Raw genomic sequence first — 57,190 nt, forward strand, 5'->3', positions numbered from 1 at the left:
GCGCCTCGACCGAGCCGGACACGTCGCCCTTGAGGATGAGGTTGAGCGTGTCGATCTTGCCGGCGGCGATGACCTTGTCGAGGTCCTCGAGGCTGATCCGCTTGCGCGCCTTGGCCAGCGAGGCCTGACGGTCCGCGGCCTCGCGCTTCTCGGCGATCTGGCGCGCGGTGCGGTCGTCCGGCGCGACGACGAAGGTGTCGCCGGCGCGGGGGACGCTCGACAGGCCGAGCACCTGGACCGGACGGGACGGGCCCGCCTCGTCGAGGGTGTTGCCGTGCTCGTCGAGCAGCGCACGGACGCGTCCGTAGGCGCTGCCGGCGACGATCGCGTCACCGACGTGCAGGGTGCCGGCCTGGACGAGGACGGTGGCGGTCGCGCCGCGGCCCTTGTCGAGGTTGGCCTCGATCGCGACACCACGGGCGTCACGGTCGGAGTTGGCCCGCATGTCGAGCGCCGCGTCGGCGGTGAGCAGGACGGCCTCGAGGAGGCTGTCGATGTTCTGCCCCTGACGGGCGGAGACGTCGACGAACATCGTGTCGCCGCCGTACTCCTCGGCGATGAGGTTGTACTCGGTCAGCTGACCGCGCACCTTCATCGGGTCGGCGCCCTCGACGTCGATCTTGTTGACGGCGACGACGATCGGCACGTCCGCGGCCTGGGCGTGGTTGAGCGCCTCGATGGTCTGCGGCATGACGCCGTCGTCGGCGGCCACGACGAGGATCGCGATGTCGGTGACCTTCGCACCACGGGCACGCATGGCCGTGAAGGCCTCGTGACCGGGGGTGTCGATGAAGGTCAGCGCACGGTCGACGCCCTCGTGCTCGCGGTGGATCTGGTACGCACCGATGTGCTGCGTGATGCCACCGGCCTCGCCGCCCTGGACGTCCGCGTTGCGGATCGCGTCCAGGAGGCGCGTCTTGCCGTGGTCGACGTGACCCATGACGGTGACGACCGGCGGACGCGGCGAGAGGTCCTCGTCCTCCTCGTCGGCGATGCCCGTCTCCAGGTCGATGTTGAAGGAGTCGAAGAGCTCGCGCTCCTCCTCCTCCGGCGAGACGATCTGGATGTCGTAGCCGAGCTCGGCGCCGACCAGCTCGAAGGTCTCCTGGTCCAGCGACTGCGTGGCCGTGGCCATCTCGCCGAGGTTGAAGAGCACCGTGACGAGCGACGCCGGGTTGGCGTTGATCTTGTCGGCGAAGTCGGTCAGGGACGCACCCTGACGCACGCGGACGACCGTCGTGCCGTCGCCCCGGGGGACGATGACGCCGCCGATCGACGGCGCCTGCATCTGCTCGAACTCCTGGCGCTTCGCACGACGGCTCTTGCGCTGCTTGTTGCGACCGCCACCGCGACCGAAGGCACCCTGGGTGCCGCCACGACCGCCGGGACCACCGCGGTAGCCGCCGGGACCACCGCCACCGGGACGACCGGGGCCACCCGGGCCACGACCGGCGGCGCCACCACGGGCACCGGGACCGCCGCGGGGGCGCTCACCGGGACGCGCGACCGAGCTGCTCGCCGGCATCATGCCGGGCGTCGGGGCACCCGGACGGGGACCGCCCGGACGCGGGCCGGCCGCACCGGCGCCGGCACCCGCCGCGCCACCGGGGCGCGGGGGACGCTGACCCGGACGAGGCATGCCCTGGGCGGGGGCGAAGGGGTTGTTGCCGGGACGGGGGCCGCCGGAGCCGCCACCGCCGTCACGACGGGTCCCCATGCCCTGCGAGGAGGCGAAGGGGTTGTTGCCGGGGCGCGGCGCACCGCCACCACGGGTGCTGCCCGAGCGCGGAGCGGCGCCGGGGCGACCGCCACGGTCACGGGCGGCAGGCGCCTCGGGACGGCTGGGGCGCGGACCCGGGGTCGGACCGCCGGCGGCGGGACGTGCCGGGGCCTCGGGCTGGCTGGGGGCCGGGCGCGGGCCGGGCGTGGCGCTCGGCTTCTCCGCAGGGGCGGCCTGGGGCGCCGGGCTCGGCGCGGGGGCCGGGCTCGGGGCAGGGGCCGGAGCCGGGGCGGCGGGTGCCGCCTCGGCGGGCTTCGGGGCAGCAGGGGCCTCGGCCGGCGTGGGGGCCGCCGGGGCGGGAGCTGCGGGGGCAGGGGCCGCCGGGGCCTTCGGACCCGGACGGGGGCCGGGCGAGGGGGCAGCACCGGACGCGGGCTTCGCGGCGGGTGCGGACTCCTTGGCGGCGGACTTCTTGCCGGCCGGGGCGGCCGGGGGGTTCTCCTGGACCCGGCGCACGACCGGGGCCTCGATGGTCGAGCTCGCGGACTTCACGAACTCGCCCATCTCCTTCAGATGCGCCAGCAGATCTTTGCTGGACACGCCGAGCTCCTTGGCGAGCTCGTGGACACGGACCTTAGCCACGTTTCTCCTTCTCCTGGTCCGCGTCGATTAGAAGAAGGCGCGGACCGTCGTCAGTGCAGGGGGATGCTCATCGCTGAGTACTCATCGGGTGCTCATCAGCGTCAAACCCGCTCTCGGTGTCTGTTCGGACGGTTCATCGCTGCGCGTGGTCTGCGACCCAGGACCGCAGGTCGTCGATCCCTCCGGGGCTGCAGCGCAGCGCCCGGGCGAAGGCCCGGCGACGTACGGCGAGGTCGAAGCACCGGAGGTCGGGGTGGAGCCATGCCCCACGTCCCGGCGCCCGGCGGCGCGGGTCCGGCACGAGGACGGTCAGACCGTCCGGGTGCGTCTCCGCGACAACTCGCAGCAAGATCGACCGGCTATCCGTGCCGCGGCACCCGATGCAGGTCCGCAAGGGACCCGAAGGGGCAGCCGGAGCCCGGAGTCCAGTCCGGTCGGTCTCCTCAAGTCTAGCGCGTCCGCCCGCGGCGTCAGGCACGCCCCGCCTCGGGCGCCCCGGAGGGGGCGGTGTCGGGACGGATGTCGATGCGCCAGCCGGTGAGCTTGGCGGCCAGGCGGGCGTTCTGCCCCTCCTTGCCGATCGCCAGGCTCAGCTGGTAGTCGGGCACGATGACGCGCGCCGAGCGCAGCGTGGGGTCGACGACCTCGACGGACTGGACCTTCGCCGGCGACAGCGCGGCGGCGATGAAGTCCTGGGGACGCTCGGAGTAGTCGACGATGTCGATCTTCTCGCCCTGGAGGTGGTCCATGACCGCCCGGACGCGCTGACCCATCGGGCCGATGCACGCCCCCTTCGCGTTGAGACCGGGCACCTTGGAGCGCACGGCGATCTTCGTGCGGTGGCCGGCCTCGCGGGCCAGGGCCGCGATCTCGACGCTGCCGTCGGCGATCTCGGGGACCTCGAGGGCGAAGAGCTTGCGCACGAGGTTGGGATGGGTGCGCGACAGGCCGATCTCCGGGCCGCGCATGCCGCGACGCACGGAGACGACGTAGGTCCGGATCCGCTCGCCGTGGACGTAGCGCTCCCCCGGCACCTGCTCGGCGAGCGGGAGGATGCCCTCGACGGTGCCGAAGTCGACGGTGACGTGGCGCGGGTTGGGGCTCTGCTGGATGACGCCGGCGACGATGTCGCCCTCGCGGCCGCGGAAGTCGCCGAGGACCGCCTCGTCCTCGACGTCGCGCATGCGCTGGACGATGACCTGGCGGGCCGTCGCGGCGGCCACCCGGCCGAAGTCGGAGGGGGTGTGCTCGAACTCGGGACCGACCTCGCGGCGCAGCCGCGGACGGACGGGCTCGCCGTCCTCGCCGACCTCGCCCTCGGGGGCGGGCTCCTCGACGACGGTCTCCTCGCGCGCCCACACGACGACGTGGCCGTGCTTGCGGTCGAGCTCGACCCGGGCGTGCTTGTAGGCGCCCGGGGTGTGGTGGTAGGCGCCGAGGAGCGCGGCCTCGATCGCCTCGACGAGCACGTCGAAGGGGATGTCGCGCTCGCGCTCGACCGCCCTCAGGGCGTGGATGTCGATGTCCATGGGTGTCCTACCTGCTCTCGTCGGGCTGCTCGGGCTGGTCGCTGGGCGACTCGGTCTCGTCCGCGTCCGGACGGCTGAACTCGACCTGGACCCGTCCGCGGGTGATGTCTGGGAGGGGGATCTCGACCTCGCTCGCCGGCGTCTTGCGCTCGGCGGGGATCTGCAGGCGAAGGGTGCTCGGCGTCACCTCGAGGACGCGGCCGGTGACCGGTCCCCCGTCGGTGCGCTCGACCTCGACGAGCCGGCCGAGGTTGCGGCGCAGGTGCTCGGGGGTCGTCAGCGGGCGGCTCACCCCGGGGGTGCTCACCTCGAGGGTGTAGGGCTGTGATCCGAGCGCGTCGCTCGCGTCGAGGACGTCGCTCACCGCGCGGGTGGCGTCGGCCACCTCGTCGAGCGAGAGCGGCTCCACCGGGTCGGTCCCGCCGAGCCCGTCGAGGGCGCGGTCGACGGTCACCCGGACGACACGACGACGCCCGGCCGGCGTCACGGTGACGTCGTCGACGACGACGTCCGCCCCCAGGGCGGGCGCGACCAGCTCGCGCAGATCGTGCTCAAGGCTCATGGGTGGGCCTTCCGTGTGAAGTTGAGGGGCCGGGCTGGCTGGTCACTCTAGCCCGGGAGCAGGGCGTCGCGCACGCCGCGACGGCGCGCTGGCGGTCCGGGAGCGACCCACCGGCCGTGGCAGCATGGCCCGGTGCCCGTGACCCCTTCGCCCTCCCGCCGAGCCCTCCTGCTCGGGACGGTCGCGGCGGTCTCGCTCGGCGGCTGCGGCGTCCGGCTCGAGGACGACGCCCCCGACATCCCGATCCTGCCCCGGCGCACCCCGGTGCCCGGCGAGGTCCCCCTGCTCGCCCTGCTCAGCTCGCTGTCGCACGAGAGCGCCGACGACAGCGTGCCGCAGGGCTCGGCCCCCGCGCGGGCGCAGGTGCTGCGCGCCTCGCTCGTCGAGCTCGAGGTGCCGGCGCGCGAGCTCGACGACGCCGAGGCGCGCGTCCCGACGTGGGGCGAGGGCGAGGACGTCGCCGTCTACGAGAGCGCGCTGCGCGAGTGCCCGCCCGGGCTCGTCCAGCAGGTCGGCAGCATGGCCGTCGGCCGGGTCTTGCGCGGTCCCGCGCGGCTGTGGGGACGCGACAGCGCGGCGGCGTGGTCGAGCACCGACGCGGCCGTCTCGGCCGCCGCCGACACCCGGGCCGCGACGTGGGTGCTCACCGTCGCCGCGGCGAAGGCCTCCGGCGCGGAGCAGACCCGGATCACCGACCTCGTCGACGACCTCGAGGACCTCCTCGCCCGCCAGGTGAGCGCCGGCGAGGACGACGGCAGCCGCGCCCCGCTCGGCTACGACCTCGAGGCGAGCACGCGCACCCCGCAGGCTCGCCGCGAGCTCGCGGCGACGGTCCTCGACCGGATGGCCGGCCGACTCGTCGCCCTCCTGCCCGATCTCGCGGAGGACCGGGACGCCGCGCACGAGGTCGTCACGTGGGCCGCCCGGGTCTACCGCCTCGGTCGGCCCTGGGGGGTCACGGTCGACGAGCTGCCGGGCTTCGGGTCCTGAGCCGGGTGGAGCTGCCCCCGGCCCTCGTCGAGGGTGTGCGCGGGCTCGAGCCCGACGGCGGCCCGAGCGGCGCCGACTGGGTGGACGCCCTGCCTGCCCTCCTCACCGCGGTGCTCGAGGACTGGGGTCTCGTGCCCGACGGCCCCGCGCGCCACGGGCGGACGGCGCTCGTCGTGCCCGTCGCGGGCGCGGACCTCCCGCGCGGCGGAGCCGCGCTGAAGCTCGTGTGGCCCCACGCCGAGGCGGCGACCGAGCACCTCGCGCTGCGCCGCTGGGACGGCGACGGCGCCGTGGGGCTCCTGCGAGCCGACCCCTCGCGCGGCGCGCTGCTCCTCGAGCGGCTGCGCGACGAGGACCTCACGCAGATGTGGGACGAGCAGGCCTGCGAGGTCGTCGCCGAGCTCTACGGACGGCTGCACGTCGCGCCCTACCCGCAGGCCCCGCGGCTGTCGACGTGGCTCGCGCACCAGTCCGAGGCGCTCGCCGCGTCCGGGGACGTGCTCCCCCGGCGGCTCGTCGCCCGGGCCCGCTCGCTCATGACGCAGATCGCGCAGGACCCCGCCTGCGACGCGACCCTCGTGCACACGGACCTCCACTTCGAGAACGTGCTCTCCGACGGCACCGACTGGGTGGCGATCGACCCCAAGCCGATGGCCGGGCACCCGGCCTTCGAGATCGCGCCGATGCTGGGCAACCGCACCGACGAGATGGGCACGGGGTCCTCCCTTCGCTACCTCGTGCGCCGCCGCGCCGAGGTGCTCTGCGAGCGCTCCGGGATCGCGTGGGAGCAGGCCCGCGACCACACCGTCGTGCGCGAGTGCGTCACCGCGATGTGGGCCACGCAGGCGGGCGACCGCGACCGTGTCTCGCTCGCGATGTCGCTCGTCAAGGCGCTCGAGGACTGACCCGCGCCTCACGGACCCGTGGCGGTCCCCCTTCGCCCGCTGAGCAAGACTTCCCCCGGCTCGGCACGAGTCTCGAACTCATGCTCACCGGGGGTTTATCGGGTGACCCGAGAAACCTGTGGCTGGTGGGGCGCCCGCGGAGCGGCCCGCACCCTTGGTCATCGTTCTGGACCGATCACCTGACCTCGTGCGTCGTCACCGATCCCGGCGGGACGGGCTCGTCCCAGTCGACGTCGCGGTGCGACGTCGAGCGCAGCCACGCCAGGGCCGCGCGGATCGTGTGCTCGTGGCTGATGACGACGAGGTGCTCGCGCTGCTCGAGCAGGGCCGGTGCCAGCCAGGCACCCACCCGCTCGAAGACGTCGTGCATCGACTCGCCCCCGCCCCAGCGCACCTCGCTGACGTGCTCTCCCTCGGGCACCGGCTCGGCGCGCAGCGTGCGCGCCTCGCGCCCCTCGAGGTCGCCGAGCGACTGCTCGCGCAGCCCCGGCTCGTGGCGCACCGAGGCCGTCCAGCCGGAGGGGCGGAGGGCGACGGCGAGGACCTGCGCGGTCTCGAGCGCACGGCGCAGGTCGCTCGACCACAGCCACAGCGAGCGCTCCCCGCGCGGCACCCCGATCCGGGAGCCGAGGGTGAGCCCGGCTCGCGCGGCGTCGGCCCGACCGGTCGCGGTGAGCTCGGCTTGGTCGGCGCCGCAGTAGGCCCCCTGGACCCGCCCGTCGCGGTTCCACGTCGACTCCCCGTGGCGGACGAGGTGCACGTGCGTCGGGCTCACGCGGGTCACGCTAGCCGCGGACCGTAGGGTGGCGCCTCGTGAGCGGGCTGCTGGTCACCGGGACCTCGTCGGACGCGGGCAAGTCGCTCGTCGTGACGGGGCTGTGCCGCGTGCTCGCGCGCCGTGGCCTGTCGGTCGCGCCCTACAAGGCGCAGAACATGTCGAACCACTCGATGGTGTGCCGCGACGGCTCGGAGATCGGGCGGGCCCAGCACCTCCAGGCCCAGGCGGCCGGGGTCGAGGCCACCTCCGCGATGAACCCCGTGCTGCTCAAGCCGGGCAGCGACCGACGCGCCCACGTCGTCGTCCGGGGCCGCCCCGCGGGCGAGCTGCGCGCCGGCGAGTACGCGACCGGTCGGGCCCACCTCGCACAGGCGGCCTTCGCCGCCTTCGAGGAGCTCGCGCAGACCTACGACGTCGTGGTGTGCGAGGGCGCGGGCTCGCCCGCCGAGATCAACCTGCGCGCCGGCGACTACGTCAACCTCGGCCTGGCCCAGCGCTTCGGGCTGCCGACGGTCCTCGTCGGCGACATCGACCGCGGCGGCGTCCTCGCCGCCCTCTACGGCACGTGGGCGCTCGTCTCCGACGACGACCGCCCCCTGCTCGCCGCCTACCTCATCAACAAGTTCCGCGGCGACGCCTCCGTCCTGCAGCCCGGCCTCGAGGAGATCACCCGCCGGACCGGCATGCCCTCGCTCGGGGTGCTCCCGTGGCTGCACGACGTGTGGCTCGACTCCGAGGACTCGCTGTCGATGGGCGCGTGGGGCGATGCCGACGACGGCGTGCCCGACGACGCCCGCCTGTCGGTCGCGGTCGTGCGCCTGCCGCGCACCTCCAACGGGACCGACGTCGACGCCCTCGCCGCGGAGCCCGGCGTCGACGTGCGCGTCACGGTCGACGCCGACCTCGCCCGCGAGGCCGACCTGCTCGTCCTGCCGGGCTCGCGCGCCACGACCTCCGACCTCGCCTGGCTGCGCCGCACGGGTCTGGCCGACGTCGTGCGCGACCGAGCCGCTCGCGGCGCCCCGGTGCTCGGCATCTGCGGCGGCTACCAGATGCTCCTCGACGAGATCGTCGACGACGGGGTCGAGGGCGACGGGACGGGGGGCGAAGGGGGTGCCCCGACCGGGTCCGTGGCCGGCCTGGGCCTGCTGCCCGGTCGCGTCGTCTTCTTCGAGGACAAGGTGCTCGCCCGCCCCACCGGCCGCTGGCGCGGCCACGACGTCGAGGGCTACGAGATCCACCACGGCGTCGTCACCCCCGAGGGCGGCGAGGACTTCCCCGGCGGTCACGCCGTCGGGCCGGTCATCGGCACGATCTGGCACGGCACCCTCGAGTGCGACGACTTCCGCCGTGAGCTGCTGCGCGAGGTCGCCACGACGACGGGGTCCCGGTGGGCCCCGCAGGCGGGGGCCTCCCCCTTCGCCGCCCGACGCGAGCAGATGATCGACGTGCTCGCCGACGCGATCGAGACCCACGTCGACGTCGACGCCGTCCTCGCCCTGGCCCAGGAGACCCGATGAGCACCCGCCGCATCCACGTCATCGGCATCGGGGCCGGCTCTCCCGAGCACGTCACCGCCGAGGCGGCCGCCGCGCTCGCCGAGGTCGACGTCTTCCTCGTCGCCGACAAGGGCGAGACCAAGGACGAGCTCGTCGCGCTGCGCCGCTCGATCTGCGAGCGCTTCGTGCCCGCCGACCACCCCTACGAGGTCGTCGCGGTGCCCGACCCGCAGCGCGGTCCCGACGCCGCCCGCGACGGCGCGCAGTACGCGAAGGGGGTGGCCGACTGGCACGCCGCCCGCACCGAGGCGTACGTGCGGGTCGTCGAGGGGCTGCCGCCCGAGGCGGTCGTCGGCTTCCTCGTGTGGGGCGACCCGGCCTTCTACGACAGCACGATCCGGGTGGTCGACGCGATCGGCGAGCGGCTCGCGACGACGGTGCGGGTCATCCCGGGGATCTCGGCCTTCCAGGCGCTGGCCGCCGCGCACGGCGTCGTCCTGCACCGGGTCGGCGAGCCGGTGCACATCACCACCGGGCGTCGGCTCGTCCACGACTGGACCCGGGCGGGCGAGGCCGGGCTCGACCTCGGCACCGTCGTCGTCATGCTCGACGGGCACCTGCGCTGCCGCGAGCTCGTCGCGACCGCCCCGGCGACGACGATCCACTGGGGCGCCTACGTCGGCATGCCCCAGCAGGAGCTGCGCTCCGGACGCCTCGACGAGGTGATCGACGACGTCGTCGAGCTGCGGGCCCGGCTGCGCGAGGAGCACGGCTGGGTCATGGACGTCTACGCGCTGACGCCGTCTCGGTCGTAGGTCTCGAGGCTCCTCGCTGCGCTCGTCGCACCTCGACCAGCGAGTCGGTGCAGGGTCAGCGGGTGCGGGCGGCGACCCGGCGCACGGCGAGTCCCTGGAGGACCAGCGACGCGGCGAGGCAGGCACCGACCCCTTCGCCCGAGCGCAGCCGCAGCGCGAGCAACGGCTCGAGACCGAGCTCGCGCAGGACGAGCGCGTGGGCGCGCTCGCGGCTCACGTGCCCCGCGAGCAGGTAGGCCTGCGCCGCCGGCTCGAGGCGTGACGCGACCAGCCCCGGCAGCGACCCGGCGAGGCCGTCGAGCACGACGGGCGCGCCTGCCGCGGCCGCACCGAGGGTGACCCCGGTGAGCAGCGCGATCTCCGGTCCGCCGAGCGCGGCGAGGAGGCGAAGGGGGTCGCGCTCCCATGCGGTGCGGGCGAGAGCGGACGCGACGACCTCGCGCTTGCGCGCGACCATCGCGGCGTCCGAGCCGGAGCCCAGGCCGACGGCGTCCTGCGGCTCGAGGTCGAGCAGGGCGCAGGCGAGGGCGGCGGCCACCGTCGTGTTGCCGACGCCGACCTCGCCGAGGCACACCAGACCCCTCGAGCCCGCGGACCGCCCGATCTCACGGCCGGCGGCGAGCAGGTCCGCGACGTCGGTGTCGCTCATCGCGTCGGCCGTCGCGAGGTCACCGCGCACCCCGGCCGGGCGGGCGTCGTGGGCGCCGCGCACCGGCGCGGCGACCCCGGCGTCGACGGCGACCACGGCGAGCCCGGCACCCGCAGCGGTCGCGGCGCCGAGCGAGCTGCCGGCCACCGTCGCCGAGAGGACGTCGTGCGTCGTCTCGGACGGGTAGGCGCTCACGCCGAGCGAGGTCACCGGGTGGTCGGCCCCGGCGAGCACGAGAGTGCCGCCGACGACGTCGCCCGCCCCGACCGCGAGCACCCGGCTCAGGGCGCGGTCGAGCACGCCGAGCGACTCCGGCGGCGAGAGCAGCTCGTCGGCGGCGTCGGTCGCGCCGACGAGACGCTCGGGCTGCGGGCCGCGCAAATGCGAGACGGGTCGGGCGGGCCCGCCCTCGTCGGCGGGCCAGCGCTCGCGCACGACCACCTCCTCGAGCGGCGCCCGACGCGACCACGCCGCGCGCTCCAGCCCCGGTGACGGGGGCCGCTCGTCGGGCCAGCCGAGGCACAGCCAGCCGAGGGTGACGACGCCGTCGGGCAGGGCGAGCAGGTCGGCGAGCTCGTCGGGCTCGAAGAGGGTCACCCAGCCCATCCCGAGCCCGTGCGCGCGGGCGGTGAGCCACATGTTCTCCACCGCGGTCGCGCACGACCACAGGTCGGCGTCGGGGTAGGTCGCCCGGCCGAGGACTCCCCCGGCCGGGACGCGCCGGTCACACGCGACGACGACGCCGACCGGCGCCTCGCGCAGGCCCTCGAGCTTGAGGTCGAGCATGCGCGCCGCCCGCTCCGAGGACAGGTGGGCGGCCTGCTGCGCCCGGCACCGGTCGGCCATCGCCGCGGCCCGGTCCCGGGTGGCGGGGTCGGTGACGACGACGAAGCGCCAGGGCTGCGAGTGCCCGACGCTCGGCGCCCGGTGGCCGGCCTCAAGGACCGCGGTGAGCAGCTCCTCGGGCACCAGGTCGGGTCGGAAGCGACGGATGTCGCGGCGCCCGGTGACGACCGCGGCGAGCGCCTCGGTGACGTCCTCGCCCATCGCCCAGCCGGCGGGGTCCTCGCGCCGCTGCGCCGCGCTGCTGGTGTCGCCGATCGTCGGGACCGGTCGGGCGTAGCGCCCGGTCCCCCCTTCGCGACCCGTCACCGCGTCGCGCTCGGACACCCCTTCGCCCTCGGTCACGCCCGGGCGTCCACCGCGCCGCCGACGCCCACGACGTCGTCCGCGTCGTCCTCGAGGTCGCCCTCGACGTCGAGGTAGACCTGCTGCATCTGGGTGATGACCTCGGGGTCGGGCTCCTGCCACAGACCGCGCTCGACGGCCTCGGTGAGCTTCTCGACGATGCCGCGCAGCGCCCACGGGTTGGCCCGGCGCATGAAGTCCTGCGTCGTCTCGTCGAGGACGTAGTCCTTGGCGATCCGGTCGTACATCCAGTCGTGCACGACCCCGGCGGTGGCGTCGAAGCCGAAGAGGTAGTCGACCGTCGCCGCGAGCTCGAAGGCGCCCTTGTACCCGTGGCGCTGCATCGCCGAGATCCACCGCGGGTTGACGACGCGGGAGCGGAAGACGCGGTTGGTCTCCTCCTGCAGCGTGCGGGTGCGCACGGCGTCCGGCGAGGTGGAGTCGCCGACGTAGGCCTTCGGCTCGGCGCCGGTGAGCGCACGGACGGTCGCGACCATGCCGCCGTGGTACTGGAAGTAGTCGTCGCTGTCGAGGATGTCGGACTCGCGGTTGTCGACGTTCTTCGCCGCGACCTGGATGCGCCGGTAGGTGCGCTCCATGTCCTCCGCGGCCGGCGCGCCGTCGAGGTCGCGGCCGTACGCGTAGCCGCCCCACGCCGTGTAGACCTGCGCGAGGTCGTCGTCGCTGCGCCACGTGCCCGACTCGACGACCTGGAGGATCCCCGCGCCGTACGACCCGGGCTTCGAGCCGAAGATGCGGGTGCGCGCGCGCCGCTCGTCGCCGTGGTCGGCGAGGTCGGCGGCGGCGTGGGCCCGCACGTGGTTGTCCTCCTCGCTCTCGTCGAGCCCGGCGACGAGTGCGACGGCGTCGTCGATGAGCGCGATGACGTGCGGGAAGGCGTCGCGGAAGAATCCGGAGATGCGCACGGTGACGTCGACGCGCGGTCGGCCGAGCTCCTCGAGCGGGATGGGGGCGAGCCCGGTGACCCGGCGCGACTGCTCGTCCCACACCGGCGTGACGCCGAGCAGGGCGAGGACCTCGCCGATGTCGTCACCGGAGGTGCGCATCGCGGAGGTGCCCCACATCGACAGGCCCACGCTGCGCGGCAGCTCGCCGGTGTCCTCGAGGTAGCGCGCGAGGAGCGAGTCGGCCATCGCGGTGCCGGTCTGGTAGGCCAGGCGCGAGGGGATGGCCTTGGGGTCGACCGAGTAGAAGTTGCGCCCGGTCGGGAGCACGTTGATCAGCCCCCGAAGGGGGGACCCGCTCGGCCCGGCGGGGACGTAGCCGCCGTCGAGGGCGTGCAGGACCATGGCGAGCTCGCGCTCGGTGCCTGCGAGGCGCGGCACGACCTGGGTCGCGGCGAACTCGAGGACGGCGACGACGCCGGCCGCGGCGTCGTCGCCGAGGTCGGGCTCGCACCGCGTGGCGACGCCAGCCGCGGCGTCGGCCCGCCAGTCGGCGGCCGCCAGGCCCTCGACGAGGCGACGGGCTCGCCCTTCGACCGCGTCGGTCTCGACGGTGCCCGCGTCCTCGGCGAGGCCGAGCGCGGCCCGAAGGCCGGGGACCGATCCGACCTGGCCGGAGAAGACCTGGGCGGCGCGCAGGACCGCGAGGACGAGGTTGACGAGCTCGTCGCCCTGGGGCGCCTGGCCGAGGACGTGGAGGCCGTCGCGGATCTGGACGTCCTTGATCTCGCACAGCCAGCCGTCGACGTGCATGACGAGCTCGTCGAAGCCGTCGGCGTCGTCGAGGTCGACGTCCTCGAGCCCGAGGTCGACGTGCATCTGCGCCGCGTGGATGAGCTGCCAGATCTCGCCGCGCAGGGCCGGCGCCTTCGCCGGGTCCATGACCGAGACGTTGCCGTACTCGTCGAGCAGCTGCTCGAGGCGGGCGATGTCGCCGTAGGACTCGGCGCGCGCCATCGGCGGCACGAGGTGGTCGACGATCGTCGCGTGCGCCCGGCGCTTGGCCTGGGTGCCCTCGCCGGGGTCGTTGACGAGGAAGGGGTAGACGAGCGGCAGGCTGCCGAGCGCGGCGTCGGTGCCGCACGAGGCGGACATCGCGAGGTTCTTGCCCGAGAGCCACTCGAGGTTGCCGTGCTTGCCGACGTGGACGACGGCGTGGGCGCCGAACTCCTCCTCGACCCAGCGGTAGGTCGCGAGGTAGTGGTGCGTCGGCGGCAGGTCGGGGTCGTGGTAGATCGCGATGGGGTTCTCGCCGAAGCCGCGCGGCGGCTGCACGAGGAGCGCGACGTTGCCCCGGACGATGGCGGCGGTGACGATCTCGCCCTTCGCGTCCCGGGTCGTGTCGACGAAGACCTCGCCGGGCGCGTCGCCCCAGTGCTGCGTCATCGCCTCGCGCAGGTCGGCGGGGAGCGCGTCGAACCAGCCGCGGTAGCGCTCGGCCGGGATGCGCACCTGGGCGCCCTCGACCTGCTCCTGGGTGAGCCACTCCTCGTCCTGGCCGCCGGCGGCGATGAGCTCGTGGATGAGCGCGTTGCCGGACGTCGTGTCGGGGGCCTCGCCCTCGACCTCGGGCAGCGGGTCCATGCCGACGAAGCCCTCGCCGAGGTCGTACCCGGCCTCGCGCATGAGACGCAGCAGGCGGATCGTCGACACCGGGGTGTCGAGGCCGACGGCGTTGCCCAGGCGCGAGTGCTTCGTCGGGTAGGCGGACAGGACGACGGCGATCTTGCGCTCGGCGACGGGGGTCGAGCGCAGCCGGGCGTGGTTGACCGCGATACCGGCGACGCGGGCGGCCCGCTCGGGGTCGGCGACGTAGTGCGGCAGGCCCTCGTCGTCGATCTCCTTGAAGGAGAAGGCGACCGTGATGAGCCGTCCGTCGAACTCGGGGACGGCGACCTGGGTCGCGACGTCGAGCGGGCTCATGCCGTCGTCGGAGGCCTGCCAGTCGGCCCGGCTCCACGTGAGGCACAGGCCCTGGAGGATCGGGATGTCGAGCGCGGCGAGGCGCTCGACGTCCCACGCCTCGTCGTCCTCGCCGGCGGAGGCGGTCGCCGGCTTCGTGCCGCCCGCGGCGAGGACCGTCGTCACGAGCGCGTCGAGGGTGCCGAGGTGCTCGAGCAGCCCGTCGGGGGCGTCGCGCAGCGACGCGGAGTGCACGACGACGCCGTGCCCGCCGGCCGCGTCGATCGCGTCGGCGAGCGCGTGCGCGTAGGCGGTGTTGCCCGCCGCGTACTGGGCCCGGTAGATGAGCACGCCGACGCGCGGGCGGACCGCGCCGTCGGGCAGCGGCTCGGGCTCCGGGCGCTCGAGGACGCCCCACTGGGGCAGGGCCTTCGGGGCCTCGAAGCCCTCGCCGGTGAGGAGCAGGGTGTCGCCGAGGAAGGCGTGCAGCTGCGCGACGTTGTCGGGGCCGCCCTCGGCGAGGTAGCGGTGGGCCTCGGCGACGACGCCGGCCGGCACGGTCGACATCTCCATGAGGGCCGCGTCCGGCTCCTGGGTGCCGCCGACGACGACGAGCCGCGCACCCTGCTCGGCGAGCCGGCGGAAGCCGCTGCACAGGTCGTCCGGGGTGCCGAGGATGCGGGCGACGACGACGTCCGCGGAGGCGATGAGCTCGCCCATGTCGGTGTGCCCGGGACGGGCGGGGTTGGCCAGCACCACGTCGATCCCGTGGGTGCGAGCAGCCTCTCGGGCGCTCAGCAGGTCGGTGTCGGAGGTGGACAGCAGGGCGAGCGTGGTCACGTCGGTGACTCCTCTGGCAGGGATCCGCGCCCCGCAGTCGAAGGGAGGGACCCAGACGTGTCGTCCGGGCCGGCCGACCAGGCGTGTCTGACTCGCGAAGGGGATTCGCTCACAGTGGCGGGACCGTCCCGGAGTCGCACCGGGTTCCGCGCAGATCGACCGTGACGCACCCTACCGGGGTCGCTCGGGGTCCTCGCGAGGCGCGTCGGCGAGGACCCTGGGGCGCCCCCAGGGCATCGGCGGGAGGTCGGCGCGACGCGTAGGCTGCACCGCCGTGACCACCCGATCGCCCGCTCGCGACGGCGCCGACCGGTGCCCGGGGCTGCTCTCGCCCTTCGTCTCGGCGGACGGCGCGATGGTCCGGTTGCGGGTGCCCGGTGGTCGCGTCGCCGCCGCTGATCTCGTCGAGATCTCCTCTCTCGCACGCCGATTCGGCGACCCCGACGTCACGCTCACCTCGCGCGGCAGCCTCCAGCTGCGCGGCCTGCCGAGCCCGCTCCCCCGCGAGCTCGTCACCGCGATCGGCGCGCTCGGACTCGTCCCGTCGGCGGCGCACGACAAGGCACGCAACGTCGTCGCCGACCCTGCGCCCGCCCTCGACGACCTCGTCCACGAGCTCGACGAGGCGCTGCTCGCCGACGACGCGCTCGCCGCTCTGCCCGGGCGCTTCTTGCTCGCCGTCGCCGCGCCCGGCGGGGCCGTGCTCGGCGAGCCGTGGGACGTCGCGGTCGTCGACGAGGGGGCGATAGCGCGCGTGCTCGTCGACGGACGCGCCCTCGTCGTGCCCCGCGCGGACGCCGCGACGACCGTCCTCGACGTCGCGCGCCGCTTCCTCGCCGTCCGCGGCGGGGAGCGGGTGTGGAACGTCCGCGACCTGACCGCCGAGGACCGGGCGGCCCTGCTGCCGGGGGCCTCACCCTTCGTCGTCGACGTCGAACCTCCTCCCCCCGCCGGCCCGCTCGGCGAGGACCTCGTCGTCCTCGTGCCGCTGGGTCTGCTCACCCCCGCCATGGCCGCCGCGCTGGCGGGGACGGTGACCGCGGCCGTGGGCGGCCTCACACCTCCCCTGCGGATCACCCCGTGGCGCTCGGCCCTCGTCCCGGGAGGCGCTGCGCGCGCCCACGAGCTCGCCGCCGCCGGCCTCGTCGTCTCCCCCGGCTCGCCGTGGGCGGTGCTCACGGCCTGCGCCGGGGCCCCCGCCTGCGCCCGCACGACGACGCCGACCCGCGAGGTGGCCCGCGCGGCGGCGACCCTCTTCGACCCCTTCGGCCCGCCCGTCCACGTCATCGGCTGCGACCGGGCGTGCGGGCACCCCGCTCGTCCGCACACGACCGCGCTCGACCCGACCTGCGCCGACGACGTCGTCCGCGCGCAGCGCCGCACCCCTGAGGAGCCCACGTGACCACCCTTCGCCGACCGACCCGGCGGCACGACTACGTGACCGACGGCCAGGAGATCTACCGGCGCTCCTTCGCGATGATCCGCGAGGAGACCGACGTCTCCGGGCTGCCGGCGAGCCTGCACGGTGCCGCGGTGCGCATCGTCCACGCCGCCGGCGACGTCGAGATCACCCGTGACATCGCCGCGCACCCCGAGGTCGCGACGGCGGCGCTCGCCGCGCTCGTCGCCGGGGCACCCGTGCTCACCGACAGCAACATGCTCGCCTCGGGCGTCACCCGCCGGCGGCTGCCCGCCGACAACGACGTCGTCTGCACGCTGCGCGACGAGCGCGTACCGGGGCTCGCCGCGGCCTGGGAGACCACCCGCGCCGCCGCCGCCGTCTCGTTGTGGGAGGACCGGCTCGAGGGCGCTGTCGTCGCGATCGGCAACGCCCCGACCGCGCTCTTCCACCTGCTCGAGATGCTCGCCGACGGCGCGCCCCGGCCGGCGGCGATCATCGGGATGCCCGTGGGCTTCGTCGGCTCCGCCGAGTCGAAGGTCGCGCTCGCCGAGCACGACCTGCCCGGCGGGCCGGTGCCGTGGCTCGTCGTCCACGGGCGTCGCGGCGGCTCGGCCATGGCGGCCGCGGCCCTCAACGCGCTCGCCAACCCGGACGAGCTCGCATGAGCGAGGAGGCGCGGGGGCGCTTCTACGGCGTGGGGATCGGGCCCGGCGACCCCGAGCTCGTCACTCTCAAGGCCGCCCGGGTCATCGCCGAGGCCGACGTCGTGGCGTACCACGCGGGCACCGGCAAGCAGTCGATGGCGCGCTCCATCGCCGCCGACCTCATCCCCGAGGGGGTGCTCGAGGAAGAGCTGCGCTACCCCGTGACGACGGGCTTCACCGACCACCCGCGGGGCTACTACGGCGCGCTCTCGGACTTCTACGACGAGTGCGCCGACCGGCTCGAGGCGCACCTGGCCGCCGGGCGCTCGGTCGTCGTCCTCGCCGTCGGCGACCCCCTCTTCTTCGGGTCCTTCATGTACGTCCACGACCGGCTCAGCCCGCGCTACCCGACCGAGGTCGTGCCCGGGATCACCGCGCTGTCGGCGGCCACCGCCGCGGTCGCCACCGGTCTGTGCCGGCACGAGGACACCCTCACCGTGCTGCCCGGCACGCTCGCCGTGCCCGAGCTCGCCCGTCGGCTCGCGGACACCGACGCGGCGATCATCATGAAGCTCGGGCGGACCTTCGCCGGGGTGCGCGAGGCGCTGCGCCAGGCGGGGGTGCTCGAGCGCGCGGTCTACGTCGAGCGCGCGTCCGGCCCGGGCCAGGTCGTCCTGCCCGCGGCGGAGGTCGACGAGGGCCGGGTGCCGTACATGTCGCTCGTCGTCGTGCCCGGCGAGGGGCTGCGCGACGACGCGGCCGGTCGGGCCGCGGACTTCGCCCGGCTGACAGCCGGGTCGCCCGAGGTGGCGGACACCCCTTCGTCGCCGGGCACGGTCCACGTCGTCGGGCTCGGCCCCGGCCCGGACCACTGGCTCACCCCGCAGGCCTCGCAGGTGCTCGCCGAGGTCGACCACGTCGTCGGCTACGCGCCCTACGTCGCGCGGGTGCCGCAGCGCGAGGGCCTGACCCGTCACCCGTCGGGCAACTCCGTCGAGGTCGACCGCGGGCGGCTGTGCCTCGACCTCGCCCGACGCGGCGAGCACGTGGCGCTCGTGTCCGGCGGCGACGCTGGTGTCTTCGGCATGGCGACGGCGCTCTTCGAGGCGCGGGAGGCGGCGCTGCGCGAGGACGAGGGCTTCGGTCACGTGCCGGTGCAGGTCGTGCCCGGGGTCACCGCCGCGCACGCCGCGAGCGCGCTCGTCGGCGCGGTGCTCGGCGGCGACCACGCCCTGGTCAACCTCAGCGACAACCTCAAGCCGTGGGAGGTCCTCGCCGACCGGCTCACCGCGCTCGTCACGCGCGACATCAGCGTCGCGCTCTACAACCCGCGCTCGCGCTCGCGCCCCGACACCCTCGGCGCCGCGCGCGACCTGCTCGTCGACGCCGTCGGCCCGGACCGGGTCGTCGTCGTCGCCCGCCACGTGGGTCGCGAGGAGGAGTCGGTGACGGTGACGACCCTGGGAGGTCTCGACGTCGACGCCGTCGACATGGGCTGCCTCGTCGTCGTCGGGGCCTCGACGACCCGGGTCGACGACGACGGTCGGGTCTGGACCCCGCGTTCCGTCGGCTGAGCCCTCACGCCCAGAAGGGCGGAGGTCCTGCCGGTGCGTCCGCACGCGGCGAGGGCAGCCGCGCGCCGTCTCCCCACCCCTTCGCCCAGGTCGGCAGCGCCGAGGGCGGCGGCTCGACCCGCAGGAGGGACCACAGGCGGTCGGTGTCGACCCCGCGACCGCGCTGGAGGAATCGCATCCGCACGAGCGCCTGCGCGCACACCTGGCCGTCGACGACGAAGCGCTGCTCGAAGGTCACGCTCACGCGGTCCCACCCCGCCACCGCGCTGTGCAGCTCGAAGGCCTGGAGCGGGCGCAGCGACGTGCGGAAGGTGATCGTCTCCTGCATGACGACCGGCGAGAGGCGGTGCCGCAGCTGCGCGCGCGCCCACCCCGAGCGCACGGCGAGGTCGAGCCGGCCGAGGTCGGCGATCGAGAGGTAGACGCCGTTGTTCATGTGCCCGGCGAGGTCGATGTCGTTGAGCAGCACCCGCAGCGGCAGGACGGCGTGCTCCCCCGGGCCGACGGGTCCGCGACGCCGGGCGGTCGTGACGGTCCAGGCGGTGCGCAGCAGGCGGTTCAACTCACGGTCCTCGGGTGGGTGGCGGGGCGGGGGTCATCCTGCCCCGAGCCCCGTGCCGACCCGCGCGCGGGGCGCTCAGCAAGAGTTACCCCTGGTGAGCAGGAGTCTCGTACTCATGCTCAGCGGGGGTTTATCGGGTCACCCGAGAAACCTGGGGCGGGTGGGACTCTGGGGCGGGTGGGGCGGGTGGGACTCGGGGGCGAAGGGGTCAGCGGAGGCCGCCGTCCTCGGCCGCCCGGGCCGCGGCGGAGGGGCCGGCCGCGCGCAGCCGCGAGTAGAGGTGCGACTCGACGAAGCCCTCGGCCCGCAGGGCCCACCCGACGAGGACGACCGCGGCCTGGCGGATGTCGTGCGCCTCGACCTGGTCGGCGATGTCGGTGAGAGTCCCGTGCAGCACGAGCTCCTCGGGCTGCTCGACGCGGTAGGCGACGACGGCGGGGCAGTCCTCGCCGTAGTGCACCGCGCAGCGCTGCGCGAGCTCGCGCACCCGCCGCACGGCGAGGTGGAGCGCGAGGGTCGCGCCGGTCGCGGCGAAGGCCTCAAGGCTCTCGCCCGTCGGCATCGCCGTCGAGTCGCGCTGGGCGCGGGTGAGCACGACCGACTGCGCGACCTCGGGCACCGTGAGCTCGCGCCCGATCCGGGCGGCGGTCGCCGCGTAGGCCGCGACCCCGGGCGTGACGTCCCACGGCACGCCCGCGGCGTCGAGGCGGCGGGTCTGCTCGGCGAGCGCCGAGTAGACGGACGGGTCTCCGGAGCACAGCCGGGCGACGTCCTCGCCGCGCCCGTGCGCCGCGACGACCTCGGCGACGATCGCGTCGAGGTCGAGGTCCTGGGTGTCGACGAGACGCGCGTCGTCGGGGCAGTGCTCGAGCACGGCGGCGTCGAGATAGCTGCCCGCGTAGAGGCACAGCCGGCTCTGCGCGAGGAGCCGGGTCGCCCGCAGCGTGAGCAGGTCGGCGGCCCCGGGGCCGGCACCGATGAAGTGGACGGTCATGACGCTCCGTGGGGTCGGGTGACGGCGAGCTGGACGACGGCGCGGGCGGGCGTCCACGACAGGTAGCGACCGAGCGGGACGGCCCGCTCGACGCTCACCCGGGTGAGCTCGCCGCCGGTACGGCCGTGGGTGGCGACGAGCGCGCCCTCGCCCTCGAGGGTCACGGCGTGCGCGACGAGCCGCCCGCCGACGGGCAGCGCCTGCCACGACCGCTCGAGGACGTCCTCGTCGAGCCCGCCGCCGACGAAGACGGCGTCGGGAGCGGCGAAGGGGGTGAGATCGGTAGTCGTCGTGTCGCCGACGACGACCTCGACGCGCCCGGCCAGCCCGAGGGCGGCGGCGTTGTCGCGGATGCGCTGGGCTCGGGTGGGGTCGCGCTCGACGCAGGTCGCGCTCGTCCGCTCCGCGGCGAGGCACCACTCGAGGGCGACCGAGCCGTTGCCGGCACCGAGGTCCCACAGGTGGGCACCGGCGGTGGGGCGCAGCCGGGCCAGGGCCGAGGCCCGCACGTCACGCTTGGTCAGCTGGCCGTCGTGGGCGATGAAGTCCTCGGGGCGACCGGGCACGGGTCCCGCGGTCGGCGAGACCGCGGCGGGGTCGTCGGCGCGCACCTCGACGCAGCAGAGCACGAGGTCGTCGGTCCGACCGGCGAAGGCGTCGGCCCGCTCGCTGCGGGCTCCCTCGTCCGGCCCGCCGAGGTGCCAACGTGCGGTGAGCGTGCTCGCGCCCCAGCCGCTCTCCGCGAGCAGGGCGCCGAGACGCGCGGGGTCGGCGCCGTCGGAGCAGAGGACGACGAGCCGGGCGGCGGGGGCGAGATGGGGCAGGACCGCGCGCAGGTCGCGCCCGACCGCCGTGACGACCGTCGCGCTCTCCGCGGACCAGCCCTGGCGCGCCCGCGCGAGGGCGTCGCTGCCCACCGCCGGGTGGACCCGCACGGCGTCGGCCCCGAGCAGGTCGACCAGCGTCGTCGCGATGCCGGAGCGCAGCGGGTCGCCGCTCGCGAGGGCGACGGCGTCGCCCGTCGCCCGCAGGAGCTCGGGCAGACCGGCGCGAAGGGGGCTCGGCCAGGTGACGAGCTCGGCGCCGGGTGCGTGGGGAGCCAGGAGGTCGAGGTGGCGGCGCCCGCCGATGAGGGTCGACGCACCCGCGACGAGGCGGCGACGCGCCCCGTCCAGGCCGTCCCACCCGTCGTCACCGACACCCACGACCTCGATCACGGTCGCCCACCCTAGGCCCCTTCGCGGTTGTGAGAGGATCGCGCCCGGCGCAGCCAACCGAGGAATCCGGTGCGAATCCGGAGCGGTCCCGCCACTGTCACGGCCCTCTGGGCCCGAGCCAGACACTCGGTCTGCACCCGTCACCGTCACCCGCGGCGACGTCATCGACCGGCGAGCGTGGACACTCGCCAGGAGGCAGCCGTGACGGCTCTTGGCCAGCGCACCCCGACCTACCCCTTCACCGCCCTCGTCGGCGCCGACGAGCTGACGACCGCCCTGCTCCTCAGCGCGATCTCCCCGGAGATCGGAGGGGTGCTCGTGCGCGGGGAGAAGGGCACCGCGAAGTCGACCGCCGTCCGCGCCCTCGCGGCCGTCCTGCCCGAGCAGCACGTCGCGCTCGGCTGCCGCTTCGGGTGCGACCCCGACCGTGCCGAGGACTGCCCGGACGGCCCCCACGACGGACCCGGCACGACCCGACCCGCCCGTCTCGTCGAGCTCCCCGTCGGCGCCACCGAGGACCGCGTCGTCGGCTCGCTGGACCTGCGTCGCGCGCTCGGAGAGGGCGAGGCCGCCTACCAGCCCGGTCTGCTCGCCGAGGCGCACCGCGGGATCCTCTACGTCGACGAGGTCAACCTCCTGCACGACCACCTCGTCGACGTCCTGCTCGACGCCGCCGCGATGGGCCGCAACACCGTCGAGCGCGACGGGGTCTCGATCTCCCACCCCGCCCGGATCACCCTCGTCGGCACGATGAACCCCGAGGAGGGCGAGCTGCGCCCGCAGCTGCTCGACCGCTTCGGGCTCACCGTGCACGTCGCCGCGAGCCGCGACCCCCGTGAGCGGGCCGAGGTCGTGCGTCGCCGGCTCGCCGCCGACGCCGACCCGGTCGGCTTCGCCGCCGGCTACGAGCGCTCCGAGGTCGAGCTCACCGAGCGCATCGCCGCCGCCCGCGCCGGCGTGCGCGAGGTGGTCCTCGACGAGCGGACGCTGCGCACCGTCGCACGGGTGTGTGCCGGCTTCGACGTCGACGGCCTGCGCGCCGACATCGTCACCGCTCGCACGGCGGTCGCCCACGCGGCCTGGCAAGGACGCACGCACGTGACCCGCGAGGACATCCGTGCCGCGGCCCTGCTCGCCCTGCCGCACCGCCGCCGGCGCTCCCCCTTCGACGCGCCCGGTCTCGACGAGGACCTCCTCGACCGGCTCCTCGACGAGGAGCCGGAGGACGACCCGCCCGGCGGCGACGAGCCCGAGGACGGCCCCGACGAGCAGCCCGACGGCGGCCGGCCCGACGACGAGCAGCGCGACGGCGACGGCCGGACCACCGGCGGGCCGCCCCCCACCCCCGACGGGTCCGACGACACCCCGCCGAGCGGGCGCGCCGACAGCGCTCCCGAGGCGAGCGCCGAGGACCACGGCGTTCAGGACGAGCCGGCCCCAGCGACGGACGACACCCCGCCCACCGGCGCTGCTGCCGCACCGGTCGGGACCGCGAGCGCCCAGGCGCCCTACCGCGCCCGCCGCCTCGAGCTCGCCGGCGTCGGGTCCGGTCCCTCGGGCCGCCGCTCCCCCGCCCTCACCCCGCGCGGCCGGGTCGTCGGCACGCACCCGGCCGGCCAGGAGCCGGCGGGCGCGCCCGTGCACCTCACCGCGACGCTGCGCGCCTCCGCCGCACGACGGGCCGCCCGCACCGGGCCGGCCCGCGTCACCGGTGACGACCTGCGCCACGCCGTGACCCGCGGGCGCGAGGCCAACCTCGTGCTCCTCGCCGTCGACGCCTCCGGCTCGATGGCCGCCCGACGCCGGATGGGCGAGGTCAAGACGGCCGTGCTCTCGCTGCTCCTCGACGCCTACCAGCGCCGCGACCGGGTGGGTCTGGTGACCTTCCGGGGCGCGCAGGCCGAGGTCGCCCTGCCGCCCACCTCGTCCGTCGACGCCGCCGCCGCGCGGCTCGCGCAGCTGCCCCACGGCGGGCGCACCCCGCTCGCCGAGGGCCTGACCCAGGTCGCCCGGGTCGTCGCCCGCGAGCAGGTCCGCGACCGCCACCAGCGCGCGCTCGTCGTCGTCGTCACCGACGGCCGGGCCACCGCCGGGGCGGATGCCCTCGCCCGCGCCCGGGTCGTCGCCGACGGCTGGTCGCGCGCCGTGCCGACCGCGCAGACCGTCGTTGTCGACTGCGAGTCCGGCCGCTTCCGGATGGGTCTGGCCGCCGACCTCGCCCGCCGCATGGGCGCCGAGCACATCGCGCTCGAGCAGGTCGCCGCGAGCGGTCTCGTCGAGATCGTCACCGACCGCACGGGCACCGGGCGCACCGGCCGGAGCGCCGCCTGATGGCGCAGGGACGCACCCCCGTCACCCCGGCCGACGGCCTGACCACCCGTCAGCGCCGCACCTCGCCCCTCGTCGTCGTCCACGGCGGGTCCGGCAAGGGCAAGTCGACCGCCGCCTTCGGGCTCGCCCTGCGCGGGTGGAACCAGGGCTGGTCGATCGGGGTCTTCCAGTTCGTCAAGTCGGCGAAGTGGCGGATCGGCGAGGAGGAGGCCTTCGCGGCGCTCGGCCGGCTCCACGAGCAGACCGGCGAAGGGGGCCCGGTCGAGTGGCACAAGATGGGCTCGGGCTGGTCGTGGTCGCGCAAGGCGGGCTCCGAGGAGGACCACGCCGCCGACGCCCGTGAGGGGTGGGCCGAGATCAAGCGCCGGCTGTCCGAGGAGACGCACACCGTCTACGTCCTCGACGAGTTCACCTACGTCATGAAGTGGGGCTGGGTCGACGTCGACGAGGTCGTCGAGACCCTGACGAGCCGGCCGGGCTACCAGCACGTCGTCATCACCGGTCGTGACCCGCACCCGCGCCTGCTCGAGATCGCCGACGTCGCGACCGAGATGACGAAGATCGCCCACCCCTTCGACCGCGGTCAGAAGGGTCAGCGGGGCATCGAGTGGTGAGGGAAGCGCGAGTGGTGAGGCAAGGGCGAGAGGTGGCCCTGCCGCGGGTGCTCGTCGCCGCCCCCGCGTCCGGCCACGGCAAGACGACGATCGCCGTCGGCATCATGTCCGCGCTCTCCCGTCGCGGGCTCGTCGTCTCCCCGGCGAAGGTCGGCCCCGACTACATCGACCCGGGCTACCACGCCCTGGCGACCGGCCGCCCGAGCCGCACGCTCGACCCGTGGCTCGTCGGCGAGGAGCGTGTCGCGCCCCTGCTCGCCCGCGGCGCGACCCACCCGGTCGCCGCGGACGTCGCCGTCCTCGAGGGCGTCATGGGTCTGCTCGACGGGCGCCTGGGCACCGACGGCTTCGCCTCCAGCGCGCACGTCGCCGCCCTCACCCGCACCCCCGTCGTCCTCGTCGTCGACATCAGCTCGACCTCGCGCACCGTCGCCGCCACCGTGCTCGGGCTCACCCGGATCGACCCAGCCCTCGAGGTCGTCGGCGTCGTCCTCAACAAGGCCGGCACCCCGCGCCACGGGGCCGAGGCCCGCCGCGCCGTCGAGGGCGTCGGCGTCCCCGTCTGGGGCGTCCTGCCTCGCGACGCGGCGATGCACGTGCCCTCGCGCCACCTCGGGCTCGTCCCCGCCGCCGAGCGCGGCCGGGCCGCCGCCACCCTCGACCACATCTCCGGCGTCGCCGAGGAGCACCTCGACCTCGACGCCCTGCTCGCGGCGGCCGCGAGCGCACCGCCGCTGGAGACGGCCCCGTGGTCGCCCGCCCAGGCCCTCGGCCGCGAGCCCGCGCCCCTGCCCGACGACGCCCCGGTCGTCGCCGTGGCCGGCGGGCGCGCCTTCACCTTCCGCTACCCCGAGACCGTCGAGCTGGTCGAGGCCGCCGGCGCGCGCGTCGTCGAGGTCGACCCCGCCCGCGACACCGTGCTGCCCGAGCGGACGTGCGGCCTCTACCTCGGCGGCGGCTTCCCCGAGGTCCACGCCCGCGCCCTCGCGACGAACCGCGAGCTCGTCGGCCAGATCGGCGCGGCCGTCGCCGCCGGCATGCCCACCGTCGCCGAGTGCGCCGGCATGCTCTACCTCGCCCAGAGCATCGACGACCACCCGATGATCGGCTCGCTGCCTGCCCGGGCCGCCATGGGGCGCCGGCTCACCCTCGGCTACCGCGAAGGGGTGTCCCTCACCGACTCCGTCCTCGGCCCCGCCGGCACGACGGTCACCGGGCACGAGTTCCACCGCACGACGACCGACCCGCCCGCGGGCACCGCCGCCGCGTGGCGGCTCGGCGATCGCGACGAGGGCTTCGCGCTCGACCCGGCCGGCACCGGCCGCGCGACCCTCATCGCCTCCTACCTCCACACCCACTGGGCCGGCTCCCCCGCCGTCGCCGCCTCCTTCGTCGACGCGGTCACCACCTTCGAGCGAGGCGCGAGGCGCGGTGCGGGAGGGGTCGCCCCGACTCAGGGGCCTTTGGCTCAGGGACCAGCGACTCAAGGGCCGGACCTCCGTGGCGCAGGGGGGGCGCCCCTTGGGGCTTCGCAGTGGTCGGTCGGCTCGGGCGGGAGAGCGCCGGTTGCCGAGAGCGCGGGTCAGCCCCTGAGTCGGGGCATCCCCCCCAGCTCCACTGCGGCCCGGCCCGTCCTGGCCGACCCCTTGCGGCATCACGGAGATGCCGAGGTCGCCGAGGAGCTCGTCGACCTCGCGGTCAACGTGCGGCTCGAGCGGCCACCGGCATGGCTCATGAGCGCACTTGTCGAGGAGCTCGAGGGCGTCGCCGCCTACCCGGACCCGACCGCTGCGCGGGACGCCCTGGCCGCCCGGCACGGGCTGCGGCGCGAGCAGGTGCTTCCGACGAGCGGCGGTGCCGAGGCCTTCACGCTGCTCGCCCGGGCGCTGCGCCCGCTCGACGCAGTCGTCGTGCACCCGCAGTTCACCGAGCCCGAGGCGGCGCTGCGCGCTGCCGGGCACGAGGTCCGGCGGGTCCTGCTGCGGGCTGATGAGGGCTTCGCGCTGACACCGGGCGCGCTCGCCGAGATCGGCGACGCGGACCTCGTCGTCGTCGGCAACCCCACGAACCCGACGGGCGTGCTCCACCCCGCCGACGTGCTGCGCTCGCTGGCCCGGCCCGGGCGGGTGCTGCTCGTCGACGAGGCCTTCGTCGACGCAGTCCCGCACGAGGCCGAGACACTGCTCACCGGCGACCTCGACGGGGTGCTCGTCGTGCGCTCGCTGACGAAGACCTGGGCCGTGGCCGGGGTGCGCGCCGGGTACCTCGCGGGCGATCCCGAGCTCGTCGCCGCGCTCGCCGCGCACCAGCCGCACTGGTCGGTCGGCTCGCTCGCCCTGCGGGTGATGACCGAGACCGCGACCCCGCGGGCGCTCGCCGAGGCGGGCCGCGCCGCGCAGGAGACGGCGGTCTGGCGTCGTCACCTCCTCGACGGGCTGCACGCCCTCGGCGTGCCGACGGCGGGGGCCGACGCCCCCTTCGTCCTGGCCCAGGTGGGCACCGGTGTGCACGCCGCCCTGCGCGACGCCGGCTGGGCCGTGCGTCGCGGTGACACCTTCCCCGGGCTGGACCCCACCTGGGTGCGGGTCGCCGTGCGCGACCCGCTGACCGTCGACGGCCTGCTGCGCGAGCTGGGCCACCTGCTGCACCGGAGGACCGCATGACGACGACCCCCACGACGACGACCGGACGGGTGCTGCTCGTCGGCGGCGGGCCCGGCGACCCCGGCCTGCTGACGATCGCCGGTCGTGACGCCCTCGCGGTCGCCGACGTCGTCGTCACCGACCGGCTCGCCCCGCTCGCGGCGATCGTCGAGCACGCCCCGCAGGCCGAGGTGATCCACGTCGGCAAGATCCCGCGCGGCGACTTCACCCCGCAGGAGCGGATCAACGAGCTGCTCGTCGAGCACGCGCTCGCGGGGCGGACGGTCGTGCGGCTCAAGGGCGGCGACGGCTACCTCTTCGGCCGCGGCGGCGAGGAGTGGCAGGCCTGCGCCGTCGCCGGGGTGCCGGTCGAGGTCGTGCCGGGCGTGTCCTCCGCCTTTGCCGTCCCGGCCCTCGCCGGGATCCCGGTGACGCACCGCGGGCTCTCGCAGGGGGTCGTCGTCGTCTCGGGGCACGTCGCCCCCGAGGACCCGCGCAGCGAGGTCGACTGGGCGGCGCTCGCGACCTCGCGGCTGACGATCGTCGTCCTCATGGGCGTCGCGACGCTCGGGTCGATCGCCCGGGCGCTCGTGGCGGCCGGCATGCCGGCCGACACCCCCGCGGCGTGCGTCGCCGACGGCGCGAGCCCGCAGCAGCGCAGCGTGCGCGCCCCGCTGTCGGGCATCGCGGCCGCGGCCGACGAGGGAGACTTCGCCCCTCCGGCGATCACCGTCATCGGCGACGTCGTCGTCGCCCTCGACTCGGTCGCCCCGGCGGGCCCGTGAGCCTCGACGCCGGGCTGAGGCTGGCGGTCGGGACCTTCACGCGGGTCCCCAGCGGCGAGGTCTCGACCTCCCCCGCCGCGGCCCGCTCCGCCCTGCTCCTCGCCCCCCTGGCCGTCGTCCCGCTCGCGGCGCTCGCCGGGCTCGTCGGCGCCGCCGTCGAGATCGGGCTGCCCCCGCTCGTCGCGGCCGGGCTGGTCCTCGGCCTGCTCGCCCACGGGTCGCGCGGCATGCACCTCGACGGGCTCGCCGACACCGTCGACGGGCTCGGCGCGGGGTGGGACCGCGAGCGCGCGCTCGCCGTGATGCGCAGCGGCGACGTCGGGCCGATGGGCGTCGTCGCGCTCGTCGTCGCCCTCCTCGTCCAGGCCGCATCCGTCGCCCACCTGCTCGCGCACGGCTGGCGCGGCGCGCTCGTCGTCGCAGCGCTCGTCCTCGCCTCGCGCGCGACCTGCGCCCGGATGTGCACGACCGGCACGACCGCGGCACCCGGCTCGAGCCTGGGACGGGTCTTCGTCGGCACGGTCACCCCGGCCGCGTCCTGGCTGCTCCTCGTCGCCGTCGCCGTCGTCGTCGTCCTGGCCGCGCTCCCCCTGGCCGCGTCGACCGGCCACGTCCTCGCGGTCCTCGCCGGTGCCGCCCTCGCCGTGCTCGTGGCGAGCCAGCTCGCCGTCGTCCTGCGTGGGCGGGCCGCACGGACCTTCGGCGGGGTCGGTGGCGACGTGATCGGCGCCGGGGTCGAGGTGGCCCTCACCGCCTCGCTCGTCATCATGACGGTGGCGTCATGAGCGCCCGGGTGCTCGTCACCGGTGGCGTGCGCTCCGGCAAGTCCCGCCACGCCGAGTCCCTCCTCCTGCCCCCGCACCTCGACGACCAGGCCCCGGTCACCTATCTCGCGTGCGGGCCGCAGCGCGACGACCCCGACTGGGCTGCGCGGGTGCGAGCCCACCGTGATCGCCGGCCGGCGGCGTGGACGACGCTCGAGAGCACCGACGCCGCCGCCGCGCTCACCGCGGCGAGCGGTCCGGTGCTCCTCGACTGCCTCGGCACGTGGCTCACCGCCCAGCTCGACGAGCTCGACGCGTGGGAGAGCCCGCAGGAGCAGTGGGAGGCCGAGCTCGACGCGCGCGTGGACGCCCTCGACACGGCGTGGCGCGCGGCACCGCACGTCGTCGCGGTGACCAACGAGGTGGGTTGGGGCGTCGTCCCGGCCTACCGCTCCGGGCGGGTCTTCGCCGACCGGCTCGGCATGCTGGGCCAACGGCTCGCCCGCAGCGCCACCCGCGTCGACCTCGTGGTCCTCGGGCAGGTGCTGACGATCAAGGACCAGCGGTGACCCGGGTCGACCCGGTCGCCCTCGGGCTCGTCGTCGGCTGGGCCGCGGACCAGGTGCTCGGCGACCCGCGGCGCGGGCACCCCGTCGCGCTCTTCGGGTCCTGGGCCGGCGCCGTCGAGCGCCGCACCTACCGCGACGGACGGCCCGCCGGGGTCCTCACCGAGGTCGTCGTGCTCGCCCCCGTGCTCGCCCTCGGGGCGGCCGCCGGCCGTCTGCCCGCCCCGGCACGGTGCGCCGCGACGGCGGCCCTCGTCTGGACCGCCCTCGGCGGCACGAGCCTCGGGCGAGAGGGCAAAGCCGTGCACGACCTGCTCGTCGGCGACGACCTGCCCGGGGCCCGCACCCGGGTGCGCAACCTCGTCGGGCGCGCGACCCAGGACCTCACCGCCGACGAGGTCGCCCGGGCGGCGCTGGAGTCCGTCGCCGAGAACTCCTCCGACGCCGTCGTCGGCACGCTCGTCTGGGGCGCGCTCCTCGGCCCGGTCGGCGTCGTCCTGCACCGCGGCGCGAACACCCTCGACGCGATGCACGGCCACCGCAGCCCGCGCTACCACCGCTTCGGCTGGGCAGCGGCCCGCGCCGACGACGTCCTGGGCTGGCTGCCCGCGCGGGTGACCGTCCTCGCGACGGCGCTGGCGGCACCCGCGCGGGCGGGGCAGGTCCTCGCCGTCGCGCGGCGCGACGGCCGCGCCCACCCCAGCCCGAACGCCGGTCCGGTCGAGGCGGGCTTCGCGGCCGCGCTCGGCGTGCGCCTCGGCGGGCGCAACGTCTACGGGGGCTCCGTCGAGGACCGGGGCGTTCTCGGGTCGGGGCCCCGCCCCACCGCGGCCGACCTGCCCCGCGCGGTGACGCTTGCCCGACGGGTCGGGGTCGTCGCTCTCGTCCTCGCCGCCGGCGCGCGCCAGGTGCTCAGCGCCCGGAGGTGACCTGCTCGACCCACCGGGTCGCCTGCTCCGCGTCGACCGCCTCGGTCACCCCGTCGGCCCGCCGCGGGCGGGCGACGACGACGACCGGGACCCCCACCCGGCGGGCGGCCTCGAGCTTGGCCTGCGTGTAGCGGCCGCCCGAGTCCTTCGTCAGCAGCACGCCCACCGCGTGGTCGCGCAGGAGCGCCTCCTCGGCGGCGACCTCGAAGGGTCCCCGCGAGCGCAGCACCGTCCAGGTCTGAGGCAGCGGCTCCTCCGGCGGCTCGACGAGCCGGACGAGCACCCCGCGGCGGGCCCAAGGGCCGACGTGGTGGTGCAGGGTCTGCCGCCCGGTCGTGACGAAGGGGGTCCCCCCGGCCCGGTCCGCCGCCTCGCGGGCGGCCTCGTGGCTCTCGACCCAGGTCCACGTCGCCGCGTCCGGGTGGTCCGCCCAGCCGGGGCGGGCCAGCCGCAGCAGCGGCAGGCCGACGGCGGCGCAGGCCGCCGCCGCGTGCGCACCCATCGTCGCGGCGAAGGGGTGGGTGGCGTCGACGACCGCGCTCACGTCGTGCTCCCGCAGCCACCGGACGAGGCCGTCGGCCCCGCCGAAGCCGCCGACGCGCACGGGCCCGACGGGCAGGCGGGGCTGCGAGACCCGGCCGGCGAGCGAGGAGGTGAGGGGCACCCCCTTCGCGTCGAGACGGGCCGCGAGGTCCCTCGCCTCGGCGGTGCCGCCGAGGACGAGCACGTGCGTCATGGCGGGCTCAGCCCTCGAGCCAGCCGTCGACGACGGCGAGGATGTCGACGAGCTCGTGGACGGTCGCGTCGGGCTCGACGTCGACGGCGACCTGCTGGTCGAGCGGGATGTCGCTGTGGGGCACCCAGATGGCGCGCATGCCGAGCTCCTGCGGCCCGAGGACGTCCTCGAAGAGCCGGTCGCCGACGTAGACGGTGCTCGTCGCGTCGACGCCGAGCGCCTGGCAGATCGCGGCGAAGGCCCCCTCGTGGGGCTTGGTCACGCCGATCTCGCTGGAGTAGACGTCGGCGTCGAGCAGGTCGAGCACGCCGTCGCGGGCGAAGACGTCGCGGTGGTAGACGCGGCTCCAGATGGTGTTCGACAGCACGCCGACCTTGAGCCCGCGGGCGCGCAGGCCCTCCCACAGCGGCCGGACCTGCGGGTCGGTGATCGTGTGCGGCTCCCAGAAGCGGCGGTAGGCCGCCAGCGCCAGGTGGTGACGGTCGTGGCGGGGGTCGACCCCGGCCCGGCGCAGCACCTCGTCGAGGCTCGCGCTGCGCTGGTCGCCGCGCGTGCCCTGCCAGGCCTCGTGCTCGGCGGCGAGGATCCGCTCGGCGAGCTCGTGGGCCCGGGCGAGATCGGCCTCGGGCACCTGCGCGGAGTCCACGGGGATGCCGTGGACCTCTCGGGCGAAGACCCGCCACTGCTCGCCGAGGTCGATGGCGTGCCAGGGCGTGAGGGTGCCTCCCCAGTCGAAGACGACCGCCCGGACCGGGCCCGGCGCGGGCCGGCTCGGCGCGACCCGCAGCGGCGTCTCCTCACGGCTCACGACGACCGCACCTCCGCGAGGAGCGCGCTCACGGCCTCGTCGACGGGGACCTCGCGCCGGTCGCCGGTGCGCCGGTCCTTGATCTCGACGACGCCGTCGGCCAGGCCCTTGCCGACGACGAGGATCGTCGGCACGCCGATGAGCTCGGCGTCCTTGAACTTCACGCCGGGGCTGACGCGCCCGGCACGGTCGTCGTAGACGACCTGCAGCCCGTGGCGCTCGAGCTCCTCGGACAGCTCGGCGGCCTTGACGAAGATCTCGTCGCTCTTGCCGGCGGCGACGACGTGGACGTCGAAGGGGGCGACGGAGCGCGGCCAGACCAGGCCCCGCTCGTCGTGGTTGTCCTCGGCGATGACGCCGACGGCGCGGGTGACCCCGATGCCGTAGGAGCCCATGTGCACCGTGACGAGCTTGCCGTTCTCGTCGAGGACCTTGAGGCCGAGCGCCTCGGCGTACTTCTGGCCGAGCTGGAAGATGTGGCCCATCTCGATGCCGCGGGCCAGCGTCAGCGGCCGGCCGTTCGGGCCGAGGTCGCCCTCGCGGATCGCCGCGGCCTGGATCGTCCCGTCGGCGGTGAAGTCACGCCCGTGCACGAGGTCGATGACGTGCTTGCCGTGCTCGTCGGCGCCGGTCACCCAGGCCGAGCCCACCGCGATCGAGGGGTCGAGAAGGTAGCGGATGCCGCGCTCCTCGCCGAGGGCGCCGGGGCCGATGTACCCCTTCGCCAGGTGCGGGTGCGCGGCGAAGTCGCGCTCCTCGAAGGCCTCGACGGCGGCCGGGGCGACCTTCGCCTCGAGACGCTTCGGGTCGACCTCGCGGTCGCCGGGCACGCCGATGGCGAGCGGCTCGCGGCGGCCCTCGGGGTGCTCCTCGTCGGCGGGGTGGACGAGCATGACGATGACGTTCTTCAGCGTGTCGGCCGCGGTCCACGCGCGCCCGTCGGTGCGCGGGTGGTCCCGGTTGAGCGCGGCGACGAGCGTGTCGATCGTCGGGGTGTCGGGGGTGTCCTCGACGTGGGCGGGACCGGCGGTCACCTCGACCGGCTCGGCCTGGGGCACGGTGACGGCCTCGACGTTGGCGGCGTAGCCCTCGCCGTCGCGCACGAAGGTGTCCTCGCCGCCCTCGTTGACCGCGAGGAACTCCTCGCTCGCCGAGCCGCCCATCGCGCCGGAGTCGGCGTGGACGACGACGTACTCGAAGCCGAGGCGGTCGAAGATCTTCACGTACGCGTCGCGGTGGGCGTCGTAGGACTTGCTCAGACCCGCCTCGTCGACGTCGAAGGAGTAGCTGTCCTTCATGACGAACTCGCGCCCGCGCAGCACGCCGGCGCGCGGCCGGGCCTCGTCGCGGTACTTCGTCTGGATCTGGTAGAGCGAGACGGGCAGGTCCTTGTAGGACGTGTAGAGGTCCTTGACCGCGAGGGTGAACATCTCCTCGTGGGTCGGGCCGAGGAGCATGTCGACGCCCTTGCGGTCCTGGAGGCGGAAGAGGTTGGGCCCGTACTCGGTCCACCGGTTCGTCGCCTCGTAGGGCTCCTTGGGCAGCAGCGCCGGGAAGCTCAGCTCCTGGCCGCCCATCGCGTCCATCTCCTCGCGCACGATGCCCTCGACCTTGCGCAGGACCCGCAGCCCGAGCGGCAGCCAGCTGTAGACGCCGGGCGCGGCGCGTCGGACGTAGCCGGCCCGCACGAGCAGCTTGTGCCCCGGCAGCTCGGCGTCCGCCGGGTCCTCGCGGAGGGTGCGGAGGAAGAGGGAGGACATGCGCATGACCACGGTGGTTGGCTCCTGGCAGCTGGGGGTGGGGCAGACGTGCCCGGGCAGGATATCGGTGGTCGGCGGACCGCCCGTCGAGGCGGCCCGGTCGCGAAGGGGGTGAGCCCGCCCCCGGCTGCGAGGCTGGGCCGATGAGCACCCAGCAGTCGACAGGCACCGACGAGGGACGCCGTCGCCACTACGGCGTCTTCTACGGGATCGACCCCCTGCCCGGGGCGGACGAGCCGGGCGCGCGCCCGCTGCTCGCCGTCCTCGGCAACTGCCAGGCCGAGTCCCTGCGCATCACGACGACGACCACCGCCGACGGCACGAGCCCCGTCGGCTCCGTGCGGGTGCCGCCGGTGCACGAGCTCGAGGCGTCGGACATCCCCCACCTGCACCGGCTGCTCCCCCACCTCGACGTCCTCGCCGCGCAGCCGGTCCGCGACGACTACCGAGGCCTGCCGCTCGGCACGAGCCAGGTCCGGGCCCACCTGCGCGAGGACGCCCGGCTCGTCACCCTGCCGGTGCTTCGCGACCCCAGCGCCTACCCCTTCCAGGCGCTCGTGCGCGGCGCCGCCGGCGACCCGCCGGTCGTGCCGTACCACGACCTGCGCACCCTGGCGCAGGCCGCGGACCTCACCGGGGGCCCGCAGACCCTCGCGGCCGACGAGCTCGCCGAGGCCTACCGCACGATCGCCCGCGAGGGTCTCGCCGAGCTCGCGCGCCGGCAGTCCGTCTCGGGCACCCTGCGCGCCGACGACGTCGTCGCCGAGACGCTCGGCGAGGGGTGGACGATCAACCACCCGGGCAACACCGTGCTCGTCGCGCTCGGCGAGCGCCTGCGCGAGGCGATCGGGCTGCCCGCCCCGGGCGCGGACCCCGGCCGGGTCCTCCTGCGCTCGGTGCGCACCCCCCTTCGCGAGGACGTCGTCGAGGCCCTCGACCTGCCCCACGAGCCGCGGGCGGACTGGCTCGTCGGTGGCGAGGTCGTCGCCGACGACGAGGTCCGCGAGACCCAGGCGCGCTGGTACGCCGAGCACCCCGAGATGGTGAGCGCCGGCGTCGAGCGGCACGGCGAGCGCCTGCGCCTGCTCGGCTGGCGCTGAGGTCGCGCCCGCTCGCGGGCGGCCGTGCCACGATCGGCGCATGGACGAGCGACCGGTCACCACCCTCGAGCAGCTCACCGATCTCGTCGGCGAGCCCCTCCCCCGGGTCCGCGACAAGGTCCGCACCCACCTCACCGACGTCGACCGCCGGTGGCTGGCCGCCACCCCCTTCGTCGTCGTCGCGACCTCGGCCGCCGACGGGAGCGTCGACGCCTCGCCGAAGGGGGACCCCGCCGGCTCCCTCGTCCACGTCCTCGACGAGCGGACCGTCGCGATCGCCGAGCGACCGGGCAACCGTCGGGTCGACGGCTACCGCAACGTCCTGACCAACCCGCATGTCGGCCTGCTGTGCGTCATCCCCGGTCGCGGCGACACGTTGCGGGTCGGCGGCCGGGCACGTCTCGTCGCGGACGCGCCGTGGTTCGACGACCTCGTCGTGCGCGGTCACCGTCCGGTGCTCGCGCTCGTCGTCGAGGTCGAGGAGGTCTTCCACCACTGCGCGAAGGCCTTCCTGCGCAGCGGGCTGTGGGAGCCGCAGACCTGGCAGCCGGACGTGGTGGAGTCGCGCGCCGAGATCGCGCACGCGCTCGAGCGCCCGGAGGACAGCGTCGAGGAGCTGCGCGAGTACTACGGCGAGAGGTACGCGCAGCAGCTCTACTGACCGGGCGCCGGCCGGCCCGTGACGACCTCGCCCTCCTCGGGCACGCGGGGACCTCCCGGGAGCCGGAAGGCCAGCGGCACGCCCCGCGCGCGCTCCCAGTCGGTGGTGTCGCTGACCTGCAGGTGGACGTGCGGCTCGGTGCTGTTGCCCGAGCTCCCGCACTCGCCGAGGACGTCCCCGGGGCGCACGCGGTCGCCGACGGCGACCCGTGGCGAGCCGTGCCGCAGGTGGGCGAGGACGACGACCGGGCCACCCGGGGCGATCTCGAGGACGACGTGGTTGCCGGCGAGCGCGGCGTGACCCCGGCGGGCGCGCCTCGCCTGGGTGAGGGCGTAGCCGAGCAGGGCGAAGGGGGACCGCCTCGCCTCGTGGTCGGGCTCGCCGTCGTGGACGAGCAGGACCGTGCCGGCGACGGGGGCGAGGATCTCGGCGCCGAAGCCGACGAAGCGTTGCGGGGCCTCGGTGGCGAGCGCGCTGCGCCACGAGCGCGGGGCGCTGCGGCCGTGCTCGTCGACGGCGACGAAGTCGATGGCGTGGCTCGTGCCGTAGAGGGTCGTGCCGTGGCTGGGCACGCGGCGGGCCGGGCTCATCTCGGTGCGCCAGCGCCCGCGGAAGGGCAGGTCGAGGACGACGGGGCCGGTCACGCCGTCCCCGTCCACGTCAGCCCTCGTCGAGCGCGGCGACGAGGGCGGGCAGGGCGGTCGCGGCACCGGCGCGCACGTGGTGGTGGCACAGGTCGGAGACGTCGCTGGGCTGCGGGTTGACCTCGACGACGACGGCGCCCTGGCCGAGGGCCATCGCGGGCAGACCCGCGGCCGGGTAGACCAGGCCGCTCGTGCCGACGACGAGGACGACGTCTCCCCCGTCGAGCCGCTCGACGGCGCCGACCGCTGCGTCCCACGCGTCGCGCGGCATCTCCTCGCCGAACCACACGACCCCGGGTCGGACGTCACCGCCGCACGCGGGGCACGTCGGCGGGTCGAGCCTCTCGACCGGCTCGTCGGGCACGGCGAGCTCGCCCTGCCACGGGGTCGCGCAGTCGCGGCAGCGGAAGGACAGGAGGGACCCGTGGACGTGCGAGAGGACGCGAGAGCCGGCGCGCTCGTGGAGGTCGTCGACGTTCTGCGTGACGACCTCGACGTCGCGCAGGCGGGCGAGGTCGGCGACCGCCCGGTGACCCGCATGGGGCTCGACCCGGCGCAGCAGGGCGGCCCGCCACGCGTACCAGGCCCACACGAAGGGAGGGTCGTCGTCCCAGGCCTCCTGGGTCGCCAGGGAGGAGGGGTCGAAGCGCTCCCAGAGCCCGCTCTGCGCGTCGCGGAAGGTCGGCACGCCGGACTCGGCGCTCATGCCGGCGCCGGAGAGGACGAGGACCCGACGGGCAGCGCGGAGGGCGTCGACGACGGCGGGGTCGGCGGACGAGGTGGGCTCCCCCACGTCGGCGCTCATCGCCGTGGTGCGCTGCGGGCGGCCCGTAGCGCGGCGCGCACGAGCGGGAGCTGGAGGGGCAGCCGGGCCAGGGTGCCGGCGAAGGCGGCCCGGGAGCCGGTCGTGCGGCGGCGACGGGCGCGCCGGCCGTGGTCGAGGCTCATCTGGACGTTGGCGGGCAGGACCGCGACGAGCAGCGCGGCGCTGGCCAGACCGGCGACCCGACGGGTGCGCGGCACGAGCAGGCCTGCGCCGCAGAGGATCTCGAGGACGCCGGAGACGTAGACGAGCTCGCGCCGGTGGCCCCGCAGCGGGGCCGGGACGATCGACTCGAAGACCTGGGGGCGCACGAGGTGCACGACTCCGGAGGTGATGAGCAGACCGGCCAGGCCGGTGGTCGACAGGTCGCGACGGGGCACGGGCTCTCCTAGAGGATCTGGCGCAGGTTGGCGCGCGAGAGGTCGAGCAGCTCGTCGCCGCGGCCGGACATCACGGTGCGCAGGGCGTAGAGGGTGAAGCCCTTGACCTGCTCGGCGGAGATGGCCGGGGGGATCGTCAGCTCCTGGCGCTCGGTGACGACGTCGACGAGGGCGGGTCCGTCGTGGGCGAAGGCCTCGCGCAGCGCGCCCTCGAGGTCCTCGGAGCGCTCGACCCGCCAGCCGCGGATGCCGACCGCCTCGGCGACCTTCGAGAAGTCGGGGTTGTCCAGACCGGTGCCGAAGTCGGGCAGCCCGGCGGCCTTCATCTCGAGCTCGACGAAGTTCAGCGAGCTGTTGTTGAGGACGACGACCTTGATCGGCAGGTCGTGCTGGCGCACGGTGAGCAGCTCGCCCATGAGCATGGCCAGCCCGCCGTCCCCGCTGAGGGTGACGACCTGGCGGTCCGGGTAGGCGCTCTGCGCGCCGATCGCGTGCGGCACGGCGTTGGCCATCGACCCGTGGACGAAGGAGCCGATGACGCGTCGGTCGCCGCGGCAGCTGAGGTAGCGGGCGGCGTAGACGACCGGCGAGCCGACGTCGGGGATGAAGACGGCGTCGTCGGCGGCGATCTCGTCGACGAGCCGGGCGAGGTACTGCGGGTGGATCGCCTGGCGCCGCTTCGAGGGCACGGCGAGGTCGTCGAGCCGCTCGCGGGTGCGGCGGTAGTGCTTCACCGAGTCCTCGAGGTGGTCGCGGTCCTTCGCCCGCGTGAGGAGCGGGAGCAGCTCGCGCACGGTGTCGCGGACGTCGCCGACGAGCCCGACCTCGAGGGGCACGCGCTTGCCGAGCTGCTCGCCGCGGACGTCGACCTGGATGACCTTCGCGTGCTCGGGGAAGAACTGGCGGTAGGGGAAGTCGGTGCCGAGCATGAGGATCGTGTCGGCCCGCTCCATCGCGCGGTAGCCGGAGGCGAAGCCGAGCAGACCGGTGAGACCGACGTCGAAGGGGTTGTCCCCCTCGACGTGCTGCTTGCCGCGCAGGGAGTGCACGACCGGGGCGCCGAGGGTGTCGGCGAGCTGGAGGACCTCGGCCTTCGCGCCCTCCGCGCCGACGCCCACGAGCAGGGTCGTGCGCCGGGAGCGGCTCAGCAGGTCGGCTGCCCGCTGCAGCTGCTCGGCGTCGGGGACGACGCGGGCGCGGGCGCGCTCGACGACGGTGACCCGGGTGTCCTGGGCCTCGAGCTGGGCGACGTCCCCGGGGATGACGAGCACGGCGACCCCGCGCTGCTGGATCGCCGCGCGCATCGCGGTCTCGAGCATCCGCGGCATCTGCGAGGCGTTGGAGACCATCTCGCAGTAGACGCTGCACTCCTGGAAGAGGTTCTGCGGGTGCGTCTCCTGGAAGTAACCGCTGCCGATCTCCGAGCTCGGGATCTGCGCCGCGATGGCCAGCACGGGCACCCGCGAGCGCTGGGCGTCGAAGAGTCCGTTGATGAGGTGGAGGTTGCCGGGGCCGCAGCTGCCGAAGCAGACGGAGAGCTCACCGGTGAGCTCGGCGTCGGCCGCGGCGGCGAAGGCCGCCGACTCCTCGTGCCGCACGAGCTGCCAGGCGATGCTGCCGTCCCGGCGCATCGCCTCGGTGAAGCCGTTGAGCGAGTCGCCGGGGACCCCGTACGCACGGGTCACCCCGTTGGCCCTCAGGGTGGCGATGACGGTGTCCGCGATGGTGGCCATGCGGGCTCTCCCTTCGGTCGAACGTGCTGTCCTCGCCACGCTAGACCCCTGCCCGACCCGACCCGGCGGGCGGGGCCCCTCGTAGGGTGAGCGCGACACCACCGAGGACGAGGAGACCCCGTGCGCGCCGTGTACGCCGAGAGCATCACCCCTGACGACCCCCTGGCCGGCCTCGTCGTCGGCGAGCGCCCCGAGCCCGAGGTGCCGGACGGCTGGGCCCGGGTCAGCGTCCGGGCGGCGGCGCTCAACCACCACGACCTGTGGTCGCTGCGCGGGGTCGGTCTCGGGCAGGACAAGCTCCCGATGGTCCTCGGGTGCGACGCCGCGGGCGTCGACGAGGACGGCCGCGAGGTGATCGTCCACGCGGTGATCTCCGACCCGTCGTGGACCGGCGACGAGACGATGGACCCGCGCCGCTCGCTGCTCAGCGAGCGCCACCAGGGCACCTTCGCCGACACCGTCGTCGTGCCCCGGCGCAACCTCCTGCCCAAGCCGGCCGACCTCACCTTCGAGGAGGCGGCCTGCCTGCCGACCGCCTGGCTCACGGCCTACCGGATGCTCTTCACCCGCGGCGAGCTGCGCCCGGGGCAGAGCGTGCTCGTCCAGGGCGTCGGGGGCGGCGTCGCCACAGCGCTCGTCGTCCTCGGCCACGCGGCGGGGCTGCGGGTGCTCGCCACCTCGCGCGACGAGGCGAAGCGGGCCCGTGCCCTCGAGCTCGGCGCCGACGCGGTCTTCGAGAGCGGCGAGCGTCTGCCCGAGAAGGTCGACGCCGTGATGGAGACGGTGGGCCGCGCCACGTGGAGCCACTCGATCCGCTCCCTTCGCCCCGGCGGGACGCTCGTCGTCTCCGGGACGACGAGCGGGCCGCAGCTCGACGACGCGGAGCTCACCCGGATCTTCTTCCTCCAGCTGCGGGTCGTCGGCTCGACGATGGGCACCCTGCAGGAGCTGCGCGATCTCACGGCGCTGCTCGCCGTGAGCGGGGCACGGCCGGTGATCCACGACGTCGTGCCGGTCGAGCGGGCGCGTGACGCCTTCGCCGAGATGGAGCGCGGCGACATGGTCGGCAAGCTCGTGCTCACCTTCTGAGGGCCGTCGGCTGGTCCCTCAGAAGAGGATCGTCGCGAAGGCCCCGATCCGCTCCATGCCGATGCGCTCGTAGGTGGCGATCGCCGGCGCGTTGTAGTCGTTGACGTAGAGCGTCACCCACGGGGCGTGGTGGGCCAGCGTCATCTCGACGACGCTGGCCATCATCGGGGCCGCGAGGCCCTGGCCGCGCAGGTGCGGGGCGAGCCAGACGCCCTGGATCTGCGCGCAGCCGAGCGCCACCGACCCGACGTCGGCCTTGAAGATCACCGCGCCGTCCTCGACGACGACGTAGGTGCGGTTCTTGCGCAGCAGCGTGCGCAGCGTGTCCGCGTAGTACGTCGAGGAGCCCTGGTAGGGCGGGTAGCCGATCTCCTCCGTGAACATGTGCTCGGCCGCCGGGAGGACGAGGTCGGTCTCCTCGACGAGGCCGGGGCGCACGCGGGGGTCGAGCTCGACGCCCCGGCTCGAGGGGGTGTCGCGCATGCCCATGAGCGGCTGCTGCCCGCGCACCGAGCGGGGCCGCCCGAAGCTCTCGCCGACCTCGTCCCACATGGCCATGACCTCGTCGTGGGGGCCGAGGAAGGACGCGCAGCGTCGGCGCACCTTGCGCACGCGGTCGGCGAAGGCGGCGCGGCTGTCGGCGTGGGTGGACACGGGCACGACGTTGGCGATGGTCCACACCATCGAGGTGAGGGCCTCGTCCTCGAAGTACCCCGAGACGGCCGTGCTGCCGAGCCCGAGCGCGCCGTCGAGGATCCGGCTGGCGACGTAGACGTTGGCCGCGGGGTCCTGGGCGCACAGCTCGAGGGCGGCCTCACGATCATCTGTCGTCAGGAGCCTCACGGGCGAGCGGGTGCGCAGCACGCGCTCAGCGTAGGTCAGCCGACGGTGACGGTGGGGCTGCCCGCGCCGTCCTCCTCGTCGACGGGCTCGCCGATCTCCTCGGCGATGCGCATGGCCTCCTCGATGAGGGTCTCGACGATCTTGCTCTCGGGGACGGTCTTGATGACCTCGCCCTTGACGAAGATCTGGCCCTTCCCGTTGCCGGACGCGACGCCGAGGTCGGCCTCGCGGGCCTCGCCCGGGCCGTTGACGACGCAGCCCATGACGGCGACGCGCAGGGGGACGGTCATCCCCTCGAGCCCGGCGGTCACCTCGTCGGCGAGCTTGTAGACGTCGACCTGGGCACGGCCGCAGCTGGGGCAGGAGACGATCTCGAGCTTGCGCGGGCGCAGGCCGAGGGACTGGAGGATCTGGATGCCGACCTTGACCTCCTCGACCGGCGGGGCCGAGAGGGAGACGCGGATCGTGTCACCGATGCCGCGCGAGAGCAGCGCGCCGAAGGCGGTGGCCGACTTGATCGTGCCCTGGAAGGCGGGACCGGCCTCGGTGACACCGAGGTGCAACGGCCAGTCGCCGCGCTCGGCGAGCAGCTCGTAGGCGCGCACCATCGTCACGGGGTCGTTGTGCTTGACCGAGATCTTGAAGTCGTGGAAGTCGTGCTCCTCGAACAGGCCCGCCTCCCACACGGCGGACTCGACGAGCGCCTCGGGGGTGGCCTTGCCGTAGCGCTCGAGCAGGCGCTTGTCGAGGCTGCCGGCGTTGACGCCGATCCGGATCGAGGTGCCGTGGTCCTTCGCGGCCTTGGCGATCTCGCCGACCTGGTCGTCGAACTGGCGGATGTTGCCGGGGTTGACCCGCACCGCCGCGCACCCCGCCTCGATCGCCTGGAAGACGTACTTCGGCTGGAAGTGGATGTCGGCGATGACCGGGATCTGGCTGTGCTGGGCGATCTCGGCGAGCGCGTCGGCGTCGTCCTGGCTCGGGCACGCGACGCGCACGATGTCGCAACCGGCCGCGGTGAGCTCGGCGATCTGCTGGAGGGTGGAGTTGACGTCGGAGGTCAGCGTCGTCGTCATCGACTGCACCGAGATCGGCGACTCGCTGCCGACCCCGACCGACCCGACCTTGATCTGCCGGGTGGGGCGACGGGGGGCGATCACGGGCGCGGGGGCCTTCGGCATGCCGAGGGAGACAGTCATGCCCTCATTATCCCCCTTCGGCTGTGAGTGGTCTGGGCACTCCCCCACCCCGGTGCGAGCTACGGCGCAGTAGTGGCTGCGATCGCAGCCACTACTGCGCCGTAGCAGGCGGCGAAGGGGGCACCGTCGGGCCTCCTGGGCGGCCCCGACCCCGGCCGCGAGAGAGGGATCCACAGACCGCGAGGTGGGCCCGCCCTAGTCCACAGCTGCACTGATGTCGTCGCGGAGCTCTCTCGGCAGCACCACGGTGCTGTCATGACCTACGACCCCGTGGAGGACCTGCCCGACGAGGTCCACAAGATCCTGGCGCGGCAGGACGGCCTGGTCACCCGGGCACAGCTCACGCTCCACCAGGTGCCGCGAGAACGCACGCGCTGGCGATCCGGCCGACACTGGACGGCGATCCTGCCGAACGTCTTCCTCGTCGACCGCGCACCTGCGACGGAGCGGCAGAGATGCATCGCCGCGCTGCTCTGGGCAGGTCCCCGCGCCTACCTCACCGGCCCGTCGGCGGCTCGGCTTCACGGCCTGTCTGTCGCCGAGCCGGCACGCGTGCTGATGCTCACCCCCGAGCCGTGCCGGTCCCGCGAGCACGGGTTCGCCACGGTGCGCCGGACGACGGTCGCCGACCACGCGGTCGTCGAGCGAGGCCCGCTGAGGTATGCGAGCGCGGCCCGGGCTGCCATCGACACCGCCGCCGTGCGCCCCTTCGCCGACGCCCGCTCGGCCCTCCTCATCGAGGCGGTCCAGACGGGCACGACCGACGTCGCCGAGCTCCACGAGTGGCTGTGCCGACTACGCACCCGCGAAGCGAAGCAGCTCCTCGTGCCCCTCCAGCACGCGGCGTCGGGCGCCTGGTCGCTCCCCGAGGCTGAGCTCCTGGACCTCGTCGCGACCTCCGAGATCCTGCCGCTGCCGATGGCCAACCCAGCGCTCACCACCGCGGACGGTCGTGCCCTGCTCACGCCCGACGTGTGGTTCGACGACGTCGGACTGGCGGTGATGGTCCACTCGCACCTGCATCACTCGCAAGGGCAGGACTGGGTCGAGACCGTAGAGCGCGACGGTGACCTCACGCGTGTCGGCGTGGTCGTCGCCGGGGTGACGCCGACTGGTCTGCGTCAGGACCCGAGCGGGACCCTGCGACGGCTCGAGGACACCTACGTCGCCGCACAGGGACGCTCCCGGCCTGACGTCGTCGCGATCCCGAAGCTCTCCTGACGCCCGTCGCCTCACCGTCCCGGGCGACCTGACGACCCCGCTACGACGCAGTATTGGCTGCGATCGCGACCACTACTGCGCCGTAGCTCGCACAAGTGGAGGGGTCAGAGGAGCTTGATCGGCTTGACGATGTCGGCGTAGACGAGCAGGACCGTCATGGCGATGAAGGTCAGGGCGACGCCGTAGGCCAGGGGCAGGGCCTTCGCGACGTCGACCGGGCCGGGGTCGGGCAGGCCGCGGACGCGGGCCCAGCCCTTCTTCACGCCCTCCCACAGCGCGCCGGCGACGTGGCCGCCGTCGAGCGGGAGGAGCGGGATGAGGTTGAAGGCGAAGAGCATGAGGTTGAGCGAGCCGATGAGGCTGATGATCATCATGAGCTTCTCGACCGGGGTGCCGAACTCGTCCGAGCTCGCCACCTCGCCGGCGACCCGGCCGACGCCGACGACCGACATCGGGCTCTCGGGGTCGCGCTCCTCGCTGCCGAAGGCCGCCTGGTAGACCCCGACGAGCTTCTGCGGGATCTTCGCGACGGCGGAGAAGGTCGTCACGAGCATGTCGCCGAAGAGCGCGGGCACCTCGGTCACGGGCTGCTTGACGCGCACGGGGGTGCCGCTCGCGCCGAGGAAGCCGGCCTGCTCGAGGACGGGCTCCCCCTTCGCGTCCTCGACGACCCGGCCGTCGTCGCCGATCTTCGGCTGGTCGAGGACGATCGGGGTCGCGGTGACGGTCTCGTCGCGCCCCCCGCGGTCGATGGCGATGCGCATCTCGCGGTCGCCGTTGGCGCGGATCTGCGCGCGCACCTCGTCCCACGTCGTCACGGCCTGGCCGTTGATCGCCGTGATCGTGTCGCCGGGGCGCAGGCCCGCCTCGTTGGCCGGGGCCGTGGGCATGTCGGGCGTGCACTCCTGCGCGGTGCTCTGCCCGGCCTTGGTGAGGTCGACGCACTCGCTGACGGAGGAGAGCCTCGGCGAGGTCTGCACCGTGCCGTAGAGGGTGAAAATGCCGCCGAAGATGACGAAGGCGATGAGGAGGTTCATCATCGGCCCGCCGAGCATGACGGTGATCTTCTTCGGCACGGACAGCTTGTAGAAGAGCCGGTCCTCGTCGCCGGGTCGCACCTCCTCGAAGGACTGCGCGCGCGCCTCGTCGGCGAGCTGGCTGAAGCGGCCCGTGCTCGATGTGCGGATCGTGCCCGGCTCGTCACCCGCACGTGGCGGGAACATGCCGATCATCCGGATGTAGCCGCCGAGAGGGATCGCCTTGACGCCGTACTCGGTCTCTCCGCGCCGTCGCGAGAAGACCGTCGGGCCGAAGCCGACCATGTACTGCGGGACGCGCACGCCGAAGCGCTTGGCGGGCACGAGGTGCCCGATCTCGTGCAGCGCGATCGACAGCGCGATGCCGAGGAAGACGAGCACGACCCCTGCGAGGAAGAGCATGGTCGCCATCGTCTCATCCCCTCACGACAGCCGCAGCGACCTCGCGCGCCCAGCGGTCCGCGGCGAGCACGCCGTCGAGGCTGTGGGCGTCGAAGTCGCCCCCGTCATGGCGCCCGACGACCTCGGCGACGGTGTCGACGATCCCGACGAAGGGCAGCGCCCCGTCGTGGAAGGCGTCGACGGCCACCTCGTTGGCCGCGTTGTAGACGGCGGGGTAGGTGCCACCGGCGGTGCCGACCTGGCGGGCGAGCTCCACGGCGGGGAAGGCGACGTCGTCGATCGGCGCGAAGTCCCAGCTCTGCACCTGGGTCCAGTCGCACGGCTCGTCGACGTCGGGCAGGCGCTCGGGCCACGACAGCCCGAGCGCGATCGGCACGAGCATCCGCGGCGGACCCATCTGCGCGATCGTCGACCCGTCGTGGAACTCGACCATCGAGTGGATCTGCTGCTGCGGGTGCACGACGGTGGCGATCCGCTCGAAGGGGATGTCGAAGAGCAGGTGGGCCTCGATGACCTCGAGACCCTTGTTGACCAGGGTCGCCGAGTTCGTCGTGATGACGCGGCCCATGGCGAAGTTGGGGTGGGCCAGGGCCTCCTGCGGCGTCACCTCGGCGAGCTGCTCGCGGGTGCGACCGCGGAAGGGACCGCCGCTCGCGGTGACGACGAGGCGCCGCACCTCCGACGACCGTCCGCCCCGCAGGCACTGCGCGATGGCCGAGTGCTCGGAGTCGACGGGGACGACCTGGTCGGGCCCGGCGAGGTCGCGCACGAGCGGGCCGCCGATGATGAGCGACTCCTTGTTCGCCAGCGCGAGCGTCGTGCCCGCCCGCAGGGCGGCGAGCGTCGGCCGCAGCCCGATCGCGCCGGTGATGCCGTTGAGCACGACGTCGGCCTCGCGCCCGGCGACCTCGGTCGAGGCGTCCTCGCCGACGAGCACCTCCGGGGCGTACCCGGTGACGCCCGCGGCGTCCGCGGCGGACCGCACGGCCGCCCGCAGGTCCTCCGTCGAGCCCGTCGCCGCCGCGACGAGTGGCGCCCGGTGCGCGACGGCCTGCTCTGCGAGCAGGCCGACGTTCGACCCGCCCGCCAGCGCCCCGACCTCGAAGCGCTCGGCGTTCGCGGAGATGACGTCGAGCCCCTGGGTGCCGATGGAGCCCGTCGACCCCAGGAGGGTGACGCGGGTGCGGGTCATGCCGCACCCCCTTCGCCACGCGAGGTGCGGATCTCGTCACGCCGGGCCAGCCGGTGGCGCCGTCTGATCTGCGCCTCGCGGAAGCGGCGGTGCTCCTCCTCGGTCTCGACGCTCAGCTCGGGCACCGGACGGGTCTGCCCGTCGGCGTCTACGGCGACCATGACGAGGTAGGCCGAGGCGACGTGCACGCGCGGCGCGACGCTGTCCCAGCGGTCGGCCTCGGCGCGCACCCCGACCTCCATCGAGCTGCGCCCCGCCCAGTTGATCTGGGCGCTCACGTGCAGGACGTCCCCGACCCGCACCGGGGTGAGGAAGGTCATCTCGTCCATCCCGGCGGTCACCGCGGGCCCCTGCGCAAAGCGGTTGGCCACGACGCCGGCGCAGTCGTCGACCATCTTCATGATGTTGCCGCCGTGGATCGTGCCGAGGAGGTTGGCCTCCGTCGCGTTCATCACGTGGCTGAGGGTGACCTGGGTCGAGGTGGGGGTCGTCACGCCCCCATGATCCCCCACCGCGCCGGCCCACCGCGCCGGCCCGCCCGTCGGGCAGCCCGCCAGCCTGCGCTCCGACCCACCGCGCAGGTCAGCCCGCGCGGGCGATCTCGACGGCCACCGTCAGCTGTTCCGCGTCGTGCTCGAGGTCGCCGAGGACGCCGAGCAGCGCCTGGTCCTCGAGCACGCCGGACGCGGCAGTCGGCCGCCACAGCAGGGTCCACGCGCCGTGGTGCCGCGTCGCGACCTCCATGAGGCTGTCGTAGAGCGCGTCGAGGTTGCGCCCGAAGTGCTCGGGCAGGTCGAAGGACGCGGCGAAGGCGTCGTACGCGGTCTCGCGGTCGGACCCGCCGTCGACGACGTGGACGTGCACGTGGTGGTGCATCGCCTCGACGAGCAGGGCGTCGACGGCCTCGGGCCGCAGCCGGATCACGACCCCACCTCGACCTGACGGAAGCTCGCGTAGTGGTCGGCCGTGTAGTACGTGTCGCCCTCGTCGCCGACGACGAGGCGGCGCGCCCCGCGGTCGTCCTCGCCGGGCGTCGGCACGGTGTACTCGGCGTAGTACCCGCGCTCGCGGATCGGCAGGATCCGCTCGCGGTTGCCGAAGGTCACCCCGTCGCGGTCGTACGGGAAGGGCCCGCCGGCCGCGACCAGCGCGAGAGTGCGGCGCCCCTCGGGCGGCAGCGAGGAGGCGGGGACCGTCGACAGCCCCGAGTCCGGCGTCGCCGCCGCGGCGGGCCGCGCGGAGGACGAGCGCGAAGGGGTCGACGACCGCGAGGCGGGCGGCGACGGCTGCGCGGAGGTGGACGACGTCGACGAGGACGACGGGGCGCCGGCCGGCTCCCCGTCGTCGCCGCCGCCGATCGTCAGCCAGGCGGCGAGGAGGAGCAGGAGCACCCCGGCGACCACCTGCAGCCGCTGCCGCCAGGTCGTGCTCACGCGCGTGCCGTCGAGGGTGCCATGGGGAGATTGTGCAGCCCCGTGGCACCCGCGGCGGGCCTACAGGGCGATGCCGATGTACTTCGTCTCGAGGTACTCCTCGATGCCCTCGAATCCCCCTTCGCGCCCGTAGCCCGAGTGCTTGACCCCGCCGAAGGGGGCGGAGGGGTTGGAGACGACGCCCTGGTTGACCCCGACCATGCCGAAGTCGAGGGCCTCGGCGACGCGGATCATCCGCGAGGCGTCCCGCGTGTAGACGTAGCCGACGAGCCCGTACTCGGTGCCGTTGGCGATGCGCACGGCCTCGTCCTCGCTGCTGAAGGTCGTGATCGGCGCGACCGGGCCGAAGATCTCCTCGCGCATGACGCGCGAGCCCGCGGCGACGTCGGTGAGCACGGTCGGCGGGTAGAACCAGCCCTCGCCCTGCGGCACCTCGCCGCCGGTGAGCACGGTGGCGCCGCCCTCGACGGCCTCGTCGACGAGCGCGGCGACCCCGTCACGGGCCTTGCTCGTGATGAGCGGGCCGACCTGGACGCCGTCCTTCGTGCCCTGGCCGACGGTGAGCCCGCCCATCCGCTCGGCGAACTTCGTCGAGAACTCCTGCGCGACGTCCTCGTGGACGAGGAAGCGGTTGGCGGCGGTGCACGCCTCGCCGATGTTGCGCATCTTGGCCTGCATCGCGCCCTCGACCGCGGCGTCGACGTCGGCGTCCTCGAAGACGACGAAGGGGGCGTTGCCGCCGAGCTCCATCGACAGGCGCAGCAGCTGCTCGGAGGACTGCTCGACGAGCTTCTGCCCGACCCCGGTCGAGCCGGTGAAGGTCAGCTTGCGCAGGCGCGGGTCACGGATGATCGGCTCGCTCACCTCGCCCGAGCTGCTCGTCGTCACGACGTTGAGCACGCCGGCGGGCAGGCCGACCTCCTCGAGGGTCTTCGCGAGCGCGAGCATCGTCAGCGGGGTCTCGTGCGCCGGCTTGACGACCATCGTGCAGCCGGCGGCGATGGCCGGGCCGATCTTGCGGGTGCCCATGGCGAGGGGGAAGTTCCAGGGCGTGATCATGAAGGTCGGGCCGACGGGCTGCTTCGTCGTGAGCAGCCGGGTGCCGCCGCTGGGCGCCACGGCGTAGCGGCCGTGGATGCGCACGGCCTCCTCGGCGAACCAGCGGAAGAACTCGTTGCCGTAGGTGACCTCGCCGCGGGCCTCGGCGAGCGGCTTGCCCATCTCGAGGGTCATGAGCATCGCGAAGGTCTCCGAGCGCTCGCGCACGAGCTCGAAGGCGCTGCGCAGGATCTCGGAGCGGGTGCGCGGCTCGGTCGCCGCCCACTCGGCCTGCGCGGCGACGGCGGCGTCGAGCGCGGCGGCCCCGTCGGCGGCGGTGCCGTCGGCCACCTGGGTGAGGGTCTGACCCGTCGCCGGGTCGTCGACGGCGAAGGTCGCGCCGCCGGTCGCGTCGCGCCACTCACCCCCGATGAAGAGCTGGGTGGGGGCGAGCTCGAGAGCGGACAGCTGGGTCACGTCGGCCATGAGCGTCACGCTACAACCGCCGCGGGGGTCTGCGGCGTGCACCCGAAGGGAGGGGGCGGCTCCCCCGTCGAGGCGCTCCAGCGGGTGCGACCGTGGAGACGTCCCCACCCCCGACATCCCAGGAGAGACGTCATGTCCGACCAGCTGGACCTGGACAACCCCGTCGAGCGCCACCCGACGATCTCGCCGCCGGAGCAGGACCAGGACTTCCCTGGCTCCGACGTCGGTCTCGAGCCCGGCGCCGACATCGGCCTGAGCAGCTATCGCGGCACCGGTCGTCTGCAGGGCCGCAAGGCCCTCGTCACCGGAGCCGACTCCGGCATCGGCGCGGCGGTCGCCGTCGCCTTCGCCCGCGAGGGCGCCGACGTCGCCCTGGCCTACCTGCCCGACGAGGAGGAGGACGCCGACCGCGTCGCCCGTGTCGTCGAGGAGGAGGGCGGCACCCTCGTGCGCATCCCGGGCGACGTCCGGGACCGCGCGTACTGCGACGACCTCGTCGCGAAGGCCGTCGAGGGCCTCGGCGGGCTCGACGTCCTCGTCGTCAACGCCGGCAAGCAGGTCGCCTGCGAGGACATCACCGAGCTCACCGACGAGCAGCTCGACGGCACGCTGAAGACCAACCTCTACGCGATGGTGTGGATCTGCCGGGCCGCGGTCCCCCACCTGCAGCCGGGCAGCTCGATCATCATGTCGAGCTCGATCCAGGCCTACCAGCCGAGCGCGCACCTCGTGGACTACGCGATGACCAAGGCGGGCATGAACACCTTCGCGAAGGGGTTGTCGCAGCAGCTGGCGCCGAAGGGGATCCGCGTCAACGCGGTCGCCCCGGGCCCGGTCTGGACGCCGCTGCAGGTCGTCGACGGCCAGCCCAAGGAGGCTCTGCCCGAGTTCGGCCAGGACACCCCGCTCGGGCGCGCTGGTCAGCCGGTCGAGCTCGCCCCGGCGTACGTCTTCCTCGCCTCGGCCGAGTCGAGCTTCGTCGTCGGCGAGACCCTCAACGTCAACGGCGGACAGCCCTCGCCGTGACCCGTGTCGCGCCGTCGCGCGACACCTGATGTCCCGCCGCAGCCCCGGCTTGCGAGAAGATCTCCGTCTTTGAGACCCTTTGACGGTCATATCTTCTCGTCGCCGGGGCTGCTCGGCGTCCACGACCCATGTCAGGGGTGTCCCGTGCGCGACTTCGCCACCGTCCTGTTCGACCAGGCCCACTCGAGCGCCTGGTCCACCGACCGCGACCGGGCCGCCCGGATGAACCCGGCCAACCCCGCTGACGCCTCGCTGGCGCTGGCCGTCGACGCCCTCGCCGAGCGCGGCCTGAGCGTGCGCGAGCACCGCACCGGCGAGCTCGTCGGCGCGGCGCTCGAGGGTGTCGACGTCCTCGTCGTCGCCCACCCGGCCGACGCCGCCTCCGAGCGGGTCGCCGGCGACCTGCCCCCGGTCTACTCCCCCGCCGAGATCGCCGCGATCACCGAGCACGTGCGCTCCGGCGGCGGTCTCGTCGTCCTCGCGGAGTGCGACCACCGCGCGCACGGCAACAACCTCGACGACGTGCTCTCCCCCTTCGGGCTCTCGATCACCTCGACCCTCGTCCACGAGAGCGCGACCTCGGGCCGGCGCCACCTCGGCAACGCGACGTGGGTCCTGCCCGAGCTGGCGGTCGGGCACAACGGCGGGCAGGGTGTGCTCGCCGGTGTCGGCGAGGTGTGCTTCTACCGCTCCGGCGCGGTCGACGTCTCGGCCGCCCCGTCCGCCCACGTCATCGCCAGCTCGAGCGCCAGCGCCCACCCCGCGCAGGCCCCGCTGGCCGTCACCGTCGAGCACGGGGCCGGCCGCGTCGTCGTGCTCGCCGACTCCGACCTCGTCGGCGACGACTCGATCGCCGACCTCGACCACCGCCGGCTGTGGACCAACCTCGTCACCTGGGCGGCAGTCCCCCGCTCGGCCCACCTCGGCGAGGACGCGCCGCAGGACGCCGCGGCCGAGCGCACCGTCGACACCGCCGAGTGGGCGAGCCTGAAGGCGGCGGTCGAGGAGCTGCGCCTGCTGCAGGGCAAGGACGGCAGCATCGACCGCGAGACCCACGACGAGACCGACCTGGCTCGCGCGGGCGAGCTCGTCGCCTCGATCCGGGCCGACGTCGCCGCGCTCGCGCCGCGCTTCCCGCACGACGCCGAGTACCTCGCCGCGCTCGACACCGACCTCGCCCGCTGGGTCGAGGAGGGCTTCGTCGTCCCCGACTTCCTCGACAGCCTCGTGCTCTTCCACCCCGAGCAGCACCGGGTCGACGGCACCGAGCACCTCGTGCTCTTCCCGATGTACACGCAGAACGGCAACCTCGACCGGGTCTTCGAGGCCGTGCTGCTCGACGTCGTGTGGCCGCAGTGGCTCGCCGACGTCGAGGCGCAGCAGCCCAACCCCGCCTTCCTGCCGGTGACCTTCACCGACTTCACCCCCGGCTACGACACGAACTCCGCGGTCCTCTTCCCCGAGACGGTCGCCGTGCGCGAGGTGCCGACCTTCACGTGGGGCGCGATCTTCTGCGACCGCGAGGCCGCGCGCTTCCGTGCCGTGACGTCCGCCGCCGCGCAGACCCTCGGGCTGCAGCTGCCGCCGGAGGGCGAGCAGCTCGTCGCGAGCCAGTCGCTCGCGCAGTCGACCTTCGCCATGTGGGACCTCGTGCACGACCGCACGCACAGCCACGGCGACCTCCCCTTCGACCCCTTCATGATCAAGCAGCGGATGCCCTTCTGGATGTACGCGCTCGAGGAGCTGCGCTGCGACCTCAACACCTTCCGCGTCGCGGTGCAGATGGACGAGCAGGGCCACCCGTACGCCCGCCCGGTGCAGCTGGCGATCCTCTTCGACCGCCTCTTCCGCTTCCCGATCACCGGTGACCGGGTGCGCAACTACGACGGTCTCGGCGGCCAGCTGCTCTTCGCCTGGCTGCACAAGCGCGGCGTCCTGCGCTGGACCGACAACACGCTGTCCTTCGACTGGGCCGCGGTGCCCGAGGCGGTCGTCGCGCTGTCCGACGCCGTCGAGGAGCTCTACCGCTCCGGCATCGACCGCAGCCGGGTCGGCCACTGGCGCGCGGCCTACGAGCTCGTCGCCGGCTACGTCGCGCCGCACCCGGGGTCGACCTGGGCGAAGGGGATGAGCGACCCGTCCGCGCTGCCGCTCGACGGCCCGCCGAAGGGCCTGACCGACCTCGTGCAGCCCGACGAGTTCCCGCTCAACGTCTTCTACGAGGCGCTGCGCAAGAAGCTCGCGCCCGTCATCGAGGCGAGCAGGGGCGTGACCGGCACGTCCGCGACCGGTGCGAGGATTGCCGCGTGACGACGACGACCCCTTCGCAGCTCAGCGCCCTGCACGACGACACGGTCCGCGGCTTCGCCAGCGACAACTACGCCGGCATCCACCCCGAGGTGCTCCAGGCCCTCGCGACCGTCAACGGCGGCCACCAGGTGGCCTACGGCGAGGACGTGTACACCGAGCGGCTGCGCGAGGTCATGCGCGGGCACCTCGGCGAGCAGGTCGAGACCTTCCCGGTCTTCAACGGCACCGGCGCCAACGTCGTCTCGCTCCAGGCGGCGACCGACCGCTGGGAGTCGGTGATCTGCACGAGCAACGCGCACATCCACGTCGACGAGTGCGCCGCCCCCGAGCGGATGGGCGGGATCAAGCTGCACGCCGTGCCCACCGGCGACGGCAAGCTGACGCCTGAGCTGGTCGACACCGTGCCCGCGCGCGTCGGTGACGAGCACTGGCCGCAGGTGCGGGTCGTCTCGATCACGAACTCCACCGAGATCGGCACGGTCTACACCCCCGACGAGATCCGGGCGCTCGCCGACCACGCGCACGAGCGTGGTCTCGTCCTGCACCTCGACGGCTCGCGGATCTCCAACGCGGCCGCGGCCCTCGGCGTCTCGCTGCGCGAGCTCGTCGCCGACACCGGTGTCGACCTGCTGAGCCTGGGCGGGACGAAGGCCGGGGCGCTCGCAGCCGAGGCCGTCGTCGTCCTCTCGCCCGAGAAGGTCCGCGGCATGCCGTACCTGCGCAAGCAGTCGATGCAGCTCGCGAGCAAGATGCGCTTCGTCTCCGCCCAGCTGCTCGCGCTCTACGAGGGCGACCTCTGGCTGCGCGGTGCCGGTCATGCGAACGCGATGGCCGCCCGTCTCCAGGAGGCCGTGCGCGACATCGACGGGGTGCGCCTGGCGACCCCCGCCGAGGCCAACGCGGTCTTCCCGATGCTCGACCCCGCGGTCGCCGACCGCCTCGCAGCCCGCTTCCGCTTCTACCCCTGGGACGAGTCGCGCGACCAGTACCGCTGGATGTGCAGCTGGGACACGACCGAGGCCGACGTCGACGCTTTCGTCGCCGCCCTCCGCGAGGAGCTCGCCCGCCCCTGACCCCGCGAGGTATGGCGATGCGCCCGTCGATCCCCCAGGATCCGGGCGCATCGCCATACCTCGGCGAAGGGGGTATGGGGCCGAGACCACGACCTCCGGCGGGTCGAGGTGCGAGCGCCAGCGCCTTTCGCTGGTCGAGGTGCGAGCGCCAGCGAGCCTCGAGACCACCGGACCCCCTTCGCTGCTCGAGGCTCGCCCGCCCCTGACCCGCCGAGGCATGGAGATGCGCCCGTCGATCCCCCAGGATCGGGGCGCATCGCCATACCTCGGCGAAGGGGGGCCGAGACCACCACCCCGCGCGGTTTCGAGGCTCAGGCCCTGGCGGGCCTTCGCACCTCATCCACCAACCGTCCCCATCCCCGTCACCGGGCCTGCGTCACCGCGCCATCCCGCTCTCGACGTCGGCCTCGGCGAAGTCCATCTCCGGGGGCGGGCGGCGGAAGCCGCGGGTGAGCCAGGCGAGGTAGGCGATGCCGACGGCGAGCCAGATCAGGCCCAGCCGCAGCGACTGCCCGCTGAGCGAGGTCCACAGCCACACCGACATCGCGAAGCCGACGAGCGGCATGACGAGGTAGCGCACGAGATCAGCCCCGGCGCGGCGGCCCTCGTCGACGACGTAGTGCTTGACGACCGCGAGGTTGACGGTCGAGAAGGCGGCGAGCGCGCCGAAGCTCACGACCGACGCGAGCAGGTCGAGGCTGATGACCGTGGCGAGCAGCGAGATCACCGAGACGAGCACGATCGCGACGACCGGTGTGCGCCACCGTCGTGACAGCAGCGCGAGCGGGCGGGGCAGCACCCCGTCGCGGCCCATGACGTACATGATCCGGGTGACCGAGGCCTGCGAGGTGAGCGCGCTGCCGATGCAGCCCGCCACGTACGCGGCGGTGAAGAAGGTGCCCAGCCACGACCCGCTCACCGCCGCCATGACGTCGAGCGTCGCCGAGTCCGGGTCGGCGAAGGTCGTCGCGGGCGCCGCGAGCTGGGCGACCGAGGAGAGCAGCACGAACATCACGCCGCCGGCGACGGTGACGAGCAGGATCGCGCGCGGGATGTCACGCCGTGGGTCGCGCGCCTCCTCCGCCATCGTCGACACCGCGTCGAAGCCGAGGAAGCTCAGGCACAGGATCGCCGCCCCGGCGAGGACCGGCCCGATCCCCTCGACGGAGCCGTCGCCGACGAAGGGGTTGACGACCGTCTCGACACCACCGGCGGCCCGCAGCGCGAGAGCGACGAAGACGACGATGAAGACCGCCTGCACGGCGATGATGATCGAGCTGGCCCGCGCGATGCTCGTGATGCCGACGACGTTGAGCACGGTGACGAGCGCGATCGCGAGCACCACCCACACCCACAGCGGCACGGCGGGGAACTGCGCCTCCATGTAGATGCCGATGACGAGGTAGTTGATCATCGGCAGGAAGAGGTAGTCGAGCATGAGCGACCACCCGGTGAGGAAGCCCGCGTGGCTGCCGAAGGTGCGCTGCGAGTACGTGTACGCCGACCCCGCCACGGGGAAGGCGCGCACCATCCGCGCGTAGCTGAAGGCGGTGAAGATCATCGCGAAGGTCGTCACGCAGTACGCGAGGGCGACCCGCCCGCCGGTCTCCTGCGTGACGATGCCGTACGTCGTGAAGACCGTGAGCGGCACGAGGTAGGCCAGCCCGAAGAGGACGAGCGAGGGCAGCCCGAGAGCGCGGCGCAGGGTGACGTCCTGCCGGCTCGCGGGCGTGGGTCGAGGGGTCGTGCTCATCTCGGGGCTCCTGCCTCGTCGGCGGCTGGGGAGGGATGGACGGCTCGGCCGGCCAGCCAGGTCCGTCTGACCCGGATGCCGTCGATGTCCCGCGGCGAAGGGAGGTCGCGCGGGTCGGCGGTGAGCTCGACGAGATCGGCGACCGGCCCGCCGGCGACGCACCCGGGGTCGAGGCAGCCCGCGTCGCGGCGCGCCTGGTGGGCGCTGCCGAGGGTGTAGGCGGCGAGCGCCGCCTCGACCGGCAGGCGCTGCTCGGGCACCCACCCGCCCTCCGGCACGCGGTCCTGCGTCTGCCGCGAGCACGCGACCGCCATGCCCTCGAGCGGGTCCGCGGAGCTCACCGGCCAGTCCGACCCGAAGCTCAGCGGCGTACCGAGCGCGTGCAGGTCGGCCAGGCAGTACTGCTCGTCGACCCGCGGCTGGCCGAGCCGCGGCACGGTGAGCACCGTCATGAGGTCGTCGAGCTGGGCCCACAGGGGCTCGGCGTTGGCGATGACGCCGAGCTCGGCGAAGCGAGCACGGTCGGCCGGGTCGACGAGCTGCACATGGGCGACGACGGCACGTCGGTCACGCGGACCGTTGGCGGCCTCGGCGGCTCCGACCGCGTCGAGCGCGGCCCGCACGGCCCGGTCGCCGATCGCGTGGATGTGCGGCTGCAGCCCGTGCGCGTCCACCGCGGTGACGGCCTCGGCGAGCTGCTCGGGCGGCCAGACCATCATCCCGTCGACCGGGCACCCGCACGCGGCGTGCTCCTCCGGGCGGCTGCCGTCGAGCAGGGTGGCGTAAGGCTCGAGCAGCGCGGCCGTGGCGTTCTCGACGACCCCGTCGGCGAAGAACTTCACCGACTCGGCCCTCAGGCGCGGGTGCCCCAGCGCCCGCACCTGCTCGCGCATCGCGAGGATCTCCCCGAGCTGGTCGGGCCAGCGCCGCGGGTCGGCGTGCAGCGCGAGGTCGAAGCGCACGGGCAGCCGGTCCTCACGGGCGGCGCGCAGCCAAGCCGGCAGCTCGGCCGGGGTGACCCATGCGTCCTGCACCCAGGTGACGCCGAGGGCCGCGTAGGCGCGACCGGCCCGCTCCACCGAGCGGACCATCGTCTCGACGTCCCACTCGCCGAGCACGTCGGTGACGAGGTCGACGGCGCCCCACTCGCGCAGGGTGCCCAGCGGCGAGCCGTCGGGCCGTCGCGCGATCTCGCCGAGCGGCGGGTCGGGGGTCTGCGCGGTGATGCCGCAGCGCTCGAGGGTCGCCGTGCTCACCCAGACCGTGTGGTAGTCCCAGGCCCGCAGGACGACCGGCCGGCCGGGGGCGGCCTCGTCGAGCCAGCGCGCGTCGAAGAGCCCCCCGTCGACGAGGCTCGCGTCGTAGGACGCGCCGCGGATGACGTCGAGGTCGGGGTGGGCCGCGGCGTACCGCGCGACCTCGGCGACGATCTCCTCGACGCTCGTGCACTCCCGGATCGCGGGCCCCTCGGACTCGAGCCCGCCGAAGAGCGGGTGGGCGTGGCCGTCGCCGAAGGCGGGCAGCAGCAGGGTCGGGACCTCGTGCTCGACGGCCCCGATCTCGCTCGCGCGCTCGCGCGCCCGGTCCCCCGTCGCGACGACCCGCCCGTCGTCGACGAGCAGGGCGTCGAGGTCGCCGGTGCACGCCGACCAGATGCGTCCGGTGAAGAGGGTGGTCTGGCTCATCGCTCGCCTCCGGCGTCGTAGATCTCGGGCCTGCGGTCGGCGAGGTAGGTCGCCCCGTCCGGCGGGTGCGCGGCCCGCAGCGGCAGGTCGACGACGAGGAGCTCCTCGCCGTCGGGGCCTCCGCGGGCGAGGACGGCGCCGTCCGGCCCGACGACGACGCTCGCCCCGACGTAGCGGGTCTCGCCCTCGCTCCCGCAGTGGTTGGCGTAGACGACGGGCGTCGCGTTCTCGATCGCCCGTGAGCGCACCACGACGTCGTTGACCGCGACGTAGGGCTCCATGTTGGCCGTCGGCACGAGCACGGCGCGTGCCCCGGCGAGCGCCGCCGCTCGCACCGCCTCGGGGAACTCCACGTCGTAGCAGACCATCGTCGCGACCGGCACCCCGTCGACCGAGCCCAGGGCGAAGGGGTGGTCGCCGGCCTCGACCCGGGTCGCGTCGAGACCGCCGAAGAGGTGCGCCTTGTCGTGGACGACGACCCCGTCGGCGGAGGCGACGACCCCGCTGTTGCGCCACGTCCCCCCGGGGTCGACGCGCAGGACGCCCGCGACGACCGCGACCCCGGTCGAGCGAGCGACCTCGGCGACTGCGTCGACGGCGCCGTCGACGTCCTCCGGCTCGAGGACCCCCACGTCGTACCCGGTGAGCATGGCCTCGGGGGCGACGACCACCCGCGCGCCCTGCTCCGCGGCTGACGTCGCCGCGGCGCGCAGGCGGGCGAGGTTCGCCGCCGGGTCGCGGGGCTCGGGG

Annotated in this window: 49 protein-coding genes and 2 riboswitches (2 of these 51 only partly in view); of the genes, 21 read left to right on the forward strand and 28 right to left on the reverse strand. The window is 74.6% G+C overall.

What is annotated here, in order from left to right; translation table 11 throughout:
* The 4 genes from infB to rimP all read right to left on the reverse strand — a co-directional run.
* Window positions 1–2,362, reverse strand: the 5' portion of a protein-coding gene (gene infB, locus EEW87_RS05880) for a translation initiation factor IF-2 (protein ID WP_163562385.1). The gene continues 563 nt to the left of window position 1, outside the view; only the first 2,362 of its 2,925 coding nucleotides appear in the window; its start codon is at window positions 2,360–2,362; its stop codon lies beyond the left edge, outside the window.
* Between the two features lie 133 nt (window positions 2,363–2,495).
* Entirely contained in the window at window positions 2,496–2,840 is a 345-nt protein-coding gene (locus EEW87_RS05885; protein ID WP_083968753.1) for a YlxR family protein, read from the reverse strand.
* On the reverse strand, window positions 2,833–3,891 hold the full coding sequence (gene nusA / locus EEW87_RS05890) for a transcription termination factor NusA (RefSeq protein WP_123092806.1): 1,059 nt from the start codon (window positions 3,889–3,891) through the stop codon (window positions 2,833–2,835). Before nusA ends, EEW87_RS05885 begins: the two co-directional genes overlap by 8 nt.
* Window positions 3,892–3,898: 7 nt before the next feature.
* Window positions 3,899–4,453 (reverse strand): ribosome maturation factor RimP, encoded by a 555-nt coding sequence (gene rimP, locus EEW87_RS05895; protein WP_123092805.1) that lies wholly within the window; start codon window positions 4,451–4,453, stop codon window positions 3,899–3,901.
* A 132-nt stretch (window positions 4,454–4,585) separates the two neighbouring features.
* Here rimP and EEW87_RS05900 point away from each other — a divergent pair, with 132 nt between their 5' ends.
* Window positions 4,586–5,443, forward strand: a complete 858-nt coding sequence (locus EEW87_RS05900; protein WP_123092804.1) for a hypothetical protein — start codon at window positions 4,586–4,588, stop codon at window positions 5,441–5,443.
* Window positions 5,444–5,448: 5 nt separating this feature from the next.
* The gene (locus EEW87_RS05905; RefSeq protein WP_240341660.1) at window positions 5,449–6,348 is read left to right on the forward strand and encodes an aminoglycoside phosphotransferase family protein; all 900 of its coding nucleotides are present in this window, start codon (window positions 5,449–5,451) and stop codon (window positions 6,346–6,348) included.
* A gap of 175 nt (window positions 6,349–6,523) precedes the next feature.
* Here EEW87_RS05905 and EEW87_RS05910 read toward each other — a convergent pair whose 3' ends face one another.
* On the reverse strand, window positions 6,524–7,123 hold the full coding sequence (locus EEW87_RS05910) for a histidine phosphatase family protein (RefSeq protein WP_163562386.1): 600 nt from the start codon (window positions 7,121–7,123) through the stop codon (window positions 6,524–6,526).
* Window positions 7,124–7,161: 38 nt separating this feature from the next.
* Between EEW87_RS05910 and EEW87_RS05915 the strand changes: the two genes are divergently transcribed.
* Together EEW87_RS05915 and cobF are read left to right on the forward strand one after the other, a co-directional pair.
* A complete protein-coding gene (locus EEW87_RS05915) occupies window positions 7,162–8,646 on the forward strand; it encodes a cobyric acid synthase (protein ID WP_123092802.1) in 1,485 nt (494 codons plus the stop codon).
* On the forward strand, window positions 8,643–9,440 hold the full coding sequence (gene cobF, locus EEW87_RS05920) for a precorrin-6A synthase (deacetylating) (RefSeq protein WP_123092801.1): 798 nt from the start codon (window positions 8,643–8,645) through the stop codon (window positions 9,438–9,440). The genes EEW87_RS05915 and cobF overlap by 4 nt, the downstream gene beginning before the upstream one ends.
* A gap of 55 nt (window positions 9,441–9,495) precedes the next feature.
* On the opposite strand, the gene bluB is transcribed toward cobF, so the two are convergent.
* Complete coding sequence (gene bluB, locus EEW87_RS05925; protein WP_240341661.1) at window positions 9,496–11,259, reverse strand: 5,6-dimethylbenzimidazole synthase; 1,764 nt, start codon at window positions 11,257–11,259, stop codon at window positions 9,496–9,498.
* Between the two features lie 14 nt (window positions 11,260–11,273).
* Entirely contained in the window at window positions 11,274–14,984 is a 3,711-nt protein-coding gene (gene cobN, locus EEW87_RS05930; protein ID WP_123092800.1) for a cobaltochelatase subunit CobN, read from the reverse strand.
* Between the two features lie 83 nt (window positions 14,985–15,067).
* Window positions 15,068–15,132, reverse strand: a riboswitch (cobalamin riboswitch).
* Between the two features lie 126 nt (window positions 15,133–15,258).
* On the opposite strand from cobN, the gene EEW87_RS05935 reads away from it, so the two are divergent.
* The 3 genes from EEW87_RS05935 to EEW87_RS05945 are packed head-to-tail and all read left to right on the forward strand — an operon-like array spanning window position 15,259 to window position 18,604.
* Window positions 15,259–16,386 carry a cobalamin biosynthesis protein CobG gene (locus tag EEW87_RS05935; RefSeq protein ID WP_123092799.1) on the forward strand — a complete coding sequence of 376 codons (1,128 nt, stop codon included), beginning with the start codon at window positions 15,259–15,261 and terminating at the stop codon, window positions 16,384–16,386.
* Window positions 16,383–17,051, forward strand: a complete 669-nt coding sequence (locus tag EEW87_RS05940; RefSeq protein WP_123092798.1) for a precorrin-8X methylmutase — start codon at window positions 16,383–16,385, stop codon at window positions 17,049–17,051. The genes EEW87_RS05935 and EEW87_RS05940 overlap by 4 nt, the downstream gene beginning before the upstream one ends.
* Window positions 17,048–18,604, forward strand: coding sequence for a precorrin-2 C(20)-methyltransferase (locus EEW87_RS05945; RefSeq protein WP_123092797.1), 1,557 nt, complete (start codon window positions 17,048–17,050; stop codon window positions 18,602–18,604). The genes EEW87_RS05940 and EEW87_RS05945 overlap by 4 nt, the downstream gene beginning before the upstream one ends.
* 4 nt (window positions 18,605–18,608) lie before the next feature.
* On the opposite strand, the gene EEW87_RS05950 is transcribed toward EEW87_RS05945, so the two are convergent.
* The 3 genes from EEW87_RS05950 to cbiE form a co-directional block, all read right to left on the reverse strand.
* Window positions 18,609–19,166, reverse strand: coding sequence for a thioesterase family protein (locus EEW87_RS05950; RefSeq protein WP_123092796.1), 558 nt, complete (start codon window positions 19,164–19,166; stop codon window positions 18,609–18,611).
* 208 nt (window positions 19,167–19,374) lie between these two features.
* Window positions 19,375–20,160 (reverse strand): cobalt-precorrin-4/precorrin-4 C(11)-methyltransferase, encoded by a 786-nt coding sequence (locus tag EEW87_RS05955; RefSeq protein WP_123092795.1) that lies wholly within the window; start codon window positions 20,158–20,160, stop codon window positions 19,375–19,377.
* Window positions 20,157–21,377: a precorrin-6y C5,15-methyltransferase (decarboxylating) subunit CbiE gene (gene cbiE / locus EEW87_RS05960; protein ID WP_123092794.1), complete on the reverse strand. Its 1,221-nt coding sequence runs from the start codon at window positions 21,375–21,377 to the stop codon at window positions 20,157–20,159. Before cbiE ends, EEW87_RS05955 begins: the two co-directional genes overlap by 4 nt.
* A gap of 18 nt (window positions 21,378–21,395) precedes the next feature.
* A riboswitch (cobalamin riboswitch) is annotated at window positions 21,396–21,526 on the forward strand.
* Window positions 21,527–21,578: 52 nt separating this feature from the next.
* On the opposite strand from cbiE, the gene EEW87_RS05965 reads away from it, so the two are divergent.
* The 7 genes from EEW87_RS05965 to EEW87_RS05990 are packed head-to-tail and all read left to right on the forward strand — an operon-like array spanning window position 21,579 to window position 30,008.
* On the forward strand, window positions 21,579–23,708 hold the full coding sequence (locus EEW87_RS05965; RefSeq protein ID WP_123092793.1) for a VWA domain-containing protein: 2,130 nt from the start codon (window positions 21,579–21,581) through the stop codon (window positions 23,706–23,708).
* Window positions 23,708–24,322 (forward strand): cob(I)yrinic acid a,c-diamide adenosyltransferase, encoded by a 615-nt coding sequence (gene cobO / locus EEW87_RS05970; RefSeq protein ID WP_123092792.1) that lies wholly within the window; start codon window positions 23,708–23,710, stop codon window positions 24,320–24,322. Before EEW87_RS05965 ends, cobO begins: the two co-directional genes overlap by 1 nt.
* A 32-nt stretch (window positions 24,323–24,354) precedes the next feature.
* Window positions 24,355–26,985 carry a cobyrinic acid a,c-diamide synthase CobB gene (locus EEW87_RS05975; protein ID WP_123092791.1) on the forward strand — a complete coding sequence of 877 codons (2,631 nt, stop codon included), beginning with the start codon at window positions 24,355–24,357 and terminating at the stop codon, window positions 26,983–26,985.
* A complete protein-coding gene (cobA, locus tag EEW87_RS05980) occupies window positions 26,982–27,749 on the forward strand; it encodes a uroporphyrinogen-III C-methyltransferase (RefSeq protein ID WP_123092790.1) in 768 nt (255 codons plus the stop codon). The genes EEW87_RS05975 and cobA overlap by 4 nt, the downstream gene beginning before the upstream one ends.
* Window positions 27,746–28,534, forward strand: coding sequence for an adenosylcobinamide-GDP ribazoletransferase (locus EEW87_RS16805; protein WP_192826114.1), 789 nt, complete (start codon window positions 27,746–27,748; stop codon window positions 28,532–28,534). Before cobA ends, EEW87_RS16805 begins: the two co-directional genes overlap by 4 nt.
* Window positions 28,531–29,082, forward strand: coding sequence for a bifunctional adenosylcobinamide kinase/adenosylcobinamide-phosphate guanylyltransferase (locus tag EEW87_RS05985; protein WP_192826113.1), 552 nt, complete (start codon window positions 28,531–28,533; stop codon window positions 29,080–29,082). Before EEW87_RS16805 ends, EEW87_RS05985 begins: the two co-directional genes overlap by 4 nt.
* Window positions 29,079–30,008 (forward strand): CobD/CbiB family cobalamin biosynthesis protein, encoded by a 930-nt coding sequence (locus EEW87_RS05990; protein ID WP_123092789.1) that lies wholly within the window; start codon window positions 29,079–29,081, stop codon window positions 30,006–30,008. Before EEW87_RS05985 ends, EEW87_RS05990 begins: the two co-directional genes overlap by 4 nt.
* Here EEW87_RS05990 and EEW87_RS05995 read toward each other — a convergent pair.
* Genes EEW87_RS05995 through EEW87_RS06005 form a run of 3 tightly spaced genes read right to left on the reverse strand, consistent with a single transcriptional unit; the run spans window position 29,992 to window position 33,318 of the window.
* Window positions 29,992–30,744 (reverse strand): cobalt-precorrin-6A reductase, encoded by a 753-nt coding sequence (locus EEW87_RS05995; RefSeq protein ID WP_123092788.1) that lies wholly within the window; start codon window positions 30,742–30,744, stop codon window positions 29,992–29,994. The two genes, EEW87_RS05990 and EEW87_RS05995, sit on opposite strands and share 17 nt — an antisense overlap.
* Window positions 30,745–30,751: 7 nt before the next feature.
* Window positions 30,752–31,552 (reverse strand): HAD family hydrolase, encoded by an 801-nt coding sequence (locus tag EEW87_RS06000; RefSeq protein ID WP_224766771.1) that lies wholly within the window; start codon window positions 31,550–31,552, stop codon window positions 30,752–30,754.
* Window positions 31,549–33,318, reverse strand: a complete 1,770-nt coding sequence (locus tag EEW87_RS06005; RefSeq protein ID WP_123092883.1) for a proline--tRNA ligase — start codon at window positions 33,316–33,318, stop codon at window positions 31,549–31,551. The genes EEW87_RS06000 and EEW87_RS06005 overlap by 4 nt, the downstream gene beginning before the upstream one ends.
* 137 nt (window positions 33,319–33,455) lie before the next feature.
* On the opposite strand from EEW87_RS06005, the gene EEW87_RS06010 reads away from it, so the two are divergent.
* A complete protein-coding gene (locus EEW87_RS06010; RefSeq protein ID WP_123092787.1) occupies window positions 33,456–34,412 on the forward strand; it encodes a WcbI family polysaccharide biosynthesis putative acetyltransferase in 957 nt (318 codons plus the stop codon).
* A gap of 40 nt (window positions 34,413–34,452) precedes the next feature.
* Window positions 34,453–35,073 carry a pyridoxamine 5'-phosphate oxidase family protein gene (locus EEW87_RS06015; RefSeq protein WP_123092786.1) on the forward strand — a complete coding sequence of 207 codons (621 nt, stop codon included), beginning with the start codon at window positions 34,453–34,455 and terminating at the stop codon, window positions 35,071–35,073.
* Here EEW87_RS06015 and EEW87_RS06020 read toward each other — a convergent pair.
* The 4 genes from EEW87_RS06020 to poxB are packed head-to-tail and all read right to left on the reverse strand — an operon-like array spanning window position 35,067 to window position 38,653.
* Window positions 35,067–35,732, reverse strand: coding sequence for a peptidoglycan DD-metalloendopeptidase family protein (locus EEW87_RS06020; protein ID WP_240341662.1), 666 nt, complete (start codon window positions 35,730–35,732; stop codon window positions 35,067–35,069). The genes EEW87_RS06015 and EEW87_RS06020 overlap by 7 nt on opposite strands.
* A 1-nt stretch (window position 35,733) precedes the next feature.
* A complete protein-coding gene (locus EEW87_RS06025) occupies window positions 35,734–36,522 on the reverse strand; it encodes an SIR2 family NAD-dependent protein deacylase (protein ID WP_123092785.1) in 789 nt (262 codons plus the stop codon).
* Window positions 36,519–36,920, reverse strand: coding sequence for a DoxX family protein (locus EEW87_RS06030; protein WP_123092784.1), 402 nt, complete (start codon window positions 36,918–36,920; stop codon window positions 36,519–36,521). The genes EEW87_RS06025 and EEW87_RS06030 overlap by 4 nt, the downstream gene beginning before the upstream one ends.
* An 8-nt stretch (window positions 36,921–36,928) precedes the next feature.
* A complete protein-coding gene (gene poxB, locus EEW87_RS06035; RefSeq protein ID WP_123092783.1) occupies window positions 36,929–38,653 on the reverse strand; it encodes a ubiquinone-dependent pyruvate dehydrogenase in 1,725 nt (574 codons plus the stop codon).
* Window positions 38,654–38,773: 120 nt separating this feature from the next.
* On the opposite strand from poxB, the gene EEW87_RS06040 reads away from it, so the two are divergent.
* Window positions 38,774–39,742, forward strand: a complete 969-nt coding sequence (locus EEW87_RS06040; protein ID WP_068274792.1) for a zinc-binding dehydrogenase — start codon at window positions 38,774–38,776, stop codon at window positions 39,740–39,742.
* 18 nt (window positions 39,743–39,760) lie between these two features.
* Here the strand turns inward: EEW87_RS06040 and EEW87_RS06045 are convergent, their stop codons facing one another.
* Together EEW87_RS06045 and ispG are read right to left on the reverse strand one after the other, a co-directional pair.
* Window positions 39,761–40,606: a GNAT family N-acetyltransferase gene (locus EEW87_RS06045; RefSeq protein ID WP_123092782.1), complete on the reverse strand. Its 846-nt coding sequence runs from the start codon at window positions 40,604–40,606 to the stop codon at window positions 39,761–39,763.
* Between the two features lie 14 nt (window positions 40,607–40,620).
* Window positions 40,621–41,784, reverse strand: a complete 1,164-nt coding sequence (ispG, locus tag EEW87_RS06050; RefSeq protein ID WP_123092781.1) for a flavodoxin-dependent (E)-4-hydroxy-3-methylbut-2-enyl-diphosphate synthase — start codon at window positions 41,782–41,784, stop codon at window positions 40,621–40,623.
* Between the two features lie 255 nt (window positions 41,785–42,039).
* Here ispG and EEW87_RS06055 point away from each other — a divergent pair, with 255 nt between their 5' ends.
* Window positions 42,040–43,005: a hypothetical protein gene (locus tag EEW87_RS06055; RefSeq protein ID WP_123092780.1), complete on the forward strand. Its 966-nt coding sequence runs from the start codon at window positions 42,040–42,042 to the stop codon at window positions 43,003–43,005.
* Window positions 43,006–43,109: 104 nt separating this feature from the next.
* Here EEW87_RS06055 and EEW87_RS06060 read toward each other — a convergent pair whose 3' ends face one another.
* The 6 genes from EEW87_RS06060 to EEW87_RS06085 all read right to left on the reverse strand — a co-directional run bounded on the left by EEW87_RS06060 (window position 43,110) and on the right by EEW87_RS06085 (window position 48,593).
* A complete protein-coding gene (locus EEW87_RS06060) occupies window positions 43,110–44,453 on the reverse strand; it encodes a M50 family metallopeptidase (RefSeq protein WP_192826112.1) in 1,344 nt (447 codons plus the stop codon).
* 4 nt (window positions 44,454–44,457) lie between these two features.
* Complete coding sequence (dxr, locus tag EEW87_RS06065; RefSeq protein WP_123092779.1) at window positions 44,458–45,636, reverse strand: 1-deoxy-D-xylulose-5-phosphate reductoisomerase; 1,179 nt, start codon at window positions 45,634–45,636, stop codon at window positions 44,458–44,460.
* Window positions 45,633–46,130, reverse strand: a complete 498-nt coding sequence (locus EEW87_RS06070; protein WP_224766769.1) for an acyl-CoA thioesterase — start codon at window positions 46,128–46,130, stop codon at window positions 45,633–45,635. The genes dxr and EEW87_RS06070 overlap by 4 nt, the downstream gene beginning before the upstream one ends.
* Window positions 46,131–46,218: 88 nt before the next feature.
* Window positions 46,219–46,560 (reverse strand): barstar family protein, encoded by a 342-nt coding sequence (locus tag EEW87_RS06075; protein WP_123092778.1) that lies wholly within the window; start codon window positions 46,558–46,560, stop codon window positions 46,219–46,221.
* Entirely contained in the window at window positions 46,557–47,069 is a 513-nt protein-coding gene (locus EEW87_RS06080) for a guanyl-specific ribonuclease (protein ID WP_123092777.1), read from the reverse strand. The genes EEW87_RS06075 and EEW87_RS06080 overlap by 4 nt, the downstream gene beginning before the upstream one ends.
* 60 nt (window positions 47,070–47,129) lie before the next feature.
* Window positions 47,130–48,593 (reverse strand): NAD-dependent succinate-semialdehyde dehydrogenase, encoded by a 1,464-nt coding sequence (locus EEW87_RS06085; protein ID WP_123092776.1) that lies wholly within the window; start codon window positions 48,591–48,593, stop codon window positions 47,130–47,132.
* A gap of 132 nt (window positions 48,594–48,725) precedes the next feature.
* Between EEW87_RS06085 and EEW87_RS06090 the strand changes: the two genes are divergently transcribed.
* The 3 genes from EEW87_RS06090 (at window position 48,726) to EEW87_RS06100 (ending at window position 53,002) form a co-directional block, all read left to right on the forward strand.
* Complete coding sequence (locus tag EEW87_RS06090; protein WP_123092775.1) at window positions 48,726–49,619, forward strand: SDR family oxidoreductase; 894 nt, start codon at window positions 48,726–48,728, stop codon at window positions 49,617–49,619.
* Window positions 49,620–49,763: 144 nt separating this feature from the next.
* Entirely contained in the window at window positions 49,764–51,929 is a 2,166-nt protein-coding gene (locus EEW87_RS16945; protein ID WP_123092774.1) for a DUF6421 family protein, read from the forward strand.
* On the forward strand, window positions 51,926–53,002 hold the full coding sequence (locus EEW87_RS06100) for a threonine aldolase family protein (RefSeq protein WP_123092773.1): 1,077 nt from the start codon (window positions 51,926–51,928) through the stop codon (window positions 53,000–53,002). The genes EEW87_RS16945 and EEW87_RS06100 overlap by 4 nt, the downstream gene beginning before the upstream one ends.
* A 376-nt stretch (window positions 53,003–53,378) precedes the next feature.
* Here the strand turns inward: EEW87_RS06100 and EEW87_RS06105 are convergent, their stop codons facing one another.
* The 3 genes in view from EEW87_RS06105 to EEW87_RS06115 are tightly spaced (each overlapping or abutting the next) and all read right to left on the reverse strand, a layout consistent with a single transcriptional unit that may run on beyond the window.
* Window positions 53,379–54,755 (reverse strand): APC family permease, encoded by a 1,377-nt coding sequence (locus tag EEW87_RS06105; protein WP_123092772.1) that lies wholly within the window; start codon window positions 54,753–54,755, stop codon window positions 53,379–53,381.
* Window positions 54,752–56,440: an amidohydrolase gene (locus EEW87_RS06110; RefSeq protein WP_123092771.1), complete on the reverse strand. Its 1,689-nt coding sequence runs from the start codon at window positions 56,438–56,440 to the stop codon at window positions 54,752–54,754. Before EEW87_RS06110 ends, EEW87_RS06105 begins: the two co-directional genes overlap by 4 nt.
* Window positions 56,437–57,190, reverse strand: partial view of a nitrilase-related carbon-nitrogen hydrolase gene (locus EEW87_RS06115; RefSeq protein WP_123092770.1) — the 3' portion only. It continues 110 nt past the right edge of the window; the window shows 754 of its 864 coding nt (coding positions 111–864); the start codon falls outside the window, past its right edge — the gene reads right to left on this strand; its stop codon occupies window positions 56,437–56,439. Before EEW87_RS06115 ends, EEW87_RS06110 begins: the two co-directional genes overlap by 4 nt.

The sequence above is a fragment of the Janibacter melonis genome (assembly GCF_003721155.3).
In the GTDB taxonomy this organism is placed as follows: Bacteria; Actinomycetota; Actinomycetes; order Actinomycetales; family Dermatophilaceae; genus Marihabitans; species Marihabitans melonis.

Excerpts from the sequence above, each read along its gene's own strand:
- EEW87_RS05955 (WP_123092795.1), bottom strand. The coding sequence starts at position 20,160 with ATGACCGTCCACTTCATCGGTGCCGGCCCCGGGGCCGCCGACCTGCTC.
- EEW87_RS05985 (WP_192826113.1), top strand. The coding sequence starts at position 28,531 with ATGAGCGCCCGGGTGCTCGTCACCGGTGGCGTGCGCTCCGGCAAGTCC.
- ispG (WP_123092781.1), bottom strand. The coding sequence starts at position 41,784 with ATGACTGTCTCCCTCGGCATGCCGAAGGCCCCCGCGCCCGTGATCGCC.
- dxr (WP_123092779.1), bottom strand. The coding sequence starts at position 45,636 with ATGACCCGCACCCGCGTCACCCTCCTGGGGTCGACGGGCTCCATCGGC.
- EEW87_RS06010 (WP_123092787.1), top strand. The coding sequence starts at position 33,456 with ATGAGCACCCAGCAGTCGACAGGCACCGACGAGGGACGCCGTCGCCAC.
- EEW87_RS06110 (WP_123092771.1), bottom strand. The coding sequence starts at position 56,440 with ATGAGCCAGACCACCCTCTTCACCGGACGCATCTGGTCGGCGTGCACC.
- EEW87_RS06055 (WP_123092780.1), top strand. The coding sequence starts at position 42,040 with ATGACCTACGACCCCGTGGAGGACCTGCCCGACGAGGTCCACAAGATC.
- cobO (WP_123092792.1), top strand. The coding sequence starts at position 23,708 with ATGGCGCAGGGACGCACCCCCGTCACCCCGGCCGACGGCCTGACCACC.
- EEW87_RS06015 (WP_123092786.1), top strand. The coding sequence starts at position 34,453 with ATGGACGAGCGACCGGTCACCACCCTCGAGCAGCTCACCGATCTCGTC.
- EEW87_RS06090 (WP_123092775.1), top strand. The coding sequence starts at position 48,726 with ATGTCCGACCAGCTGGACCTGGACAACCCCGTCGAGCGCCACCCGACG.
- EEW87_RS06060 (WP_192826112.1), bottom strand. The coding sequence starts at position 44,453 with ATGGCGACCATGCTCTTCCTCGCAGGGGTCGTGCTCGTCTTCCTCGGC.
- nusA (WP_123092806.1), bottom strand. The coding sequence starts at position 3,891 with ATGGACATCGACATCCACGCCCTGAGGGCGGTCGAGCGCGAGCGCGAC.
- cobA (WP_123092790.1), top strand. The coding sequence starts at position 26,982 with ATGACGACGACCCCCACGACGACGACCGGACGGGTGCTGCTCGTCGGC.
- poxB (WP_123092783.1), bottom strand. The coding sequence starts at position 38,653 with ATGGCCACCATCGCGGACACCGTCATCGCCACCCTGAGGGCCAACGGG.
- rimP (WP_123092805.1), bottom strand. The coding sequence starts at position 4,453 with ATGAGCCTTGAGCACGATCTGCGCGAGCTGGTCGCGCCCGCCCTGGGG.
- EEW87_RS06085 (WP_123092776.1), bottom strand. The coding sequence starts at position 48,593 with ATGGCCGACGTGACCCAGCTGTCCGCTCTCGAGCTCGCCCCCACCCAG.
- EEW87_RS06005 (WP_123092883.1), bottom strand. The coding sequence starts at position 33,318 with ATGCGCATGTCCTCCCTCTTCCTCCGCACCCTCCGCGAGGACCCGGCG.
- EEW87_RS06105 (WP_123092772.1), bottom strand. The coding sequence starts at position 54,755 with ATGAGCACGACCCCTCGACCCACGCCCGCGAGCCGGCAGGACGTCACC.
- EEW87_RS06025 (WP_123092785.1), bottom strand. The coding sequence starts at position 36,522 with ATGAGCGCCGACGTGGGGGAGCCCACCTCGTCCGCCGACCCCGCCGTC.
- cobF (WP_123092801.1), top strand. The coding sequence starts at position 8,643 with ATGAGCACCCGCCGCATCCACGTCATCGGCATCGGGGCCGGCTCTCCC.
- EEW87_RS05945 (WP_123092797.1), top strand. The coding sequence starts at position 17,048 with ATGAGCGAGGAGGCGCGGGGGCGCTTCTACGGCGTGGGGATCGGGCCC.
- EEW87_RS05995 (WP_123092788.1), bottom strand. The coding sequence starts at position 30,744 with ATGACGCACGTGCTCGTCCTCGGCGGCACCGCCGAGGCGAGGGACCTC.